Annotated in this window: 59 protein-coding genes (2 of these 59 cut by a window edge); 31 read left to right on the top strand and 28 right to left on the bottom strand. The window is 72.4% G+C overall.

The window, feature by feature from the left end:
- Window positions 1-308, bottom strand: partial view of an ABC transporter ATP-binding protein gene (locus K3554_RS13480; RefSeq protein WP_259941086.1) — the 5' portion only. Its footprint begins 346 nt before the window's first position; only the first 308 of its 654 coding nucleotides appear in the window; it begins with the start codon at window positions 306-308; its stop codon lies beyond the left edge, outside the window.
- Window positions 309-428: 120 nt separating this feature from the next.
- Complete coding sequence (locus tag K3554_RS13475) at window positions 429-1,727, bottom strand: Na+/H+ antiporter NhaA (RefSeq protein ID WP_259941085.1); 1,299 nt, start codon at window positions 1,725-1,727, stop codon at window positions 429-431.
- A gap of 152 nt (window positions 1,728-1,879) precedes the next feature.
- Between K3554_RS13475 and K3554_RS13470 the strand changes: the two genes are divergently transcribed.
- The gene (locus K3554_RS13470) at window positions 1,880-3,370 is read left to right on the top strand and encodes a phosphomannomutase/phosphoglucomutase (protein WP_259941082.1); all 1,491 of its coding nucleotides are present in this window, start codon (window positions 1,880-1,882) and stop codon (window positions 3,368-3,370) included.
- 133 nt (window positions 3,371-3,503) lie between these two features.
- Window positions 3,504-4,862, top strand: coding sequence for a mechanosensitive ion channel family protein (locus tag K3554_RS13465; RefSeq protein ID WP_259941079.1), 1,359 nt, complete (start codon window positions 3,504-3,506; stop codon window positions 4,860-4,862).
- A gap of 72 nt (window positions 4,863-4,934) precedes the next feature.
- Here K3554_RS13465 and K3554_RS13460 read toward each other — a convergent pair whose 3' ends face one another.
- On the bottom strand, window positions 4,935-5,633 hold the full coding sequence (locus K3554_RS13460; protein WP_259941076.1) for a M48 family metalloprotease: 699 nt from the start codon (window positions 5,631-5,633) through the stop codon (window positions 4,935-4,937).
- Window positions 5,634-5,725: 92 nt separating this feature from the next.
- Between K3554_RS13460 and K3554_RS13455 the strand changes: the two genes are divergently transcribed.
- Complete coding sequence (locus K3554_RS13455; protein WP_259941074.1) at window positions 5,726-6,235, top strand: DUF421 domain-containing protein; 510 nt, start codon at window positions 5,726-5,728, stop codon at window positions 6,233-6,235.
- Here K3554_RS13455 and K3554_RS13450 read toward each other — a convergent pair.
- The 12 genes from K3554_RS13450 to pyrC form a co-directional block, all read right to left on the bottom strand.
- Complete coding sequence (locus tag K3554_RS13450; RefSeq protein WP_259941072.1) at window positions 6,232-7,413, bottom strand: VWA domain-containing protein; 1,182 nt, start codon at window positions 7,411-7,413, stop codon at window positions 6,232-6,234. The two genes, K3554_RS13455 and K3554_RS13450, sit on opposite strands and share 4 nt — an antisense overlap.
- A 4-nt stretch (window positions 7,414-7,417) precedes the next feature.
- Window positions 7,418-7,582 (bottom strand): hypothetical protein, encoded by a 165-nt coding sequence (locus K3554_RS13445; protein ID WP_259941070.1) that lies wholly within the window; start codon window positions 7,580-7,582, stop codon window positions 7,418-7,420.
- 9 nt (window positions 7,583-7,591) lie between these two features.
- The gene (locus K3554_RS13440) at window positions 7,592-8,950 is read right to left on the bottom strand and encodes a DUF2927 domain-containing protein (protein ID WP_259941068.1); all 1,359 of its coding nucleotides are present in this window, start codon (window positions 8,948-8,950) and stop codon (window positions 7,592-7,594) included.
- Complete coding sequence (locus K3554_RS13435) at window positions 8,947-9,390, bottom strand: GNAT family N-acetyltransferase (RefSeq protein ID WP_259941067.1); 444 nt, start codon at window positions 9,388-9,390, stop codon at window positions 8,947-8,949. Before K3554_RS13435 ends, K3554_RS13440 begins: the two co-directional genes overlap by 4 nt.
- Before the next feature lie 110 nt (window positions 9,391-9,500).
- A complete protein-coding gene (gene purF / locus K3554_RS13430; protein WP_259941065.1) occupies window positions 9,501-10,985 on the bottom strand; it encodes an amidophosphoribosyltransferase in 1,485 nt (494 codons plus the stop codon).
- Between the two features lie 70 nt (window positions 10,986-11,055).
- Window positions 11,056-11,625 carry a CvpA family protein gene (locus K3554_RS13425; protein ID WP_259941063.1) on the bottom strand — a complete coding sequence of 190 codons (570 nt, stop codon included), beginning with the start codon at window positions 11,623-11,625 and terminating at the stop codon, window positions 11,056-11,058.
- A gap of 39 nt (window positions 11,626-11,664) precedes the next feature.
- A complete protein-coding gene (gene radA, locus K3554_RS13420) occupies window positions 11,665-13,032 on the bottom strand; it encodes a DNA repair protein RadA (RefSeq protein WP_259941060.1) in 1,368 nt (455 codons plus the stop codon).
- A 100-nt stretch (window positions 13,033-13,132) separates the two neighbouring features.
- Window positions 13,133-13,927 (bottom strand): DNA repair protein, encoded by a 795-nt coding sequence (locus tag K3554_RS13415; RefSeq protein WP_259941058.1) that lies wholly within the window; start codon window positions 13,925-13,927, stop codon window positions 13,133-13,135.
- A gap of 201 nt (window positions 13,928-14,128) precedes the next feature.
- Window positions 14,129-15,172: an alanine racemase gene (gene alr / locus K3554_RS13410; RefSeq protein WP_259941056.1), complete on the bottom strand. Its 1,044-nt coding sequence runs from the start codon at window positions 15,170-15,172 to the stop codon at window positions 14,129-14,131.
- A 45-nt stretch (window positions 15,173-15,217) separates the two neighbouring features.
- Entirely contained in the window at window positions 15,218-16,705 is a 1,488-nt protein-coding gene (locus K3554_RS13405; RefSeq protein ID WP_259941054.1) for a replicative DNA helicase, read from the bottom strand.
- 125 nt (window positions 16,706-16,830) lie between these two features.
- Window positions 16,831-17,511 carry an orotate phosphoribosyltransferase gene (locus K3554_RS13400; protein ID WP_259941053.1) on the bottom strand — a complete coding sequence of 227 codons (681 nt, stop codon included), beginning with the start codon at window positions 17,509-17,511 and terminating at the stop codon, window positions 16,831-16,833.
- A gap of 25 nt (window positions 17,512-17,536) precedes the next feature.
- Window positions 17,537-18,550 (bottom strand): dihydroorotase, encoded by a 1,014-nt coding sequence (gene pyrC / locus K3554_RS13395; protein WP_259941052.1) that lies wholly within the window; start codon window positions 18,548-18,550, stop codon window positions 17,537-17,539.
- Between the two features lie 112 nt (window positions 18,551-18,662).
- On the opposite strand from pyrC, the gene K3554_RS13390 reads away from it, so the two are divergent.
- The 4 genes from K3554_RS13390 (at window position 18,663) to K3554_RS13375 (ending at window position 20,568) form a co-directional block, all read left to right on the top strand.
- Entirely contained in the window at window positions 18,663-19,013 is a 351-nt protein-coding gene (locus K3554_RS13390; protein WP_259941051.1) for an antifreeze protein, read from the top strand.
- Entirely contained in the window at window positions 19,010-19,435 is a 426-nt protein-coding gene (locus K3554_RS13385; RefSeq protein ID WP_259941050.1) for a lysozyme inhibitor LprI family protein, read from the top strand. The genes K3554_RS13390 and K3554_RS13385 overlap by 4 nt, the downstream gene beginning before the upstream one ends.
- A gap of 76 nt (window positions 19,436-19,511) precedes the next feature.
- Window positions 19,512-19,952: a DUF3806 domain-containing protein gene (locus K3554_RS13380; RefSeq protein WP_259941047.1), complete on the top strand. Its 441-nt coding sequence runs from the start codon at window positions 19,512-19,514 to the stop codon at window positions 19,950-19,952.
- Between the two features lie 49 nt (window positions 19,953-20,001).
- Window positions 20,002-20,568 (top strand): DUF2726 domain-containing protein, encoded by a 567-nt coding sequence (locus tag K3554_RS13375; protein ID WP_259941046.1) that lies wholly within the window; start codon window positions 20,002-20,004, stop codon window positions 20,566-20,568.
- On the opposite strand, the gene K3554_RS13370 is transcribed toward K3554_RS13375, so the two are convergent.
- Both K3554_RS13370 and K3554_RS13365 read right to left on the bottom strand, forming a co-directional pair.
- A complete protein-coding gene (locus tag K3554_RS13370; RefSeq protein WP_259941045.1) occupies window positions 20,565-21,611 on the bottom strand; it encodes a quinone-dependent dihydroorotate dehydrogenase in 1,047 nt (348 codons plus the stop codon). The genes K3554_RS13375 and K3554_RS13370 overlap by 4 nt on opposite strands.
- Complete coding sequence (locus K3554_RS13365; protein WP_259941044.1) at window positions 21,608-21,943, bottom strand: DUF952 domain-containing protein; 336 nt, start codon at window positions 21,941-21,943, stop codon at window positions 21,608-21,610. The genes K3554_RS13370 and K3554_RS13365 overlap by 4 nt, the downstream gene beginning before the upstream one ends.
- 104 nt (window positions 21,944-22,047) lie before the next feature.
- Here K3554_RS13365 and K3554_RS13360 point away from each other — a divergent pair, with 104 nt between their 5' ends.
- The 3 genes from K3554_RS13360 (at window position 22,048) to K3554_RS13350 (ending at window position 25,534) form a co-directional block, all read left to right on the top strand.
- Window positions 22,048-23,610, top strand: coding sequence for a bifunctional UDP-sugar hydrolase/5'-nucleotidase (locus tag K3554_RS13360; protein WP_259941043.1), 1,563 nt, complete (start codon window positions 22,048-22,050; stop codon window positions 23,608-23,610).
- Between the two features lie 166 nt (window positions 23,611-23,776).
- On the top strand, window positions 23,777-24,874 hold the full coding sequence (locus tag K3554_RS13355) for a histidine kinase dimerization/phosphoacceptor domain -containing protein (protein WP_259941042.1): 1,098 nt from the start codon (window positions 23,777-23,779) through the stop codon (window positions 24,872-24,874).
- A gap of 3 nt (window positions 24,875-24,877) precedes the next feature.
- Window positions 24,878-25,534: an SOS response-associated peptidase gene (locus K3554_RS13350; RefSeq protein ID WP_259941041.1), complete on the top strand. Its 657-nt coding sequence runs from the start codon at window positions 24,878-24,880 to the stop codon at window positions 25,532-25,534.
- Between the two features lie 23 nt (window positions 25,535-25,557).
- Here K3554_RS13350 and K3554_RS13345 read toward each other — a convergent pair whose 3' ends face one another.
- Both K3554_RS13345 and thrS read right to left on the bottom strand, forming a co-directional pair.
- The gene (locus tag K3554_RS13345) at window positions 25,558-26,169 is read right to left on the bottom strand and encodes a heme-binding protein (protein ID WP_259941040.1); all 612 of its coding nucleotides are present in this window, start codon (window positions 26,167-26,169) and stop codon (window positions 25,558-25,560) included.
- A 334-nt stretch (window positions 26,170-26,503) separates the two neighbouring features.
- On the bottom strand, window positions 26,504-28,459 hold the full coding sequence (gene thrS, locus K3554_RS13340; protein ID WP_259941039.1) for a threonine--tRNA ligase: 1,956 nt from the start codon (window positions 28,457-28,459) through the stop codon (window positions 26,504-26,506).
- A 214-nt stretch (window positions 28,460-28,673) separates the two neighbouring features.
- Between thrS and K3554_RS13335 the strand changes: the two genes are divergently transcribed.
- From K3554_RS13335 to K3554_RS13325, 3 genes are all read left to right on the top strand, one after another.
- Window positions 28,674-29,417, top strand: a complete 744-nt coding sequence (locus K3554_RS13335; RefSeq protein ID WP_259941038.1) for an alpha/beta fold hydrolase — start codon at window positions 28,674-28,676, stop codon at window positions 29,415-29,417.
- Window positions 29,418-29,498: 81 nt separating this feature from the next.
- Entirely contained in the window at window positions 29,499-30,821 is a 1,323-nt protein-coding gene (gene hisD, locus K3554_RS13330) for a histidinol dehydrogenase (RefSeq protein ID WP_259941036.1), read from the top strand.
- A gap of 105 nt (window positions 30,822-30,926) precedes the next feature.
- Window positions 30,927-31,832 (top strand): ester cyclase, encoded by a 906-nt coding sequence (locus K3554_RS13325; protein ID WP_259945958.1) that lies wholly within the window; start codon window positions 30,927-30,929, stop codon window positions 31,830-31,832.
- Here K3554_RS13325 and K3554_RS13320 read toward each other — a convergent pair.
- Window positions 31,829-32,404, bottom strand: a complete 576-nt coding sequence (locus K3554_RS13320; protein ID WP_259941034.1) for an exopolysaccharide biosynthesis protein — start codon at window positions 32,402-32,404, stop codon at window positions 31,829-31,831. The genes K3554_RS13325 and K3554_RS13320 overlap by 4 nt on opposite strands.
- A gap of 117 nt (window positions 32,405-32,521) precedes the next feature.
- Here K3554_RS13320 and K3554_RS13315 point away from each other — a divergent pair, with 117 nt between their 5' ends.
- From K3554_RS13315 to K3554_RS13275, 9 genes are all read left to right on the top strand, one after another.
- Complete coding sequence (locus tag K3554_RS13315; protein WP_259941033.1) at window positions 32,522-33,277, top strand: SDR family NAD(P)-dependent oxidoreductase; 756 nt, start codon at window positions 32,522-32,524, stop codon at window positions 33,275-33,277.
- An 8-nt stretch (window positions 33,278-33,285) separates the two neighbouring features.
- Entirely contained in the window at window positions 33,286-34,308 is a 1,023-nt protein-coding gene (locus K3554_RS13310) for a LacI family DNA-binding transcriptional regulator (RefSeq protein WP_311200336.1), read from the top strand.
- 542 nt (window positions 34,309-34,850) lie between these two features.
- Window positions 34,851-35,432 carry a DUF2268 domain-containing putative Zn-dependent protease gene (locus K3554_RS13305; protein ID WP_259941028.1) on the top strand — a complete coding sequence of 194 codons (582 nt, stop codon included), beginning with the start codon at window positions 34,851-34,853 and terminating at the stop codon, window positions 35,430-35,432.
- A gap of 66 nt (window positions 35,433-35,498) precedes the next feature.
- On the top strand, window positions 35,499-36,473 hold the full coding sequence (locus K3554_RS13300) for a cupin domain-containing protein (RefSeq protein WP_259941026.1): 975 nt from the start codon (window positions 35,499-35,501) through the stop codon (window positions 36,471-36,473).
- A gap of 67 nt (window positions 36,474-36,540) precedes the next feature.
- Window positions 36,541-37,515 (top strand): ABC transporter ATP-binding protein, encoded by a 975-nt coding sequence (locus K3554_RS13295; RefSeq protein WP_259941025.1) that lies wholly within the window; start codon window positions 36,541-36,543, stop codon window positions 37,513-37,515.
- Window positions 37,515-38,846 carry an ABC transporter substrate-binding protein gene (locus tag K3554_RS13290; RefSeq protein WP_259941023.1) on the top strand — a complete coding sequence of 444 codons (1,332 nt, stop codon included), beginning with the start codon at window positions 37,515-37,517 and terminating at the stop codon, window positions 38,844-38,846. The genes K3554_RS13295 and K3554_RS13290 overlap by 1 nt, the downstream gene beginning before the upstream one ends.
- Window positions 38,843-39,718, top strand: a complete 876-nt coding sequence (locus K3554_RS13285; protein ID WP_259941022.1) for an ABC transporter permease — start codon at window positions 38,843-38,845, stop codon at window positions 39,716-39,718. Before K3554_RS13290 ends, K3554_RS13285 begins: the two co-directional genes overlap by 4 nt.
- Window positions 39,718-40,533: an ABC transporter permease gene (locus K3554_RS13280; protein WP_259941020.1), complete on the top strand. Its 816-nt coding sequence runs from the start codon at window positions 39,718-39,720 to the stop codon at window positions 40,531-40,533. Before K3554_RS13285 ends, K3554_RS13280 begins: the two co-directional genes overlap by 1 nt.
- 60 nt (window positions 40,534-40,593) lie before the next feature.
- A complete protein-coding gene (locus K3554_RS13275) occupies window positions 40,594-41,721 on the top strand; it encodes a cobalamin-independent methionine synthase II family protein (RefSeq protein ID WP_259941017.1) in 1,128 nt (375 codons plus the stop codon).
- A 108-nt stretch (window positions 41,722-41,829) separates the two neighbouring features.
- Here the strand turns inward: K3554_RS13275 and K3554_RS13270 are convergent, their stop codons facing one another.
- The 7 genes from K3554_RS13270 to rplM form a co-directional block, all read right to left on the bottom strand.
- Window positions 41,830-42,951, bottom strand: a complete 1,122-nt coding sequence (locus K3554_RS13270) for an ABC transporter ATP-binding protein (RefSeq protein ID WP_259941015.1) — start codon at window positions 42,949-42,951, stop codon at window positions 41,830-41,832.
- Window positions 42,891-43,688, bottom strand: a complete 798-nt coding sequence (locus K3554_RS13265) for an ABC transporter permease (RefSeq protein WP_259941013.1) — start codon at window positions 43,686-43,688, stop codon at window positions 42,891-42,893. The genes K3554_RS13270 and K3554_RS13265 overlap by 61 nt, the downstream gene beginning before the upstream one ends.
- On the bottom strand, window positions 43,689-44,543 hold the full coding sequence (locus tag K3554_RS13260) for an ABC transporter permease (protein WP_259941011.1): 855 nt from the start codon (window positions 44,541-44,543) through the stop codon (window positions 43,689-43,691). It abuts the gene before it with no gap.
- A 69-nt stretch (window positions 44,544-44,612) separates the two neighbouring features.
- Entirely contained in the window at window positions 44,613-44,963 is a 351-nt protein-coding gene (locus K3554_RS13255; RefSeq protein WP_259941010.1) for a hypothetical protein, read from the bottom strand.
- Window positions 44,964-45,051: 88 nt separating this feature from the next.
- On the bottom strand, window positions 45,052-45,861 hold the full coding sequence (locus K3554_RS13250) for a nucleotidyltransferase domain-containing protein (RefSeq protein WP_259941009.1): 810 nt from the start codon (window positions 45,859-45,861) through the stop codon (window positions 45,052-45,054).
- Between the two features lie 136 nt (window positions 45,862-45,997).
- Entirely contained in the window at window positions 45,998-46,495 is a 498-nt protein-coding gene (gene rpsI, locus K3554_RS13245) for a 30S ribosomal protein S9 (protein ID WP_259941008.1), read from the bottom strand.
- Between the two features lie 2 nt (window positions 46,496-46,497).
- Window positions 46,498-46,956 (bottom strand): 50S ribosomal protein L13, encoded by a 459-nt coding sequence (gene rplM, locus K3554_RS13240; RefSeq protein WP_259941007.1) that lies wholly within the window; start codon window positions 46,954-46,956, stop codon window positions 46,498-46,500.
- A gap of 245 nt (window positions 46,957-47,201) precedes the next feature.
- Here rplM and K3554_RS13235 point away from each other — a divergent pair, with 245 nt between their 5' ends.
- Window positions 47,202-47,528: a hypothetical protein gene (locus K3554_RS13235; RefSeq protein WP_259941006.1), complete on the top strand. Its 327-nt coding sequence runs from the start codon at window positions 47,202-47,204 to the stop codon at window positions 47,526-47,528.
- Window positions 47,529-47,532: 4 nt separating this feature from the next.
- Here K3554_RS13235 and K3554_RS13230 read toward each other — a convergent pair whose 3' ends face one another.
- Complete coding sequence (locus tag K3554_RS13230) at window positions 47,533-47,967, bottom strand: PaaI family thioesterase (protein ID WP_409197318.1); 435 nt, start codon at window positions 47,965-47,967, stop codon at window positions 47,533-47,535.
- A 53-nt stretch (window positions 47,968-48,020) separates the two neighbouring features.
- Between K3554_RS13230 and K3554_RS13225 the strand changes: the two genes are divergently transcribed.
- From K3554_RS13225 to K3554_RS13190, 8 genes are all read left to right on the top strand, one after another.
- Window positions 48,021-48,809 carry an enoyl-CoA hydratase gene (locus tag K3554_RS13225; protein WP_259941005.1) on the top strand — a complete coding sequence of 263 codons (789 nt, stop codon included), beginning with the start codon at window positions 48,021-48,023 and terminating at the stop codon, window positions 48,807-48,809.
- Between the two features lie 21 nt (window positions 48,810-48,830).
- Complete coding sequence (surE, locus tag K3554_RS13220; protein ID WP_259941004.1) at window positions 48,831-49,622, top strand: 5'/3'-nucleotidase SurE; 792 nt, start codon at window positions 48,831-48,833, stop codon at window positions 49,620-49,622.
- A gap of 14 nt (window positions 49,623-49,636) precedes the next feature.
- On the top strand, window positions 49,637-50,254 hold the full coding sequence (locus tag K3554_RS13215) for a protein-L-isoaspartate(D-aspartate) O-methyltransferase (RefSeq protein ID WP_259945955.1): 618 nt from the start codon (window positions 49,637-49,639) through the stop codon (window positions 50,252-50,254).
- A gap of 34 nt (window positions 50,255-50,288) precedes the next feature.
- A complete protein-coding gene (locus K3554_RS13210) occupies window positions 50,289-51,497 on the top strand; it encodes a peptidoglycan DD-metalloendopeptidase family protein (RefSeq protein WP_259941002.1) in 1,209 nt (402 codons plus the stop codon).
- Window positions 51,498-51,614: 117 nt separating this feature from the next.
- Window positions 51,615-51,866 (top strand): twin-arginine translocase TatA/TatE family subunit, encoded by a 252-nt coding sequence (locus K3554_RS13205; RefSeq protein ID WP_259941001.1) that lies wholly within the window; start codon window positions 51,615-51,617, stop codon window positions 51,864-51,866.
- 1 nt (window position 51,867) lies between these two features.
- On the top strand, window positions 51,868-52,368 hold the full coding sequence (gene tatB, locus K3554_RS13200; RefSeq protein ID WP_259941000.1) for a Sec-independent protein translocase protein TatB: 501 nt from the start codon (window positions 51,868-51,870) through the stop codon (window positions 52,366-52,368).
- Window positions 52,365-53,240 (top strand): twin-arginine translocase subunit TatC, encoded by an 876-nt coding sequence (tatC, locus tag K3554_RS13195; protein WP_259940998.1) that lies wholly within the window; start codon window positions 52,365-52,367, stop codon window positions 53,238-53,240. Before tatB ends, tatC begins: the two co-directional genes overlap by 4 nt.
- Window positions 53,237-53,606, top strand: partial view of an ATP-binding protein gene (locus K3554_RS13190; protein WP_259940997.1) — the beginning only. Its footprint extends 464 nt past the window's final position; 370 of the gene's 834 nt are visible here — the first part of the coding sequence; it begins with the start codon at window positions 53,237-53,239; its stop codon lies off the right edge, out of view. The genes tatC and K3554_RS13190 overlap by 4 nt, the downstream gene beginning before the upstream one ends.

Below are 53,606 nucleotides of genomic sequence, written 5' to 3'. Positions count from 1 at the left end.
TCCACGTAGTCGGGATCGAGGCCGTAGAGCTGGGCGATGTAGCGCACGTTCTCGGTGGCGGTCTGCTTCGAGGAGACGCCGCCCATGAAGCCCAGCGGGAACGAGACGCGCGCGGAGCGGGTGACGGTGCCCTCGTCGGGCTTCTCGAGGCCGGCCATCATGTTGACGATCGTGGTCTTGCCGGTGCCGTTGGGCGCGAGGATGCCCATGGAGCGCCCCGGCTCGACGCGGAAGGACGCCCCCTCCAGGATCACCTTGCGCCGCTGGCCGGTCCAGAAGGACTTGGAGACGTTGTTGAACTCGATCATCTCGCTCTGCGGCCCCCCCTTCTCGACACGACCCGGCCGCGCATAGCGATACGCTAGCCGTCGGGACCTGATAATCCCTTAATGTGTCACGATTACGGGGTCGCGCGGGCGTCGGTGGCCCTAGCGGGGCCTTCGCCGCACCCCCGCGAGGCGGCCCGCCACGACCGCGATCCCCGCCGCCGCGAAGCTCAGCAGCGCCCCCATCTTGCTCGCGTCCTGCACCGCGCCCGGCTCGAAGGCCACGGCGGCGATGAAGAGCGAAACCGTGAAGCCGATCGCCGCCACGCAGCCGACCACCGCGAGGTCCGCCATGCGCATCCCCGGCGGCAGCCCGAGGCGCAGCACGCGGGCGCCGACGTAGCCGAACAGGAGGATGCCGACCGGCTTGCCCAAGAGCAGGCCCGCCAGCACCAGCGCCGTGGGCGCCGAGACGGCCGACAGCTCCACGCCGGCGTTCAGGAGGCCGAAGAAGAACAGGATCACCTCCACGGGATGCTTCAGGAGGTGCTGGGCGTGGTTCAGGAGGTCGGTGAGGTACTGCTCGGCCTCGGCGAAGATGCCGAAGGCGCGGTCGGCGTGGGGCAGGGTGGGCACGATCGGCAGGAGGCCGAGCGCGGGGTGCAGGCCCGACTGCGCGAAGCCGTACCACGACAGCGCGCCCGCGAGCGCGTAGGGCCAGACGCCGAGGTGCTGGCGCACCCAGGTGGCACGCGGGCGCATGGGGTCGGCACGGTCCAGGTGCCGCGGCAGCCAGTTGGCGAGGGCGTAGACCGCGAGCGCGGCGCCGAGGGACACGAGCAGCCAGCCGGGCGCGAGCGCGCCGGTGGGGTAGAACACGGCCAGGATCACCAGCCCCGCGGCGTCGTCCGCGATGGCGAGCAGCAGCAGGAAGCGCACCGCGGGGTGGCCCGCGCCGAACACCACGCGGCCCACAAGGTAGGAGAAGGCGATGTCGGTGGCGGTGGGGATCGCCCAGCCGTTGGCCACCGCGTCGAACGTGTCCGACCCTAGCACGGCCGCCAGCCCGAGGAACACCGCCGCCGGCCCGATCATGCCGCCCGCGGTGGCGCAGAGCGGCGTCGCGGCGCGGCGGCCGCGCAGCGAGCCGCGCTCCAGGATCACCGCCTCCCAGACCTCCTTGGCGGCGACCGAGAAGAAGAAGGCCATGAGGACGTCGTTCACGAGGTAGTGGAAGGTCAGCACCCGCGCCGTCTCGGCGTGGCCGAACGCTTCGGCATCCTCGCCCAGCGCGCGCAGCCACCGCTCCATGGTCACGCCCACGTGGTCGTTGAACCACAGGGGGTACTCCACCACCGCGTGGTAGCCGCGGGGGTCGAGGTTCGCCCAGACCAGGGCGATCACGGCGCCGGCGACCAGGAGGAGGGAGTAGTTGGTGACGAAGTTCCAGACGCGGTACATGGGACCTCCGGCGCACGACTCCGGCGCCCCCTACGGCAAGGGGCCATACGGGGCAACGGCTGCCGGGGGCGGACGCGCGGGCGGCGGCGGGGCTTGCGCAGGGCGGCGGGGGCGGTATCCCGGTAGCGGTACCAATGGGAGGAACCGCCGCCATGAAGCCCCACACCGAAGTCTCGCCGAACACCTGGGCGTTCCTCCGAGATCCCATGATCAAGCCGACCGGCTTCCGCGAGTACGACGCGCGCTGGAAGTACCCCGAGGAGATCAACCTGCCGGGCGTCACGGCGCTGGGGCTGGGGCTGGGCACCCAGATGCGCCTCCGGGGCATCGAGCCGCGCATCGCGGTGGGCAACGACTACCGGGACTACAGCCTCGCCATCAAGAACGCGCTGATCCTCGGGCTGGTGCAGGCGGGCATCCACGTGCAGGACATCGGGCCAGCCGTGTCGCCGATGGCGTACTTCGCGCAGTTCCACCTCGACGCGCCCGCGGTCGCCATGGTGACCGCCTCGCACAACCCCAACGGCTGGACCGGCGTGAAGATGGGCTTCGAGCGCCCGCTGACCCACGGCCCCGACGAGATGAGCGAGCTGCGCGACATCGTGCTCGAGGGCCGCGGCGAGGCCCACGAGGGGGGCAAGTGGGAGTTCGTGGACGGCGTGAAGGAGGCGTACCTCGACGACCTCGTGGGCGACTTCCGGATGAGCCGCAAGCTCAAGGTCGTCTGCGCCACCGGCAACGGCTCGTCCTCGGCCTTCGCGCCCGAGGTGCTGGAGCGGATCGGCGTGGAGGTCGTGCCCTCGCACAACCGGCTCGACTACACCTTCCCGAACTACAACCCGAACCCCGAAGACATGAAGATGCTGCACGACATGGCCGACTCCGTGCGGGCCTCGGGCGCCGACCTCGCCCTGGGCTTCGACGGCGACGGCGACCGCTGCGGCGTGGTGGACGACGAGGGCGAGGAGATCTTCGCCGACATCGTGGGCGTGATCATGGCCCGCGACCTCTCGGCGATCCACGAGAACGCCACCTTCGTGGCCGACGTGAAGTCCACGGGCCTCTTCGCGTCCGACCCGGTGCTGAAGGCGAACGGCGCCAAGGCCGACTACTGGAAGACCGGCCACAGCCACATGAAGCGCCGCGTCCACGAGATCGGGGCGCTCGCGGGCTTCGAGAAGTCGGGCCACTACTTCCTGGCCGAGCCCATCGGCCGCGGCTACGACGACGGCCAGCGCGTCGCCGTGGAGATCTGCAAGCTGCTCGACCGCAACCCCGACAAGTCCATGTCGGACCTGCGGAAGGCCCTGCCCACGGTCTACAACACGCCGACCCTCTCGCCCCACTGCCCGGACACCGAGAAGTACGACACGCTGCAGCGCATCGTGGACCGGCTGGTGCCCATGAAGGGCGAGGGCTCGCTCGGCGGCCAGCGGATCGTGGACGTGGTGACCGTGAACGGGGCGCGCGTGATGCTGGAGAACGGCGGCTGGGGGCTGGTGCGGGCCTCGTCGAACACGCCGAACCTCGTGGTGGTGTGCGAGTCGCCGGAGTCGAAGGACGAGCTGCGGGCGATCTTCGAGGACCTCGACAAGATCATCCGGGTGGAGCCGAACGTCGGGGAGTACGACCAGACGTTCTGAGGGTTGCGAGGGCCGGGGGCTCTGCCCGCGTCCACTGGTCCTCGGACCAGTGGCGGACCAGCGGACGCCCCCCGAGGTTTTTATGGCAAGATGAGAGAGTGCTCGTTGTCCGCCGTGCGCTAGGTCGGTCGGAATGATGCGCTTCCTTCTCGTCCTGCTCCTCCTCGCCCTCCCCGCCTTCGCGCAGGAGGCCGAGGCGCCGCCGTCGCAGCCTTCGGGGGCCATCTCCGTGGAGGAGGCGGGCGGGGGCGACGCCGCCATCGCACGGCGCATTCGCGGCATCCTGGGCGAGCTGGACGGCTTCGAGGGCGTCACCGTTGAGGCCGCCGAGGGCATCGTGACCTTCCGCGGCGAGGTGCTCTCGCCCGAGGCCGTCGACCGGCTGGGCGAGATCGCCGCGCGCGTCGAGGGCGTGGTCGCCGTCGAGAACGAGGTCACCGAGAACACCGAGGTCGCCCGCCGCCTCGACCCCGTGGTGGACCGCTTCCGGGCCCGCGCGGCGCAGGTGGTCGCCTACCTGCCGCTCGTCGCGGTCGCCGCCGCGGTGGGCCTCGCGGTGGCGGGCGCGGGCTGGGCGCTGGCGGCGTGGGACCGGCCCTGGGCGCGGCTGGCGCCGAACGGGTTCATCGCCCAGATCTACCGCGCGCTGCTGCGACTCGTGTTCGCGGGGGTCGGCATCGTGGTGGCGCTCGACATCCTGGATGCGACCTGGGTGCTGACGGGCCTCCTCGGGGCGGCGGGCATCGTGGGGTTGGCCGTGGGCTTCGCGGTGCAGGACACGGTCGAGAACTTCATCGCCTCGGTGATGCTCTCCTTGCGCCAGCCGTTCCGCCCCAACGACATCGTGGAGATCGAGGGCAGCCTCGGGACGGTGATCCGCCTGACCAGCCGCGCCACGATCCTGCTCGATCCCGACGGCAACCACCTGCGCCTGCCCAACAGCACCGTCTTCAAGGCCCGCATCCTGAACTACACCCGCAACGCCGAGCGGCGCTTCGGCTTCATGGTGGGCGTCGACCCCGAGGCCGACATCGCCGAGGCGCGCGAGATCGGGCTGCGGGTGCTGCGCGGGCTACCCTTCGTGCTGGAGGCGCCGCCGCCGCGGGTGTGGATCAAGGACGTGGGCGCCTCGACCGTGGACATGGAGTTCTTCGCCTGGCTCGACCAGACCCGCGCCGAGTTCCCGGTAGCCCGCTCCGAGGCGATCCGGCTGGTGCTGGCGGCCCTCGGCGAGGCGGACATCGGCGTGCCCGAGCCGACCTACCGCATCAACGTGGCCGGCGGCGGCCTGCCGGTGATCGACCTGCCCGACCGCCGGGGACGGCCCGAAGGGCTGACGGCGACGGAAGGCGAGGAGGCGGCGCCGGCGGCCCCGGTCGCCGCCGCACCCGCCCCGGTGGCGCCGGACCGGACGCTGGACACGATGGTGCGCGAGGAGCGGGCGGCGAAAGGCGAGCGCGACCTGCTGAGCACGGCGGCACCGGAGGAGTAGGCGGCGGGCGGAGGCCCCGGCTTAGGGTCGGGGCATGACGGTCTCATCGGGCAGTGGCGGTGAAACGGCGTCCTACCGCGCGGGCAGCCCCTCGCCCCACCGACGCTCCAGCGCCTCGATTGCCGCGATGCGCTCGTCCGACTTGGGGTGGCTCATGAACCAGGCCGGCACGCCCTGCCCACCGGCCCCCGTCATCGCCCCCAGCTTCCGGAACAGCGACTTCTGCGCCGCCGTGCCGATGCCCGCGCGGGTCAGGAGGGCGGCCGCATAGGCGTCGGCCTCGTACTCGTCCTGCCGCGACAGGCGCGCGGCCACGAGCGAAGCGAGCGCGTTGGCGATGGCGACCCCGGCGAAGGGCACGATGCGCCCCAAGACGCCCGCCAGCGCCACGCGGATCGCGTTCTGGCCCGAGAAGTCCACCATGCGCCGCCGCGCGTGACCCAGCGCCACGTGGCCAAGCTCGTGGGCGATCACCGAGGCCATCTCTTCGCTCGTGACTTCGCCGGCGCGGAACTTCCGCAGGAACCCCTTGGTGATGAAGATGCGCCCGTCGGGGGCGGCGAGGCCGTTCACCGGCTCCACGTCGTAGAGGTGGACGGGGATGCGCTCCACCTCCAGCACCGCGGCCATGCGGGCGAGCTGGTGCTCCAGCAGCGGGTCCGCGAGGGGCTTCGAGCGCGCGTCCATCTCGCGCCGGAGGCGCCACGCGGAGAAGAACCACATGACCACGCCGTAGAGGACGGCGAGCAGGAGGGCGGGGGTCTTGATCATGCCTCCGATATGGGGGGCGCGGGGGCGCGCGTCCACGGGGGTGCGGCGGAACGTTCCGGGCGGGCGGGGGCTTGGGAAGGCAGGAGACGCCCATGCCAGACCTCGCCGACCTCGCCGCCACCTTCGTCGATGCCGCCGTGCTTGTGGTGCTGATGGTGGTGTTCGTGCGCCTCGCGGGGCTGCGGGCCTTCTCGAAGATGTCGAGCTACGACTTCGCGGTTACGGTGGCCTTCGGCTCGATGCTGGCCTCGGCGATCTTCACCGAAGGGCTGACGTTGGTGAAGGGCGCGGTGGCGCTGGGCTCGCTGTTCCTGGTGCAGTGGGTGTTCGGTCTGGTGCGCTCGCGCTCGCAGGCCGTGCAGGGCGCGGCCGACAACCGGCCCGTGATCCTGATGCGCGACGGCGTGCTCGACCGCGAGGCGCTGCGGCAGACGCGCGTGACCGAGTCCGAGGTGCAGGCCAAACTGCGCGAGGCCAATGCGCTGGACCTGTCGAAGGTGCGCGCCGTGGTGCTGGAGACCACGGGCGACGTGAGCGTGCTGCACGGCGAGCGCGTCGACCCCTGGCTGCTGGAGAACGTGCGCGAGGCGAGCGCGCCCTAGGTCAGCAGCTTCATGCCGTCGGTCAGCCCTTCGAGCGTCATGGGCACCATGCGGTCCTCGAAGGCGTCGCGGATCATGGCGATGCTCTGGGTGTAGTCCCAGTGCCCGCGCGGCACGGGGTTGATCCAGAGCGTTCGCGGCCAGCGCTCGCGCACGCGCTCCAGCCAGACGCGGCCCGGCTCCTCGTTCCAGTGCTCGTTGGCGCCGCCGGGATAGGCGATCTCGTAAGGGCTCATCGAGGCGTCGCCCACGAAGATGCAGCGGTAGTCGGGGCCGTAGGTGTTGAGGATCTCGCGCGTGGGCACCACCGCGTCCCAGCGGCGGCGGTTGTCGCGCCAGACGCCCTCGTAGAGGCAGTTGTGGAAGTAGAAGTGGTGGAGCGTGCGGAACTCGGAGCGGGCGGCCGAGAACAGCTCCTCGACCACCTTCACGTGCGGGTCCATGGAGCCGCCCACGTCGAGGAACAGGAGCACCTTCACGTTGTTGCGCCGCTCGGGGCGGGTCTGGACGTCAAGGTAGCCGTTGCGAGCCGTGGAGCGGATGGTGGCGCCTAGGTCCAGCTCGTCGGGGGCGCCCTCGCGGGCCCAGGCGCGCAGTCGCTTGAGGGCGACCTTGATGGTGCGGGTGCCCAGCTCGCGCTCGCCGTCGTAGTCGCGGAACTCGCGGCGGTCCCAGACCTTCACGGCCCGCTGGTGGCGCGAGCCGTCCTGACCGATGCGCACGCCCTCGGGGTTGTAGCCATAGGCGCCGAAGGGCGAGGTGCCGGCAGTCCCGATCCATTTGGAGCCGCCCTGGTGGCGGCCTTGCTGTTCCCTGAGCCGCTCGCGCAGGGTCTCCATAAGCTTCTCGAAGCCGCCCGCGGCGCGCACCTCGGCCATCTCCTCGGGGGTGAGGTGCTTCTCGGCTTGGCGCTCCAGCCAGTCGGCGGGCAGGTCGAGCCGCTCCAGCACCTCCTGGGGGGTCACGTCCGCCAGCCCGCCGAACTGCGCGGCGAAGGTGCGGTCGAAGCGGTCGATGTGGCGCTCGTCCTTCACCAAGGCGGCGCGGGCGAGGTGGTAGAAGCCGTCGGCGTCGTAGATCACGACGCCCGCGGCGAGGGCGTCGAGCCAGGTGAGGTGCTCGCGCAGGCTGACGGGGACGCCGGCGGCGCGCAGGGCCTCGAAGAAGCCGAGGAACACCGCCCTAGCTCCGCAGGATCACGATGAGCGCGAGGAAGCCGAGGAGGCCGCCGAGCAGGGCCCAGACGGCGGCCCACTGGGCGATGTCGAAGCCGGTGCCTTTGCGGCGGCGGGCGACGAGGGCGCCGAGCAGGGCCCCGAGGGCGGCGGTGATGAGGGGAAGGAGCATGGGCCGGAGTTACGCGCCCGGCGCCAGCCCCGCAACCTCGGCGGCGCGCACCGCGAGCATCGGATCGCCCCAGGCGTAGCGGCCCCAGGCCATGCCCTCGCGGCGGACCTGCGCGGCATCCTCGGCGTCGCCCGTGGCCGCCACGGCCTCGGCGCGGATCAGGAGGAGCGTGGAGAGCAGCACCGCGTTCTGCGCGTCTGCGGCGGCGGGAATGGCGCGGTCCACGAGGCGCAGCGCGGTCTCGGGATCGCCCGAGGACACCGCGAAGGCGCCGAGCTGAAGGGCCACCTGCGCGCCGTGCAGCTCGCTGCCGCCGGCGGCGCGGTAGCCCTCGGCCGCCTCCAGGAAGGCGCCGATGGCGACGCCGCCGTCGACGGGGAGGGCGGCCCGGCCCAGGGCCAGCAGCGAGAAGGCGGCGCGCTCGTCGCGCCAGCCGGCGGCGCGCGAGAGGCTCACCGCGCGCTCGGCGTCGCGCAGGCGCACGCGGGCCTCGGCGCGGGGCGCGAGGGCGCCGCGGATCGCCTCGGTCCACGCAGGGGACGAGCGGCGCACGGCGCCGGTGTCGGGGATGCCGCCCCGCGGGTTGATGCGCGCGAGCACGTCCGGCAGGCGGCGGGCCACCTCGGCGGGGCTCATGCCGGAGCGCAGCGCGGGGTCGTAGGTGGCGCGCAGGATCGTCATGTCGCGGTCGGTGAGGACCACGTGGACGTTGTCGTCGTTGAAGACGGAATGGGGCAGCCGGTAGAGGTCGTTCAGCGGCCCGAGCGCTTGCGCCACCTCCTCGTGGAGGCAGTCGCGCACCTCCTGGGGGCTGACGTCCTCGGGCAGGAACACCGAGGCGCGGCGGCGGGTCCTGAGGGTGGTCCAGTCGAGGGTGCCGCCGAAGCGCTTGGCGAGGTAGTCGCGCCATCCGGTGACGCGGGGCACTACGAAGCAGGCGGCGCCGGGCACGTAGCGCTGCAGCGTCTCGCGGGGCAGGGCGGAGACGGTGATCGAGGGGGCCTCGCCGGCCGCGGCGCGGCTGATGTCGATACGGGCCTCGCGGCGCAGGCGGGCGATCAGGTCGTCGAGGTCGGCGGAGAGGGTCACGGGCGGCTCGGCGTCGCCCACCTTCTCGATGCCCACGGTGACGGGGCCCTCGAAGCGGGTGAAGACGGGGATCGTGCGGCCGGTCTCGAGCGCGAAGCTCAGCTCCATGAAGTCGCGGGCGACCTGGGCGTTCGGGACAGCCGGGGTGGGCGCGGGCGCGCCCTCGAAGCGGCGGATGTCGGGCAGCGCGGCCGCGGGCAGCGCGCGCTGCACCGCCGGCGGCTCGACCGGCATGCAGGAGGCGAGAACCGTGGCGGCCAGCGCGAGGGCTCGGATCACGCCGACCTCTGGTACTTCACGAACTCGGTGCGCTCGGCCACGCGGTCGTAGAGCGCGCGCGCCGGGTTGCCGCACTGGGTGAGCCAGTAGACCGATGCGGCGCCGCGGCGGTCCGCGTCCTCGTAGGCGGCGGCGATCAGCCGAGACGCCACGCCGCGCCCGCGCTCGCGGGGGGCGACGTAGAGATCCTGCAGGTAGATCACCCCGCCCGGGTTCCACATGTGCGGGTGCCAGACCCAGTGGGCCAGCCCGATCACGCGGCCGCGCGAGAGGGCGAGGCGTCCCGCGAAGCTATGGGGATCGTCGGAGAGGAGCTGCGCGAAGGCGGCGTCGTAGGCCGTCCGGTCGCGTGCGGTTCCGTAGAAGACGAGGTAGTCGCGCCAGAGCGCGGCCCACGCCTCCCGGTCGGCGGGTTCGACCGCCTTCAGGGTGATGTCCATTGTCTGCCTCAAACTGCCCACGGCTCCGGTTTGCCCGGATGCTCGTTAATTCAGCGTGTACCCACAATGAGGCAGGAATGTGGCAGGCGGTGTTCCGCCGTCGCGGCACCCTACTCCGCGGCGACCCGGAAGCCGCGGGCGATCTGGTCCGAGGGGCTCACGGGATACTCGCCCGAGAAGCACGCATCGCAGTACTGGGGCGCGTCGGGGTTCCGGCCCTTCGCCTCGCCCACGGCGCGGTAGAGTCCGTCGAGGGAGATGAAGCGCAGGGAGTCGACGCCCAGGTGCCGGCGCATCTCCTCCTCGCTCATCGTGGCGGCGAGCAGCTTCTCGCGCTGGGGCGTGTCGACGCCGTAGAAGCAGGGCCAGGCCGTGGGCGGGGAGGCGATGCGGAAGTGCACGGCGGCGGCGCCGGCATCGAGGATCATCTCCTTGATCTTGCGCGAGGTCGTGCCGCGCACCACGCTGTCGTCCACCAGCACCACGCGCTTGCCGCGGATGAGGGCGCGGTTCACGTTGAGCTTCAGGCGCACGCCCATGTTGCGGATCTGCTCGGTGGGCTCGATGAAGGTGCGGCCCACGTACTGGTTGCGGATGATCCCCATGGCGTAGGGGATGCCCGACTCCAGCGAGTAGCCGATCGCCGCCGGGGTCCCCGAGTCGGGCACGGGGCAGACGAGGTCGGCCTCCACGGGGGCCTCCTTGGCCAGCTCGCGGCCGATCGCCTCACGGGTCTCGTAGACCGAGCGGCCTCCGAGGATCGAGTCGGGGCGCGAGAAGTAGACGTGCTCGAAGATGCAGAAGCGCGGGCGGCGCTGCTCGAAGGGGCGGTGCGAGATCAGCGCGCCTTCCTTGGTGATCACCACCATCTCGCCCGGCTCCACCTCGCGCAGGAACTCCGCGCCGATGATGTCGAGGGCGCAGGTCTCGGAGGCGAGCGCGTAGCCGGTCTCGCCGATGCGGCCCAGCACTAGGGGGCGCACGCCCAGGGGATCGCGGCAGCCGATCAGCTTGGTGCGGGTCATGGCCACGATCGAGAAGGCTCCTTCCACGCGGCGCAGGGCGTCCTTCATCCGCTCGGGGATGTTGGGGCCCATGGAGCGCGCCATGAGGTGGATGATGCACTCCGAGTCGCTGCTGGACTGGAAGATCGAGCCGCGCCCGATCAGATCCTTCCGCAGCGCCTCTGCGTTCACGATGTTGCCGTTGTGGGCGACCGCGGCGCCGCCCATGGCGAACTCGCCGAAGAAGGGCTGGACCTCGCGGATCGCGGTGCCGCCCTTGCTGCCCGAAGTGGCGTAGCGGACGTGGCCGATGCCGACGTCCCCGGGCAGGGTGTCCATGACGTCCTGCGAGGTGAAGGTGTCGCGCACGTAGCCGAAGCGGCGGGCGAAGTTGAAGCCGCGCTCGGGGTCGTGGACGACGATGCCGCCCGCCTCCTGGCCCCGGTGCTGGAGGGCGTGGAGGCCGAGGGCCACGAGGGGCGCGGCCTCGCCGGCGCCGATCGCGCCGAACACGCCGCACTCCTCGTGCAGCGTGTCGCCGTCGAGCGCGTCGAGCGGGTTCGACCGCCAGAGGGGTTCGGTCTCGGACATGGGCAGGGGTTCCCGTGGCTTGGGTCGCTCCCCCATAGGGGGTGCGGCGCCCGGTGTCACGGGGCGGGGATCACGTGTCCGTGGCGGGCGTGACGCACTCGCCCACGAGGCTCTCGTAGCGCACGAGGATCCAGCCCGGCGCGTCCTCGGGGATCTGGTCCTCGATGCCGTCGCGCATGCGGGCGAAGATCACGGCGGAGCGGCTGTTGGTGATCTCGGGGATGCCCTCGTCGACCACCACGCGGTCGTAGACCACGAAGCCCACCGCCACGAGCAGCACGCCGCGCAGCACGCCGAACAGGAAGCCGAGGCCCTGGTCCACCGGCCCGAGGGCCGAGTGGCGCACGGCCGAGCTGAGGAGCGGCGTGAAGAAGCTGAACGCCACGAGGCTGAGCGCGAACACCACCGCGAAGGCGGCGAGCACGGCCAGCTCGCAGGATCCGGCGAGGGTGTCGCCGATCACGGGCAGCTCCTTCACCAGCGGCTCGAACGGGCCGGCGAAGGTGAAGGCGAGGATCGCGGCGCCGATCCAGCCGACGATGGCCATGGCCTCGCGCACGAGCCCGCGGCTGTAGGCGAGGATCGCGGAAACGAGGATGACGCCCGCGACCACCGCGTCGACGATCGTGAAGCCGTCCATGTCGTGCCGCCCTTCCGGTTGCCTGCCCCGCGGGACCCCTCACGCGGCGCCGAACACCTCGCCCACGAGCGTGGCGACGTCCCCGAGTTGCCGCGAGGACACCCCCGCCCCGTCGCCCGGCTTGGTGCCCCGGGGAACGATCGCGGCGGTGAAACCAAGTTTCGCCGCCTCCTTCAAGCGGTTTTCGGACTGGGTCACGGGGCGCAGCGCGCCCGACAGGGACAGCTCGCCGAACACCACCGTCTCGCGCGGAAGCGCGGCGTCCTCGCGAGCGGACAGCAGCGCGCAGGCCACGGCGAGGTCGGCCGCCGGCTCGCCCACGCGGATGCCGCCCGCGACGTTGAGGTAGACGTCGAGCCCCGCGAAGCCGATGCCGGTGCGCGCCTCGAGGACGGCGAGCACCATGGCGAGGCGGCCGCCGTCCCAGCCCACCACGGCGCGGCGCGGCTGGGAGTGGGGCGAGGGCGCCACGAGGGCCTGGATCTCGACCAGGAGGGGGCGCGTGCCCTCCAGCCCCGCGAACACAACCGAGCCGGGGGCGGGGGTGTCGCGCTCGCCCAGGAACAGGGCCGAGGGGTTGGCGACCTCGGCCAGCCCGGCGCCGGTCATCTCGAACACGCCGATCTCGTCGGCGGGGCCGAAGCGGTTCTTGGTGGCGCGCAGGATGCGGAACTGGTGGCCGCGCTCGCCCTCGAAGTAGAGCACCGTATCGACCATGTGCTCGACGACGCGGGGGCCGGCGATCTGCCCCTCCTTCGTGACGTGGCCCACCAGGATCACCGCGGTGCCGAAGCGCTTGGCGAAGCGCGTCAGCTCGTGGGCGCAGGCGCGCACCTGGCTGACCGAGCCGGGCGCGCTCTCGACGGTATCGACCCACATGGTCTGGATCGAATCGATGATGGCGAGGTCGGGCTTCTCGGCCTCGAGGGTGGTGAGCACGTCGCGCAGGTTGGTCTCGGCCGCGAGCCGCACGCCCGCATCCGCCAGCCCGAGGCGCTGGGCGCGCATCCGCACCTGCGCGGTCGCCTCCTCGCCCGAGACGTAGACCACCGCGTGGCCGGCGCGCGCGAAGCTGGCGGCGCCCTGCAGGAGCAGGGTGGACTTGCCGATGCCCGGATCGCCCCCCACCAGCGTGGCCGAGGCCGGAACGAGGCCGCCGCCGAGCACGCGGTCCAGCTCGGCAATGCCGGAGAAGGTGCGCGGCGGCGGCGCCTCCTCGGTGGCGAGGTCCACGAGCGCCACGCGGCGGCCCTTGGCGGTGCCGAGGGTCTGCTTCGACGGGCCCGCGGACAGCGGCACCTCCTCGCGGATGGAGTTCCACGCCCCGCAGCCGTCGCAGCGCCCGGTCCACTTCTTGTGGACGGCGCCGCAGTCGGAGCAGGCGAACTGGGTGCTGTGCTTGGCCATGTTCCCGATTTGGTCCATCCGCGCGCGCCGCGCAAGACGTGGCGCGCGAAAAGGCCCGGCGCAGGGGCCGGGCCTTTCGGGTCGCGCGGTCGGCCGCGCCTCAGCTGGCGGGCAGCGACTCGGAGTTGCCGGTGCCGTCGCGGCGGGTCGAGGGGCCCATGGCGACCACGTTCTCGGTCTTGCCGTGTCCGGTCAGCTTCATGGCGTCGGTGATCTCGGCGAGGTCCTTCTGCAGGCGCTCGAGCTGCTTCTCGGCGAGGCCCTCCTCGACCGACAGGGCCTGCATCCAGCGCTTGATCTCGTGGACGGTGGCCTGGGCCATGGAGATGCGCTGGCGGTAGTCCTCGATCTCGCCCTGGCGCTGGCGCAGGAAGGAGCGGGCGCGGTCGACCTTCTCGTCGGCATAGACCTCCGCCAGCTCGCGGCTCTCGACGCTCATCTGCGCGGCCAGCTGCAGCACGTCGTGCTCCAGCTCGCCGAGCTCGGGGTGCTGGCGCATCCACTCGATGCGGTCGCGCATGGCGTCGAACTCGCGGGAGAGCTGGAACGTGCCCTCGCGGTCGGCGCGGTGCACGTAGTCGTAGGCGCGCGCCACGTCCTCCATGGAGATGTGGAAGTCGCGGTTGGTCAGCTCCAGCCGGCGGACGCGGGCGTTCGACGGCAGGAAGCCGGCGAGGATCAGCAGCAGGGCGGTGAAGCCGATCTGCACGTACATGCCGGCGCCCTCGACCGGCTCGCCGCCGATCACCAGCGGCAGGTCGATCCACGGCGCGAGCCCGGCCAGCGCCGCCCCCGTGAGCACCACCATCGCCAGCGCGGCGAGGGCCAGCACGAAGGTGCAGACCTGCTGAAGAATCGTGGTGGCGATCGCCACGTTGTGCGTCGTGTCTGTCATGTGCCTCGAACCCCGTGCGGTGGGCCAACCTAGCCGCGGACCATTGCCCGTTCGACCATATCAGAAATATCCCGTCCCAACGTAGCGCTTTCGCCACGGGTTCCCCCGCGAGGGCCATTAGTTCCGGATGGGTTGCAATTGTGATCACATAATCCGTTTGTCGCCGCAGGGAAGACCCATGTCGTTCGAGGCGGGGGCGAATCAACCTCCGCGGTAGCGCCGATCGTAGCGGCGGCCGAGCGCGGTGAGGATCTCGTATCCGATGGTGCCGGCCCCGGCGGCCACCGCATCCACGCCGCGCCGGTCGTCGATCGCGGTCACGTGGGGCGGGTCGGCGTCGAGATGGCCGATGTCCACGGTCAGCAGGTCCATCGAGACGCGCCCCCGCACCGGGCAGGCCACCGGCCCGGCCATGACCTCCAGACCCGGCTGCAGCGCGCGGAACAGCCCGTCGGCATAGCCTCCCGCCACGGTGGCGATGCGGGTGGGCGCGGGCGCGGTCCAGGTGCCGTCGTAGCCGACGCGCGCGCCGGCGGGGACGTCGAAGCAGGCGACCACGGGCAGCTCCAGCCGGACCACGGGCTCGGCGTCCCGGAACGGCAGGCCCCCGAAAAGGCCCACGCCGGGGCGGCACATGTCGAAGTGGAACGCCTCGCCGAGGAGCGTCCCGCCGGTGGCCGCGAGGCTGCGCGGCACCTCGATGCCGTCGGTCATCTCGCGGAAGCGGCGGAGCTGGTCCGCGTTGGCGGGGTTCTCGGGGTCGTCGGCGGAGGCGAGGTGGCTCATCACCAGGGCCGGCCCGGCCTCCAGCGCGATCTCGCGGGTGGCGGCCCACTCGGCCTCGGTCAAGCCGAGGCGGCTCATGCCGGTGTCGAGCTGCAAGCCGAAGGGCCGCGCGGGCATCGATTCGAGGTGCCGCAGGAGCTGGTCCACGGAGACGAGCATCGGCACGAGGTCGCCCCGCGCGATCGTCTCGGTGTCGCCCGCCATGTGGCCGTAGAGGAGGTAGATGCGCGGCTCTGGCCCGAGGGCGCGGCGCACCTCGATGCCCTCGGCGGCGGAGGCCACGAAGAAGGCGCGGGCGCCCTCGGCGGCGAGGCGCGTCACCACGGGAACCACGCCCAAGCCGTAGGCGTCGGCCTTGACCACGGCCGCGGTCTCGCAGCCGGCGGCGCTCAGGCGGTCAAGCGCGCGCCAGTTGGCGGCCACCGCCTCCAGGTCGATGAAAAGCTGTCCCGTCCCCATGGGCGCCGCATGGACAAGCCGCGCCGCAGCGTCAAGCGGCCGGCGTCAGCCCTCGCCGCCCTGCCAGGGCTTCACGAGGTTGCCGAAGCGGGTGAAGCGTCCCTCGAAGCTCAGCTCCACGGAGCCGATGGGGCCGTGGCGCTGCTTGCCGATGATGACCTCGGCCTTGCCATGCACCGCCTCCATGGCGGCCTGCCACTCGGCCAGCTTCTCGAACTGGTGCTCGCCCGGCTTCTCCCGCTCCTTGTAGTACTCCTCGCGGTACACGAACATCACCACGTCGGCGTCCTGCTCGATCGAGCCGGATTCACGAAGGTCCGAGAGCTGGGGACGCTTGTCCTCGCGGCTCTCGACGTTGCGCGAGAGCTGCGACAGGGCGATCACGGGAATGTCGAGCTCCTTGGCGATGGCCTTGAGGCCTTGCGTGATCTCGGAGACCTCGTTCACGCGGCTGTCCTTGGCGGTCGCGGGGCGGACGAGCTGGAGGTAGTCGATGATCAGCACGTCCAGCCCGTGGGTCCGCTTGAGGCGGCGGGCGCGCGCCGCGAGTTGCGAGATGGGCAGGGCCGGCGTGTCGTCGATGTAGAGAGGGCAGCTCTCCAGCGACTTGGCGGCCTCCACGAAGCGCCGGAACTCGGCCTCGGTCATGTCGCCCTTGCGGATCTGCTCCGAGGGCACCTCGGCGGCCTCCGACAGGATGCGCGCGGCGAGCTGCTCCGAGGACATCTCCAGCGAGTAGAAGCCCACCACGCCGCCCTCGATCGCGCCCTCGCGCCCGTCGAAGGTGGTGCCGCGGCGGTAGGCCTTGGCGATGTTGAAGGCGATGTTGGTGGCCAGCGACGTCTTCCCCATGGAGGGGCGTCCGGCAAGGATCAGGAGGTCGGAGCGGTGGAGGCCGCCGAGCTTGCGGTCCATGTCCACGAGGCCGGTGGAGGTGCCGGCCAGACCGCCGTCGCGCTGGTAGGCGGCGTTGGCGACGTTCACCGCCTCGGTCACGGCGCGCAGGAACGGCACGAAGCCCGAGTCGGACTTGCCCTGCTCGGCCAGGGAGTAGAGCGCCGCCTCGGCCTCGACGATCTGGTCCGAGGGCTCCGAGGCGACGGTCACGTCGCTGGCCTTGGCCGAGATGTCGCGGCCCAGCCCGATCAGCTCGCGGCGGATGGCGAGGTCGTAGATCATGCGGGCGTAGTCGCGCACCGCGTAGGCGGCCACGGCCGAGGCGGCGAGGTTCACGAGGTAGGCGGGACCGCCGAGCGCGCGCAGTCCCTCGTCCTCCTCGAGGAAGGGGCGCAGGGTGACGGGCGAGGCGAGGGCGTTCTTCTGGATGCGCGCGGCGCAAATCTCGTAGATGCGCGCGTGCACGGGGTCGTAGAAGTGCTCCGCGCGCACGATCGAGGCGGCGCGGTCGTAGAGGTCGTTGTCGGTGAGCAGCGCGCCCAGGAGCTGCTGCTCGGCCTCGATGTTGTGCGGAAGCTGCGCCTCGGCGGCGGCCGTGGTCGGCATGCCCGTCTGCAGCGTGGCGATCTCGTTCATGGCGTCATCCCCCGTTCGCCGGGTCTACCGGACGGAGGGCCGAGGGTCCACGTGGAAATCCTGTGGAGAAGGCCCCCGCCGGGTCAGGATCGCGTGAACGTCGCCGCGCAAGCCGTTGGCGGCGTTCAGGTCGCGCGCCGCTCCTCCTGCCAGGCGCGGGGCGCCTCCAGGAAGGCCTCGACGTCGGCGAGGGTGCTCGTGGCGAAGGCGCCCGAGGCCCTCGCCTCGGCAAGCACGTCCCACCAGGTGCAGAGCGAATGTAGGGCGACGCCGTGGCCGCCGAGCACGTCCTCGGTCTCGGGGAAGATGCCGTAGGAGAAGATCACCGCGGTGTGCGCGCAGGTGGCGCCGGTCTCGCGGATGGCGTCCACGAAGGAGAGCTTCGAGCCGCCGTCGGTGGTGAGGTCCTCGACCAGCAGGACCCGGTCGCCCTCGCCCATGAGGCCCTCGATGCGGGCGTTCCGGCCGTAGCCCTTGGGCTTCTTGCGCACGTAGGTCATCGGCAGCGCCAGCCGCTCGGCCACGAGAGCCGCGAAGGGGATGCCCGCGGTCTCGCCGCCCGCCACGTTGGTGAAGGCCTCCATGCCGGCGTCGCGCATCACCGTGGCGGCGAGGAAGTCCATCAGCACCGAGCGGATTCGCGGGTGGGAGATGAGGCGTCGGCAGTCGACGTAGGTGGGCGAGGGCAGGCCGCTGGCCAGCGTGAACGGGTCCTCGGGCCGGAAGGCCACGGCCTCGACCTCCAGGAGGGCACGGGCGGCGAGGCGGGCGATCTCGTCGCGGGGCGGAAAGGCGGCGGGGATCATGGCGAGGCTTCCGGTTGGGTAGAGATCAGGCGTCGACGTGCCAGCGGATCGGGTGGCCCGGGTCGAAGGGCACGACGCGGGGATCGCCGCCGTGGTGCGCGGGCAACTCCAGCGGCTCGCCCCGGCGCAGGGTCACGGTGTCCGCGTTCGGCTCCAGCCGGTAGTGCGCGGGGCCGTGGAGCGAGGCGAAGCCCTCGAGCTTGCCCAGCGCGCCCTCCTCGTCGAAGACCTGCGCGTAGGCGGCCAAGGCGTGGGGGGCGGTGAAGCAGCCAGCGGCGCAGCAGGCGGCCTCCTTGGCGTGCTGGGGATGCGGCGCGCTGTCGGTGCCGAGGAAGAAGTTCTTCGCCCCCGACGTGGCGGCGTGGCGCAGCGCATCGCGGTGGCGACGGCGCTTGAGCACGGGCAGGCAGTAGTGGTGCGGGCGCAGGCCCACCGCCAGCATGTCGTTGCGGTCGGCCATGAGGTGCTGGACCGTGATCGTGGCGCCGACGCCGTGGTCGAGCACCCAGGACACCGCGTCCGCGGTGGTGATGTGCTCCAGCGTGATCCGCAGGCCCGGGTGCATGTCGCGCAGGGGCGCGAGGCGAGTGTCGAGGAAGCGCAGCTCGCGGTCGAAGATGTCGACCTCGGGGTCGGTGACCTCGCCGTGGAGGCAGAGCGGCACGCCGTGCTCCTCCATCGCATCCACGACGGGGCGGATGCGGTCCCAGTCGCGCACGCCGGAGGCCGAGTTGGTGGTGGCTCCGGCGGGGTAGAGCTTCACCGCCGCGATGGTCCCGTCGGCGTGGGCCCGCACCACGTCGGCCGGGTCGGTCTCCTCGGTGAGGTAGAGCGTCATCAGGGGGCGCGCGAAGCCCGCCGCCCGGATCCGCTCGCGGTAGGCGGCGGCCATGGCGCCGGTGGTCACGGGCGGCACGAGGTTGGGCATCACGAGGGCGCGCCCGAAGCCGGCCGACAGGGGCGCCACGGTCCGCAGCATGGCGCCGTCGCGCAGGTGGAGGTGCCAGTCGTCGGGGCGGCGGATCGTGAGCGTGTCCATGCGGCGAGGTTTGCCCGAGCGGGGCGCGCTTGACCAGAGCGCGGCGGGTGTGTGGCGCCGGCGCCGCATGGCGGCGTTGCACCTTCGGACCGTTGCAACCCGTCGGCCCTTCGTGCGTTCTGAGTGCGATCCCGCGCGCTTCCGCGACGGGCGCAGAGGAAGCCCCGCACCGATGATGATGCAGATGATGCGCCTGAACCTCGCCACCGCCACGATGCTCGCCGAGGCGCAGACCGTGATCGGAATGCGGCTCATGGGCCTGGCCGGCCTCGTGCCCGCCTCGGCCGGCGAGTCGGTGCGCATGGTGACCGAGAAGCAGGCCGCCTTCGCCGAGGCCGGCATCGCCGCCACGAAGGCGATGGTGGGCGGCGCCAACCCGCTCGGCGCGATGGAGGCGGCGCTGGTGCCGATCTCGCGCACCACCAACGCGAACTCGCGCCGGCTGACGCGGGCGCGCCGATGAGGGCGACGGCGCTCCTCGCCGCGCTGCTCGCGCTGCCCGCCGCCGCGCAGGAGGCGCCGGTCCCCGTGGACTGCGAGGCGCCCAAGGGCATCGGCGAGGTGCTCCGCTGCGCGGAGTTCGCGCTCGACGAGGCGGAGGGCGCGATGGACCAGGCCTACCGGCTCGCGCTCACCCGCGCCGAGGTGCTGGGCGAGGACTGGGATCGCCGCGGCGGAACGCCGGGCGACGTCTCGATCCGCGACATGATCGAGCGCTCGCAGGAGGCATGGCGCGCCCACGCCGACGCGCACTGCGCGGCCGTGTCGCTGGCCGCGGGGGCGGGGGCCGACGAGGACGGGATCGCCGCCGCGCTCGCGCTGTGCCTGACCCATCAGGCGGAGCTGCGCGCCGCCGAGCTGGCGCTGTTCGGCGAGCCCGCCTAGGCCCGCCAAGACCCCCGCCGGTTGACGCCGGGGCGCGATGCGCGCTCTGCTGCGGCCCGGATCACCGGGAGACACCATGTCCGACGCGCGCACGCCGTTCACCGCCCAGGACCGCAGGCTCGTGCGCGGCTGGATCGACTGGGTGGCGGGCCACGCCGAGCCCCCCGCGCCCATGGACAGCCATGCCGCGATCATGGACCACCTCGACGGCCTGCTCGCCCAGGACTTCGTGCGCGAGTACGGCAGCGAGGAGCTGTTCGCGATCGGCATCGCCTGGGGCGACGCGCTGCGCATGAGGCACGCGGGCTGGGAGTGGGTGTCGATGGCCTCGAAGGGCGGCTCCACGGTGGCGCTGGACCTGCGCGGTGCGAAGGGCGTGGCCGATCCCGACGCGCTGGTGACGCCGGGCCACATCTTCGCCCGCCGCGCCGGAACGGCCGAGCGCCTGGACCCGCGCGCGATGGAGGCCCGGCTGCTGGAGGAGATCGGATCGGTCGCGGGCGGGGCGGCGGAGTAGGCCCCGAGCCGGCCACGACCGCGCCGCGATCCTCGGCGAGGCCGGTGCCATGGATTTCGCCTCGCTCCTCGGCGCCGTGCCGCCGCCCGCCCTCGCCGTCGTCGCGGTCGCGACGCTCGTCATGTTCCTGCGCGCCCGCGGTCTGCGCACCGCGCGGCCGCGCCCCACCGACGTGCCCGAGGCGCTGGCCGACTGCACCATCCGTGCGGTGAACCGGCTGATGAGCGCGGAGCAGGCCGCGTGCTTCGCCGCGGTCCGGCGCTGGGCCGAGCCGCGGGGGCTCCACGTCTGCGCCGAGGTCAGCCTGTCCGCCCTGTTCACCGTGGATCACGCCGACCGCCGCCGGCGCGCGTCTGGGTTCGGCTCGCTGCGGCAGAAGTACCTCGACCTCCTGGTGATCGACGCCGCGTGCCGGCCCCTCGTGGGGATCGAGTATCACGGTTCCGGGCACTTCGGCGCGCGTGCGAAGCGCAGCGACGCGATCAAGCGCCATGCCTTCGCCGCTGCGGGACTGCAGCTGCTTGAGGTGGACCGGAACGTCGGCGCGGCGGAGCTGGCGCGGCGGCTCGATGCGGCGGTGCCCCAAGCGCCGGATGAGGGTCGGCGCGCCGCCTAGAGCCAGCGGTCGCGATCGGTGCCGACCGCCTCGGCCACCGAGGCGAAGCCGTCGCGCGCCAGCAGGGCGTCCAGCCTCCGGGCGATGCGGCCGGCCAGCCCCGGGCCCTCGTAGACCAGCGCGGTGTAAAGCTGCACCGCCGCGGCGCCGGCGCGGATCTTGGCGAGGGCGTCCTCGGCCGACCCCACGCCGCCCACGCCCACGAGGGGCATGCCGGGCATCAGGGTCGAGAGCCGCGCCAGCACCTGCGTCGAGCGCCGGAACAGGGGCGCGCCCGACAGGCCGCCGGCTTCGGCGCCGTGAGGCGACCTCAGGCCGTCGCGGGCGAGCGTGGTGTTGGTGGCGATCACGGCGTCGACGCTCCCGGCCGCCTCGGCCAGCGCCTCCAGCTCGGCGTCGGAGAGGTCGGGCGCGATCTTCAGGAACACCGGGATCGGGCGGGCGAGGGCCGCGCGGGCGGTCAGCACGCCCGCCAGCAGCGCGCGCAGGGCTTCCGGCCCCTGCAGGTCGCGCAGCGATTCGGTGTTGGGCGAGGAGACGTTCACGGTCGCGAAGTCGACGTGCGGGCCGCAACGGCTCAGCACGCGCGCGTAGTCCCCGGCACGGTCGGCGCTAGCCTTGTTGGCGCCGAGGTTCAGGCCCACCGGCACGCCGCCGCGGGGGCGCGCCGCCAGCCGGGCGGCGATGGCCTCCATCCCGTCGTTGTTGAACCCGAAGCGGTTGATCGCCGCGCGGTCCTCGGCGAGGCGGAACAGCCGCGGGCGGGGGTTGCCGGGTTGGGGCAGGGGCGTGGCCGCCCCGACCTCGAGCCAGCCGAAGCCGGCGCGGGCGAGGGGTCCGAGGGCGACTGCGTTCTTGTCGAAGCCCGCCGCCAGCCCCACCGGGTTCGCCAGCGCGAGACCCGCGAGCGTGGTGGCGAGGCGCGGCGACGTCTCCGGCCCCCCGCGCGGTCCCAGCCCCGCCCGCAGGGCCGCGAGCGCCGCCCCGTGCGCCCGCTCCGGGTCGAGCCGGTGGAGGGCGGCAAGGCCAAGGCGCTCGATCATGCGAGGCCGGCAGGGAACTGGTGCTCGCCGTCCACCAGCGGAAGCGGTTGCGCCCAGGCGACCTGGTCGCGGCGCAGCGGCGCGTAGAGGTGGGGGAAGTCCTCGCCCCCGCGCGACGGCTCCCAGCGCAGGTTGGGGCCGAGGGCCGCCTCCTCGCAGGCCACCAGCCAGAGGCCTTCCACGTCCGCGAAGTGGCGCCGCGCGGTCTCGGGCGCCTGGGCGGCTGTTGAGAAGTGGATGAAGCCGTCGGCCCGGTCCACGGCCGCCCCGAGGGTGGTGCCGTCGGCCCGCAGGGCGTCCCACTCGGGGGTGCGGAAAATCTTGTAGATCATGGGGGCGGCCATGCCCGCGGGGCGGGGGCCGCGTCAAGCGCCGAGCCGCTTGCCCTTCGCCGCGCGCCGTCGCACGGTCCCGCCATCAACAAGGGGGTCCCACGATGACCAGACTTCTCTCCTCCACCGCGGCGCTGCTCGCGCTCTCGGCCGGCATGGCGCAGGCCGAGTTCGCGATGACGATCCTGCACACCAACGACTTCCACGCCCGCTTCGAGCCGATCTCGAAGTACGACGGCCCCTGCGCCGCCGAGGACAACGAGGCCGGCGAGTGCTTCGGCGGCACCGCGCGCCTCGTGAACGCGGTGCGCGACGCCAAGGCGCGCGCGGGCGAGAACGTGCTGCTCGTGGACGGCGGCGACCAGTTCCAGGGCACGCTGTTCTACACCCAGTACAAGGGCGCCATGTCGGCCGAGATGATGAACATGCTCGGCTACGACGCGATGACCGTGGGAAACCACGAGTTCGACGACGGCCCCGAGGTGCTGCGCGAGTTCGCCGAGACCATCGAGTTCCCGATCCTGATGTCGAACGGCGACGTCACCAACGAGCCGCTGCTCTCGGACGTGATCGAGAAGTCGACCGTGGTCGAGGTGGGCGGCGAGAAGGTCGGCCTGATCGGCCTGACGCCCCAGGACACCGACGAGCTGGCCTCGCCCGGCCCGAACGTCACCTTCTCCGACCCGTCCGAGGCCGTGCAGGCCGAGGTTGACCGCCTCGCGGAGGAGGGCGTGAACAAGATCGTGGTGCTTAGCCACTCGGGCTACGAGACCGACAAGACCGTGGCCGAGAACACCACCGGCGTGGACGTGATCGTGGGCGGGCACACCAACACCCTGCTCGGCGACATGGAGGGCGCGGAAGGCCCGTACCCGACCATGGTGGGCGACACCGCCATCGTGCAGGCCTACGCCTACGGGAAGTTCCTGGGCGAGCTGAACGTGCGCTTCGACGACGATGGCAACGTGGTGGAGGCCGCGGGCCAGCCGCTGCTGATCGACGCGGCCGTCGCCGAGGACGAGGCCACGGTCACGCGCATCCGGGAGCTGGCCGAGCCGCTCGAGGAGATCCGCAACCGGGTGGTGGCGACCACCGCCGCGCCGATCGGCGGCGACCGCGAGTTCTGCCGCGCGCAGGAGTGCGAGATGGGCTCGCTGATCGCCGACGCCATGCTGGACCGGGTGCGGGACCAGGGCATCGACGTGGCCATCCAGAACGGCGGCGGCATCCGCGCTTCGATCGACGCGGGCGAGGTGACCATGGGCGAGGTGCTGACGGTGCTGCCGTTCCAGAACACGCTGTCGACCTTCCGCGTGGACGGCGCGACGCTGAAGGCCGCCCTCGAGAACGGCGTGAGCCAGGTCGAGGAGGGCGCGGGCCGCTTCGCGCAGGTCGCCGGCATGACCTACAGCTTCGATGCCACGGCCGAGCCGGGCAGCCGGATCACCGAGGTCATGATCGGCGGCGAGCCGCTGGACGAGTCCGCGACCTACGGCGTGGTGTCCAACAACTACGTGCGCAACGGCGGCGATGGCTACGCCATGTTCGTGGACGCGGCCGACGCCTACGACTACGGCCCCGATCTCGCCGACGTGACCGCGGAGTACCTAGCCGCGCAGGGCGCCGAGTTCGAGCCCTACACCGACGGCCGCATCGCGGCGAACTGATCCCTCGCGGGATCCCCGCGGCTGGCGCTCCGGCGCCGGCCGTGCTACCCGGCCCGTCCCTCCCGGAGCGGACCGTTCGCGGCGGACGTCCCTGCCTGTCCGGCACGCCGGACCGGACGGAGCGCGGGCCCGCGTTGGCCGCGCCGGGGGATTTAGGGGGCATTCGATGCGCGCGCCGATACCGTCCGACCAGTCGCTCCGCCTCGCGGCGATCGAGCATTTCGACCTGGGCGAGCAGCGCTTCGAGGACGACTTCCAGGGCATCGTCGAGCTGGCCGCGCAGATCTGCGAATGCCCCATCGCGCTGGTCTCCATCGTGCGCGAGGAGGAGCAGAGCTTCGAGGCCCGCTGCGGGCTGGACGCCAGCAGCACGGACCTCGACTCGTCGGTCTGCAGCCACGCCATCCTCCAGCGCGACGTGTTCGAGATCGAGGACATGCGCCGCGACGTCCGCACCGCCGACAACCCGCTCGTCACCGATCTGGACGACCCGCTGCTGTTCTACGCAGGCGCGCCGATCGTCACGCCCGCGAACATCGCGCTGGGTTCGCTCTGCGTGCTCGACCGCGTGCCACGGCGGCTCGACGCCAAGCAGCGGCGCGCGCTGCAGGTGCTGGCCGAGCAGGTGATGCAGCGACTGCTGCTGCACGAGGCGCTGCGCCAGCAGGACATGCTCAGGCGCGAGGTGGACCACCGGGTCAAGAACAACCTCGCCAACGTGGCCGTGCTCACCCACATGGCGGCGCGCGGCGCCGAGCACGAGGAGACGCGCGATGCGCTGGAGGCTGTGGAGCGGCGCATCCAGGTGATGGTGGAGCTGCATTCCGAGCTCTACAGCCGAACCGACGGGGTGGGCGAGGCAGCGGTCGACGTCCCCGACTACCTCGGGCGGGTGGTGCAGCATCTGCAGGCCATCGCGCCCGAGGGCGTCCGGCTCCACGCCGCGTTCGACCCCCTCGTGCTCGAGTCGCGGCGCGCCTCGGCGCTGGGCGTGCTCGTGAACGAGCTGGCGTCGAACGCCTGCAAGCACGGCTTTCCGGGCGACCGCGCGGGCGAGATCCGCATAACCGGACGGCGCGAGGCGGGGCGGGGCTACGCCGTTCGCTGCGCCGACGATGGCGTCGGCGCAGCGGGGGGCGGGACCGCCGGCTCGGGGCTGGGGCTCCGGATCGCGCGCGCCTCGGCGGCGCAGCTCGGCGGCGCGCTCGACATCGGCCCCGGCGAGACCGGCTGGCGCGGCATCGTCGTCTTCGAGGCGGACTAGGCGATGTGCGGCCGCTTCGTGCTCGCCCTGCCGGCCGCCGAGATGGCGCGGGTGTTCGAGGCCGCGCCCGCCAACGACCTGCCCGACGGCCCGCGCTGGAACGTCTGCCCCACCACGCAGGTGCCCGCCGTGGTCGCGGGCGAGGGTCAGCGGCGCATGGTGTCCATGCGCTGGGGCTTCGTGCCGCACTGGTACGAGAAGCCGAACGGGGGCCCGCTGCTCATCAACGCCCGCGCCGAGACGGTCGCCACCAAACCCGCGTTCCGGGACGCCGCGCGCCAGCGCCGCTGCCTCCTGCCCGCCACGGGCTTCTACGAGTGGACCAAGGACGAGGACGACGCGCGGCTGCCGTGGTACTTCCACCCCGCCGATGATGGGCTGCTGGCCTTCGCGGGCATCTGGCAGGACTGGGGCGAGCTGGGCGCGACCTGCGCCATCGTGTCCTGCGCCGCCGGCCCGTCGATGGAGGCGATCCACCACCGCGAGCCGGTGACGCTGGCGCCCGAGGACTGGCCGCTGTGGCTGGGCGAGGCGGAGGGCAAGGCGGCGCCCCTGATGCGCGCGGCGCCCGAGGGGCGGCTGCTGCGCCACCGCGTGGACACGCGCGTGAACTCGAACCGGGTCGAGGGTCCGGAGCTGATCGAGTCGATCGACGGCTGACGAGCCGATCGACGGCCGACGCCTCACTCCACCTCGACGCGCACCTCGTTGAGCTTCCACGGCCCCGGCGTAACCGGCGGGTCGTAGTAGGCGAACTCTGCCGGCCCGCGGGGCACGAGGGCCTCGGCCTCGATCCAGCGGCGCAGCTCGGCCTCCTTGTCGCGCAGCAGCTCCGTCTCGGCCCGGCCGTTGAAGGGCAGCACCGCCATGCGCCGCGGCCCGATGGCGCGCAGGCGCACGCGGTCGTCGTCCGGGTCGGGCAGGGTGTCGAGCGTCCAGCGCGAGGGCATGGTGAAGCGCAGCGTGTAGGCCGCCGCGCTCAGGGCGTCGCCGGTGCGGGTCAGGGTCACGGGGGCCTGCTCCACGGGCGTGGTCATCTCGATGTCGGGGCCGTCGCGGTGCGTGGCGAAGATGTAGTCGGCGAGCACCGGGAAGAGGTCGTCGGCGGTGCCCTCACGGTCGCCGGTTCCGGTGACCTCGGCCACTACCTGCGGGTCGTAGTGCCTCAGCTCGAACGGCGGGTCCGCCCGCTCCGGCGTGTAGTGCGGCTGCTCGGTGCGCGAACGGGCCACCGAGGGTGCGACGATCGCGAGGCCGAGCTCGGCGATCTGGGATAGCGCGGTGGTGAGCTGCATCGGGTGCCTCCTGTTGCAGGGGCAGCGCGCGACGGTGGCTGGTGGTTCCTTCCGCAAAGGGCGCGGCCCGCCTGGGAGGGGGCGGGCCGGCCATCTTCGGGAGAGAGGGCAGCGGGTCGGATCCGGGGGACCGTGGGGGGGAGGAGAGAGTCGACCTCGTTTCCGCACCGCTGCCTTATCGACCGGTATGGCGCGGGATTGTGTCGCGATCTGGGCATGGCGGGGGCCATTTGCGGCCCGATTTCCGGGGGCGCCCGTCCTCCACGCCGGATCGGCGCCGGCGATCCGGGACGCGCATGCCCCCGGATCGCTCGCGCAGACGTGTCCGCGTCCCTCAGCCCGGCAGGAGATCGGGTGGCGTCGCCTCGGCCCCGAGGCGGGCGGCCACCTCGTCGAGGCTCAGCACCTCGGTGCGCTTCTCGCCGAGGCGCCGCAGCGTCGCGGTGCGGTCCTCGACTTCCTGCCGGCCGATGGCGAGGATCGCGGGCACCTTGCCCACGGAGTGCTCGCGCACCTTGTAGTTGATCTTCTCGTTGCGAACGTCGGCTTCGGCCCGCACGCCCGCGGCCTGCAGAGCGGCCACGACCTCGCGCACGTAGTCGTCGGCCTCGGACACGATCGAGGCCACCACCACCTGCCGCGGCGCCAGCCAGAAGGGCAGCTTTCCGGCGGAGTTCTCGACGAGGATGCCGATGAACCGCTCGAAGCTGCCCAGGCAGGCGCGGTGCAGCATGTAGGGGCGGTGCTTCTCGCCGTCCTCGGCCACGTAGGTCGCACCCAGCCGCTCGGGCAGGTTCGGGTCCACCTGGAAGGTGCCGCACTGCCAGACCCGGCCGATGGCGTCGGTGAGGTAGAAGTCCAGCTTCGGTCCGTAGAACGCGCCGTCGCCCTCCTCCACGCGGTAGGTGCGGCCCGTCGAGCGGATCGCGGACTCCAGCGCGTTCTCCACGTGGTCCCACGACTCGTCGGTGCCGACCCGCACCTCGGGCCGGGTGGCGAAGGCGATCTCGAAGGTCTCGAACCCGAGGTCGGCATAGACCGAGGCCAGGAACTCGATGAACTTCGCGCACTCCGCCTCGATCTGCGCCTCGGTGCAGAAGATGTGGGCGTCGTCCTGGGTGAAGCCGCGCACGCGCATGATGCCGTGCAGCGCGCCCGAGGGCTCGTAGCGCGAGCACGACCCGAACTCGGCCATGCGCAGCGGCAGGTCGCGGTACGACTTGAGCCCATGGTTGTAGACCTGCACGTGGCAGGGGCAGTTCATGGGCTTGAGCGCGTTCACCGCCTTCTCGCGAGCATGCTCCTCGTCGACCTCGACGATGAACATGTGCTCCTGGTACTTGGTCCAGTGGCCCGAGGCCTCCCACAGCTTGCGGTCCACGACCTGGGGGGTGTTCACCTCCACGTAGCCGTCGGCGCGCTGCTTGCGGCGCATGTAGTCCTGCAAGGTCGTGTAGATGGTCCAGCCGTTCGGGTGCCAGAACACCTGGCCCGGCGCCTCCTCCTGCATGTGGAACAGGTCCATCTCGCGGCCCAGCCGCCGGTGGTCGCGTTTCTCGGCCTCCTCCAGGAAGTGGAGGTGCTGCTTGAGCTCGTCCTTGGTGCGGAACGCCACGCCGTAGATGCGCTGGAGCTGCGGGCGGGTGCTGTCGCCCAGCCAGTAGGCCGCCGAGACGCGGGTCAGCTTGAAGGCGTCGGCGGGCAGCTGGCCGGTGTGCTGGAGGTGCGGGCCGCGGCAGAGGTCCTGCCAGTCCCCGTGCCAGTACATGCGGAGCGGCTCGCCCTCGGGGATGCGGTCGATCAGCTCGACCTTAAAGGGCTCGTTCGCGGCCTCGTAGTGAGAACGCGCCCGGTCGCGGTCCCAGACCTCGGTTCGGACGGGATCGCGCGCGGCTATGATGCGACGCATCTCGGCCTCGATCTGCCCGAGGTCCTCGGGGGTGAACGGCTCCTCACGGTCGAAGTCGTAGAACCAGCCGTGGTCGCGCACCGGGCCGATGGTGACCTTCACGTCGGGCCAGATCGACTGCACGGCGCGCGCCATGACGTGCGCGAAGTCGTGACGGATCAGCTCCAGCGCGGGGGCATCGTCGGCGAGGGTGTGGATCGCGATCGCCGCGTCCCGCTCCAGCGGCCACTGGAGATCCCAGTGCTGCCCGTCCACGGTGGCGGAGATCGCCTTCTTGCCGAGCGACTTCGAGATCGAGGCCGCCAGCTCGCCCGCGGTGGTGCCCGCGGGCACCTCGCGCCGGGCGCCGTCGGGAAGGGTGAGGGTGATCGGCTGGGACATTTCTGCCTCCGTCGTTTCGGCGCCCACGGAACGCCCGGTTGCGGTTCGGGAGGCGTCATGGCCGCGGGCGCGGGGGTTGGCAAGGGAGGGCCGCGGGCCGGAGCACCCCGCCCCGCCCCGCGGCGGCCTCCGGCGGAGGTATTTGGGGCAGGATGAGGATGGTTGTGCGCGCGCGGGTCGCGTGCAGGGTGGCCGGGATCGGGAGGACGCGGCGATGGTGCGCTACACTGAACGGGACGGGACGCGGCTGGCCTACGAGGCGACCGCGGGGCAGGGGCCGGGCGTGGTGTTCCTGGGCGGGTTCAAGTCCGACATGGGCGGCACCAAGGCAACGGATCTGGAAGCCTGGGCGCGGGCCGAGGGGCGGGCCTTCCTGCGTCTCGACTACTCCGGGCACGGGGATTCCAGCGGCGCGTTCGAGGACGGCACCATCGGGCGCTGGCGGGACGACGCGGCGCACGTGATCGACGAGGCGACCGAGGGGCCGCAGGTGCTGGTCGGCTCGTCCATGGGCGGCTGGATCGCGCTCCTGCTCGCGCGTGCGATGCCAGAACGGGTCGCGGGGCTGGTCACGATCGCCGCCGCGCCCGACTTCACCGAGGACGGCTACTGGGCCGGCTTCGACGTGGCGCAGCGGGCCGCGCTGGCGCGCGAAGGGCGCGTCGCCGTCCCCTCGGACTACGGCGAGCCTTACGTCATCACCCGCGCCCTGATCGAGGACGGGCGCCGCCACCTCGTGTTGCGGAGCCCCCTCGCGCTGCCGATGCCGGTGCGGATGCTGCAGGGCACCGCCGACGCCGACGTGCCGCTCCTCTGGGCCACGCGGCTCCTGGACCATGCCGAGGGGCCGGACATGGCGCTGACGCTGGTGAAGGGGGCCGACCACCGCTTCTCGGAGCCGGACCAGCTCGCCCTGATCCGTCGCAGCGTGGTCGAGGTGGTGGCGCGGGCGGGCTAGCCTTGCATACGATTGCAATCGCCCCTTGAGGCGCCCCCGCCCCGGCGGCTAGCCTCGCCCTGAGTAGCGCGGGGGGACGCCATGGCAGACCATCTCAAGCGGGGGCGTCCCGACGCCGACCGGGCCGAGGACGACCGCCGCGTCCGCGCCTCCGTGGAGGCGGCGCTCGCCGACATCGAGGCCCGCGGCGACGCTGCCGTGCGCGAGATGTCGCAGCGCTTCGACCGCTACGACCCCGAGAGCTTCCGCCTCTCCGCCTCGGAGATCGAGGCGCTGATCGCCGAGCTCTCCCCGCGCGAGCTGGCCGACATCCGCTTCGCCCAGAAGCAGGTGCGCCGCTTCGCGCAGGCGCAGCGCGACAGCATGCTCGACATCGAGGTCGAGACCATGCCCGGCATCGTGCTCGGGCACCGCAACATCCCCGTGCAGTCGGTCGGCTGCTACGTGCCCGGCGGCAAGTTCCCCATGGTCGCCTCGGCGCACATGAGCGTGCTCACCGCCGCCGTCGCCGGCGTGCCGCGCATCGTCGGCTGCTCGCCGGCGGTGAACGGGCGCCCGAACGCGGCCGTGGTGGCGGCGATGCACATGGGCGGCGCGCACGAGATCCACATGCTCGGCGGCATTCAGGCCGTGGGCGCCATGGCGCTGGGCACGGAGACCATCGAGCCCGTCCACATGCTGGTCGGACCCGGGAACGCCTTCGTGGCCGAGGCCAAGCGCCAGCTCTTCGGGCGCGTCGGCATCGACCTCTTCGCCGGCCCCACCGAGACGCTGGTGATCGCCGACGAGACCGTGGACGCCGAGATGTGCGCCACCGACCTGCTGGGCCAGGCGGAGCACGGCCCCGACAGCCCCGCCGTGCTGCTGACCACCTCGCGCCGGCTGGCCGAGGCCACGCTGGCCGAGGTCGAGCGCATCCTCGCGATCCTCCCCACGCCCCACGCCCGCCAGGCCTGGGCCGACTACGGCGAGGTGATCGTCTGCGCGGACCACGACGAGATGCTCCGCGAGGCAGAGCGCATCGCCTCGGAGCACGTGCAGGTGATGACCGACCGCGACGACTGGTACCTCGAGCACATGACCGCCTACGGCGCCATGTTCCTCGGACCCCGCACCAACGTCGCCAACGGCGACAAGGTGATCGGCACCAACCACACGCTGCCCACCAAGAAGGCCGGGCGCTACACGGGCGGGCTTTGGGTCGGCAAGTTCCTCAAGACGCACTCCTACCAGCGCATCACGTCGGACGAGGCGGCGGCGGAGATCGGGGCCTACGGCTCGCGCCTGTCGATGCTGGAGGGGTTCGTGGGGCACGCCGAGCAGTGCAACCTGCGGGTCCGGCGGTATGGGGGCGTGAACGTTCCCTATGGGGAGGGGGCGCCGCATCGGGATGCGGCGGAGTAGGGGGGCTCTGCCCCCGCCGCCTGCGGCGTCTCCCCCGAGGTATTTCTGGCAAGATGAGGGGAGAGGCAGGTGTTGCTCGACCTGACGGATCATGACGCCGACGCGATGGGGGAGGCCGTCGCGGCTCTGGTCGCCCCCGACGCGCCCGTGCACCTATGCCATCCGTTCGGTGAAGTTCCCGGTGGGGCGGGTTTCGCGGAGGCGGCCCTCGCGCCGCTCTGGGCAGCGATGCCAGACGCGGAGCGGCGGGTCGACGTCTCGATCCGCGGCACCGACGGGCATGGGCAGGAGTGGCACGGCGAGGCGGGGCACTATGCAGGCACCTTTGCCGGCCCGTTCCTCGGCATCCCGCCCACCGGGCGCATGGCGTTCCTGCGTTTCCATGAGTTCTACCGCATGGAAGGCGCGCGGGCGGTCGAGGTGCAGGCGGTCTGGGACCTGCCCGACCTGATGATGCAGGCACGCGTCTGGCCGATGGGCCCCGCCCTGGGCCGCACGGGTCTGGTGCCCGGGCCGATGACCCAGGACGGGCGCGCGCAATCGGGCGATGGGGCTGAGGCGAAGGTCGTCGTCCTCGACATGCTGGACCACCTGCACCTCTCCCCGCAGGGCGAGGCGGCGATGCGCCTTGACGCCTTCTGGCACCCGCGCTGCGCGTGGTACGGGCCGGGCGGAATTGGGACCGCGCGGGGCATCGCGGGCTTCCGCGCCCACCACCAGATCCCGTTCCTCGACGCATTGCCCGACCGGCGCGGGCTGGTGGAGCAAGGGCACTTCTTCGGGGAGGGCGACTACGCCGCCTTCACCGCTTGGCCCGGCATGGAGATGACCGTGACGGGCGGCGGCTGGCTGGGCATCGCGCCCGCCGGGCAGCGCATCACCATGCGTTCCCTGGACTTCTGGCGCGTCGAGGGGCGGCTGATCCGCGAGAACTGGGTGCTCGTGGACCTGCTCCACGTCTGGGACCAGCTCGGCGTCGACGTGCTGGGGCGGATGCGGCAACTGCTCTAGGGCAGCAGCCACCATACCCCCACCGCCGCCGCGGCGAACGCCGCCCACGCCACCGCCATCGCCAAGCCATCCCGCAGGATCATCGCGAAGCCGAACAGCGCGATCGTCGCCATCGGGATCGACGACGCGAACGGCACCACCTCCAGCGGCGGCACCGTCGCGCAAAGGAGCAGGATCGCCACTGCCGCCGCCCGCGTGCCCGCCGGGCCGGTCAGCACCGTCAGCCGCTCGCCGAAGTGCCGGTCGATCCACTCCGCCGGGCGCTTCATCCAGTCGGCCGCCTTGCGCAGGCGGCCCCGTCCGACGGCGCGCCGCTCCAGCACGTCCGGCAGCCACATGTCGTCGCGCCCCAACGCGATCTGCACCGCGAAGATCGCCACGATCACCGCCAGCACCGTGGGCACGCCGGGGATGCCGCCCACGGGCGTCAGCTCCAGCAGCGCCGGCAGCGCCATCAGCGCGCCGGTCGAGCGGTGCCCCAGCTCGTCGTTGAGCTGGCCCACCGTGACCCGGTCGCCGCCGCCTTCCGCCGCGCGCTCTACCGCGTCGACCACCTCATGCGCGTCGCCCATGTCCGCTCCATCCGCTCGCTGCATCGGGGGCAACGCGCCGCACGGCGCGGGGTTCACGAGCCTTGATCCCCGCCGCCTCGGGTGCTTGCATCGCCGGGCCTTGCCGGAGCCATCCCCATGCCGCTGCCCCGCACCCCGTCGATGCGCCTGGACGGGCGCCGCGCCTTCGTGCCCGGCGGCTCGCGCGGGATCGGGCTGGGCTGCGCCGTGGCGCTGGCCGGGGCGGGCGCGGCGGTCACGATCGCGGCGCGCTCCGCCGAACAGGTGTCCGATGCGGTGGACCAGATGTGCGCGGAAGGGCTGGAGGCCGAAGGCATCGCGCTAGACGTCACCGACCTCGCAGCATTGGACCGCTTCCTCGCCGATCGGCCCCCCTTCGACGTCCTGTGCAACGCCGCCGGCATCGCCCGCCACGCCCCCGCGCTGGAGACCGCGCCCGAGGACTTCGACGCGGTCACGTCGGTCAACCTGCGGGCGGCCTACTTCCTCGCGCAGAGGGTGGCGCGGGGCATGGAGCGGGGCGGCTCCGTCATCCAGATCTCCAGCCAGATGGGCCACGTGGGCGGCGTGGACCGGGCCGTCTACTGCGCCACGAAGCACGGCGTGGAGGGCATGACCAAGGCCATGGCCATCGAGTGGGGGCCGCGCGACATCCGCGTGAACACCGTCTGCCCCACATTCATCCGCACGCCCCTGACCGCCGCCACCTTCGCCGACCCCGAGCGGCGTGCGTGGATCGAGTCGAAGATCAAGCTGCCGCGCGTGGGCGAGGTCGAGGACGTGATGGGCGCCGTCCTGTTCTTGGCCTCGGACGCCTCCGCCATGGTCACCGGCACGGCGCTGGTGATCGACGGCGGCTGGACCGCCGGATGAGGCGCCGCGTGACAGCGGCCGACGTGGCCCGCGAGGCGGGGGTCTCGCAATCCGCCGTGAGCCGCGTCTTCACCGACGGCGCCAGCGCCAGCCCCGCCATGGCGGGCCGCGTGCGCGAGGCGGCGGAGCGGTTGGGCTACCGCCCCAACGTGCTCGCCCGATCGCTGATCACCGGGCGCTCGCGCATCGTGGGGCTGGTGGTCGGCTACCTCGACAACCCGTTCTACGCGGACGCCATCGACAAGCTGTCCGCCGCCCTGCAGTCCGAGGGCTACCACCTCCTGATCTTCACCACCGGCCGGTCCATGCCCGACCTCGACCGCATCGTGGGCGAGCTGATCGACTACCAGGTGGACGGGCTGATCGCCGCTTCCGCGAACATCTCGGGCGAGCTGGTGCGCCGTTGCGAGGCGGCCGGCCTGCCGCTCGTGCTGTTCAACCGCGGCATCGAGGGGGGCGGGGCCACCGCCGTCACCTCCGCCAACCGCGAGGGGGGCGCGCTGGTGGCCGAGTTCCTCGTCGCGGGCGGGCACCGGTGCTTCGGCCACGTCGCCGGGTGGCACGGCTCCAGCACCGGGCGCGACCGGCTCGAGGGGTTCCGCGCGGGGCTGGAGGCACGGGGCGCCCGGCTCCACCACTGCGCGCCGGGCGACTACGACCGCGCCGCCGCCGCCGAGGCCACGCGCGCGATGATGGGCGCGGCCTGTCCCCCCGACGCGATCTTCGCGGCCAACGACCACATGGCCTTCGCGGTCTTGGACTGCCTGCGGCACGACCTCTGCCTCCGGGTGCCCGGGGACGTGAGCGTGGTGGGCTACGACGACGTCTCGGTGGCCGCATGGCCGGCCTACGCGCTCACCACCGTGCGCCAGTCCTCGCGCCGCATGGTCGAGGCCACCGTCCGCGAGCTGCTGGCCCACATGGCCGCGCCCGCGCGGCCGCCCGTCCGGGTGGAGGTCGAGGGCCCGCTGGTGGTGCGGGAAAGCGCGCGGGTGCCAGAGGGATGGCACCGGGGTCGCGCGGACCCGTGATCCAAGACGGATCGAGTGTGCATCGCAAGTATCGTCCGGCTGAACGCCGGCACTGTCGAACGACGTGACGTCGTGTCCGCCGGCCCTTGGGGGGCGTATGCGTCAACCTGTCGCGGTTCGAAGTGGCGCGACGTCGCAGCGGCGGCTCCGACCAGGGCGGCGGCCCGATCCGGAACACCTCCGGGACCACAACTGTTTAGGAGCGAATGAGAAATCCGGCGACCCCGGCCGCACGCGCACGGCGTCGATCGCCGCACTGGCACGGCCCGGCGCATGGACTGCCCGGGCCCGGCATGGTAATAAGCGTGAAGAATGTCATCCGACATGTTTCTCTGGCGCCGACGCTTTCTATATGCCCCTTCGACGGGCGTGCGTCGGGCCGCAATCGCGAGAGGCCGCGCACCACGTCACCCCACCGCCCGGACACGACGGTCCGAGCCTGTGCGAGCGGAGCCGCGATGACCATACGAGTTCAAATCCTGGACGCTGGTGGCTTCTTTCGCCGTCGTCTGCCCCTGATCCGGCGGACCGTAAACGCGGCCGTGGATCACGTGGGCGCCGTGTCCGACCTGTCGGACGTCGATCTCATCGTGCATCCCACGGACTTCGGGCGCGACCAGTTCCCGATCGCCGCCTTCACCATGGGGCCGAACAACATCCACATCGGCATCGAGCGCTCGCAGCTCTCCTCCGAGGAGCTGGAGTCCGAGCTGCTCCGCACCACCGTGCACGAGCTGCACCACGCCCTGCGCTGGCGCTACGTCAGCCGGTGGACCGTGGGCGAGGCCGTGATCCTCGAAGGGCTGGCCCTCGTGGCGGACCACGCCGTGGGCGGCCCGCAGGAGGGCGTGGACCGGCCCCTGTCGGACATCGCCGAGGCGATGGAGTACGTGACCAGCCACCGCGACGAGAAGCTCGAGAACCACCGCAACTGGCTCTACACCTCGGAGCCCTCGCAGCCGGGCGGCATCGCGCGGGTCTACACCGTGGGCCTCCTGATGATGCGCAACGCGATCCTGGAGCTGGGCGGCGACTCCTGGAACGCGGCGAAGCTGCCGGCCCCCCGGCTGCTCGACGCGGGCGAGGCGGCGGTGCGGCGCCGGGTGCTGGCGCAGGCGGGCTGACGCCGCCACTGGACCGGCCCCGCCGCGTCTCGTAGGCCTGTGCCCACAGGCCGGGGAGGGTGTGCCATGAGCTTCGACGGAGCCGCGATGGAAGGGGTGCGCCTCGTGCGCTATGGCGAGCTGGTGCCGTGCAAGACGGCGTTCATCGACGCCCACACGCCCGGGTCCGATGCCAAGGAGAACTTCACCATCATCGGCGGCGGCGTCTCGGAATCCCCTGACCAGCACGTCCACATCATCGAACCCCACGGCTTCAACATCGGCGCCGCAGGCCAGCCGCCGCGCTGCCGCAACTCGCTCCACTCCCACCGCACCGCCGAGGTGTTCTGGGTGCTGTCGGGCCGCTGGCGCTTCTTCTGGGGGCGCCGGGGCGACGCGGGCGAGGTGGTCCTGAACCCCGGCGACATCATCGACATCCCCACCGGCATCTTCCGCGGCTTCGAGAACGTGGGCACCGACTACGGGATGATCATGGCGATCCTCGGCGGCGACGACGCCGGCGGCGGCGTGATCTGGGCGCCGCAGGTGATCGAAGACGCCGCCGCGCACGGGCTGGTGCTGGGCGAGAACGGCAAGCTCTATGACTCGAAGCGCGGTCAGTCGCTGCCCGAGGGCGTGGGGCCGATGCCCAAGCTCACCGAGGCCGAGCTTGCCGACTACCCCGAGCTGTCGCCCGCCGAGGTCGTCGGCTGGGGCGTGCGCCGCTACGATGACATGGTGGCGCTGGCGAACCCCAAGCCGGTGAAGGTGATCGGCGAGCGGGGCATCATCCGCGACCGCCCCGGCTTCGAGGTCGACATGATCACCCGCGCCTCTGCCACCGAGCGCACCCACGCCCACGACCGCCCCTCGGTGCTGATGCCCGCACGCGGGCACTGGCGGGTGACGTGGACGGGGGGCGAATGCGTGATGGCGCCGGGCGACACCTGCTCGGTCCCTGCCGGGCTGGAGCATGCCGCGGTGCCGTCGATGGAGGGCGAGGCCGCGCTCTACCACGTGGTCGCCACGGACGACCCCGCCGGCCCGTCGATGCGCGGCTGATCCGCTGACCGAGATCCGGCTCGAGGACGTCGCCGTCCGCTACGACGGCGCGCCCGCCGTCGAGGGCGTGGACCTGCGCATCCCCTCGGGCGCCCTAGTGGCCCTTCTTGGCCCGTCGGGCTGCGGCAAGACCACGCTCCTGCGCAGCATCGCCGGACTGGAGCCCGTGGCAGCGGGGCGCATCCGCTTCGACGGGCAGGACGTCACCGGGCTGGCCCCGCAACACAGGGGCGCCGGGCTGGTGTTCCAGGGCTACGCGCTGTTCCCGCACATGACCGTCGCCCGCAACGTCGCCTTCGGGCTGCGGATGCACGGCGTGCCCGAACCGGAGCGCACGGCCCGCGTGGCGGCGATGCTGGAGACCGTGCGCCTCGGTGCGGAGGCCCACCGCTTCCCCTCGCAGCTCTCGGGCGGCCAGCGCCAGCGCGTGGCCCTCGCGCGCACGCTCGTGACCGAGCCGGCGGTGCTGATGCTCGACGAGCCGCTCGCCAACCTCGACACCGGCCTGCGCGCCGAGATGCGCCGCTTCATCCGCGCGCTCCAGCGTCGGCTCGGCATCACCACCGTGTTCGTGACCCACGACCAGTCCGAGGCGCTGGAGATGGCGGACCGCGTGGCCGTCGTGCTCGACGGGCGCATCGCGCAGGAGGGCACGCCCGAGGCGATCTACCGCCGCCCGGCCACACCGAAGATCGCCGCCTTCATGGGCGCCGACAACGTCCTGCCCGCCCGCATCGAGGCGGGCGTCGCCCACACCCCCATCGGCGCGGTGCCCGTGGCCCCCGGCGCGCATGGCTCCACCGTCATGCTGCGCGCAGAGGTCATCGACATCGGGGACGCCGGTCTCGCGGGCCGCATCGAGGCGCGCGACTTCACCGGCGCCGCGGCCCGCTACCGCGTGGCCGTGGGCGGCGGTCACGTGACGGTGACCGAGCCCGCGCGCCGGCTTCTGGACCCGGGCACGGCGGTTCGCCTACGTATCGACCCCGAGGCGGTCTGGTGCTTTCCCGGGAAGGGGGGCGGCCGCGCAGGGAGAGACTAATGATCCGAACCACCGCCGCGCTGGCGCTTCTGACCGCGCCCGCCTTCGCCGACGCCCACGCCGACCCGGAGGGCTTCCGCGAGGCCTTCCTCGCAGGCGACGTCGCATGGGCGGACGTCGAGGCGCGGGCGCGCGCGGAGGGCGAGGTCGCCTTCTACCACTGGGGCGGCAGCGACCTCTTGAACGGCTGGATGGACTCGGTCGTCGTGCCCGCTCTGGCCGAGCGCGGCGTCACCCTGCGCCCCGTGCGGATCACCGGCACCAAGGAGGCGGTCGACCTCGTGCTCGCCGAGAAGGCGTCGGGCAAGGACCTGGGCCAAGGTTCGGTCGATGCGATCTGGCTCAACGGCGAGAACTTCGCGACCCTGAAGCGCCAGGACGCCCTGTTCGGCGGCTTCGCGCCCCTGCTCCCCGAGGCTGCGGCCAACGTCGCCTTCGACCCCGCCGATCCCGCCTCGGGCGCCAACCTGCGCGACTTCGGCGTGGAGACCGGCGGCGCCGAGGTCCCGTGGTCCGCCGAGCAGTACGTCTGCGCCCGCAATGCGGCCCGCATGGACGGCGAGCCGCCCCGCGACTTCGACGCCTTGCGCGCCTACCTGGAGGCCAACCCCGGCAAGTTCACTTACGTGAAGCCGCCCCATTACGTCGGCAACACCTTCGTGCAGGCCGCCCTCTACGCCATGAACCCCGACGGCACCGGCGCCGAGCCCTACCAGCGCGACGTGTCCGAGTTCGAGCCCGCCGAGCTCGCCCGCCTCATGGCGCCCGCGATGGACTACCTGGCCGGGATCGAGCCGCTGCTGGCAAGCGCGGGGCGCTACCCCGAGGATGCCGCGGCCCTCGACGGCATGTTCCTGAACGGCGAGATCGACGTGGCGTGCAAGTTCGGCATCTTCGCCGCGGCCACCGACTCGGCGACCGGCATCTGGCCCGCCGAGGCCGAGCACTTCGTGTTCCCGGAAGGCGCGATGATCCGCAACAAGAGCTTCCTCGCCATCCCCGCCAACGCGCCCAACCCCGCCGCCGCCCTCGTGCTGGCGGACTGGATGACGTCGCTTAAGGCGCAGGCCACCAAGCTGCGCGACGTGGGCTACCCGGCGGGCATCGACGGCTCGATGCTCGATGATGCCGCGAACGCCCGGCTGGCCGAGGCCTCGCCCGGCCTGGTGGGCATCACGCAGGAGGAGCTGGACGCCAACGCGGCCCCCGATACCAACGCTTCGCTCGTGGACGTGATCGAGGCCGTCTGGCTGGAGCGGATCGAGCAGGGCTCGGACGCGTCGCTCGAGGAGATCGTGGCCCGCGCGGTCGAGGCGCGCGGCGCCGAATGACGCGAGCGGGCTGGCGCACCGCGCTCGCGCTGGCCCCGATCGCGCTCGTGCTGGGGGGGCTGTTCGGCGGGGCGCTGGTGCTCGCCGTCCTGCAATCCCTCGGCTTCGCGCCGTGGTTCGGCGTGAACCGCTTTCCCGACGCGGGCGCCTACGCCGCCCTGGCGGCGCGCCCCGGCTTCTGGGCCTCGCTCGGGCTCACCCTCTGGTACGCGCTCTTCGCCACCGCGATCAGCCTCGTGCTCGGCACCGCGCTCGCCGTCCTGCTGCTGCGCCGCTTCCCCGGCCGGCGCCTGTTCGGCTACGCCTACAAGCTGCCCCTCATGGTGCCCTACGGCGTGGGGATCGCGCTGGCCGTGCTGATGATGGGGCAGGGGGGCGTGCTGTCGCGCCTCGCCGCCGCCGCCGGCCTTATCGACGACCCAGGCGCGTTCCCGGCCCTCCTGCGCACCCACGCGGGCTGGGGCATTGTCGCCGTCTACGTCTGGAAGCAGCTGCCCTTCGTGGCCCTCTCGGTCCATGCCGTGCTCCTGGGCGTTGGCCGCGACACGGTGGAGGCCGCGCAGCTCCTCGGGGCGTCCCCGGCCCAGACCTTTCGCCTCGTGACCCTGCCGCAGATCGTGCCGGGGCTGGTGGGCGCGGGCACCATCGCGCTGGCCTTCAACCTCGGCGCCTTCGAGGCGCCGTTCATCCTCGGCGGGGGCTATCCCGACACGCTGCCCGTGCTCGCCTGGCGCCTCTTCAACGACGCCGACTATGCACGGCAGGTCGAGGGCATGGCCGCCGCAGTGGTGCTGATCGCGCTGTCGGGCGCACTGCTCGCCGCGATCCTCCTCGCATACCGCGCCTTCGAGCGCCGCATCGGCCGCCGCTAGTGAGCCTGCGCGCCCGCATCTACCTCCTGCTCGTCGCGGGCTTCGCCGTCGGCCCGTTCCTGCCCCTCGTGGTCCAGAGCCTCGCGTTCCGCTGGGCCTGGCCGGCGCTGGTCCCGACCTGGACCTGGGAGGCACCCCCCAGCCGCTTCGCTCCGCCGGGCTGGGACTACGTGCTGTCCCCGGCCTCCCGCGTCTGGGAGGCCACGCTCAACACCGTGGGCATCGGGCTGGCCGTGACGCTGCTGTGCCTCGCCATCTGCCTTCCGGCGGCCCGGGTGCTGGGGCGGGGGCGGTTCCGCGGCAAGGGCGCGCTGGAGTTCGCGGTCTCGCTGCCGCTCGTGGTGCCCGAGGCCGCCGTGGCGCTCGCCCTCCTGATGATCGCGATCCGGCTGGGGCTCGCGGGCACATACGCGGGCATCGTGCTCGTGCACCTGATTCCCTGCATCCCCTACATGACGCGGATGCTGACGGCCGTATGGCAGGGCCTCGGCCCCGAGCACGAGGAGGCCGCGGCCCTGCTCGGCGCGTCCCCCGTCCGCATCCTGTGGCACGTGACCCTGCCGATGCTGATGCCCGGCGTCTTGGCCGGCGCGCTGTTCGCGTTCCTGGTCTCCACCAACGTGTTCCTGTTGACCTTCCTGCTCGGGCAGGGCCGCGTCGTGACACTGCCCACGCTCCTGTTCTCGAAGATCTCGGGCGGCACGCTCGACGCCTCGGCGGCCGGCATCGCCCTCGTGGCCGCGCTGCCGGGGCTGGTACTCTTGGCCGTCTCGGACCGGCTGATCCGCGAGGAGGCCTTCGCGCGGGGGCTCTAGCGGCTTGCCCGCGCAGGGGCGCGCGTGCCACCCCTTGGGCGAGCCAAGGGGGGAGCTGCCATGCCGATCCGCGTCACCCACGTCGGAAGCCTGCCGCGCACGCAGGCGGTCGTGGACATGATCTTCGCCCGCGAGCGGGGCGAGGCCTTTGACCCCACCGCGTTCGACGCCGTCATGCGCGACGCCTGCGCCGAGACCGTGCGCCGGCAGGTCGAGGCGGGCGTGGACGTGGTCTCGGACGGCGAGACCTCAAAGATTAGCTACGCCACCTACGTGAAGGACCGCTACACCGGCTTCTCGGGAGACAGCCCCCGCAACGCCCCCGCCGACCTCAAGCGCTTCCCGAGCTTCCTCAAGCGCCTCGCCGACGAGGGCGGCACGCCGCAATACGCCCGGCCGATGTGCACGGGCGAGGTGCGCTCCAAGGGGCAGGACGAGCTGCTGAAGGACATCGGCAACCTCAAGGCGGCGATGGCCGCCCACGGCGCGCGCGACGGGTTCATGAACGCCGCCTCGCCGGGCTTGATCTCGCTGTTCCTGCAGAACGCGCACTACCCCTCGCGCGAGGCCTATCTCGCCGCCTTGGCCGATGCCATGGCCGAGGAATACCGCACCATCGTGGACGCCGGCCTCATGCTCCAGCTCGACTGCCCCGACCTGGCCCTGTCGCGGCACATGCTCTTCGCGGACCTCACGGACGCGGAGTTCGTCCGCATCGCCGAGAGCCACGTCGAGGCGCTGAACGGCGCGCTCGCGGGCATCGACCCCGCCCGCGTGCGCGTCCACATCTGCTGGGGCAACTACGAGGGCCCGCACGTCTGCGACGTGCCCATGGACACCGTCTTCGCCACCTTCCTGAAGGTCCGGGCCTCGCACCTCCTGTTCGAGACGTCGAACCCCCGCCACGCCCACGAGTGGCGCGTCTGGCACGAGCGCCGCGCCGAGATCCCGGACGACAAGGTTCTGGTGCCCGGCGTCGTGGACACGACGACGAACTTCGTGGAGCACCCCGAGGTGGTGGCCGAGCGGCTGGGCCGGTTCCGCGACATCGTCGGCGCGGAGCGGGTGGTCGCCTCGTCGGACTGCGGCTTCGGGACCTTCGCGGGCTTCGGCGCGGTGGACCCGGAGATCGCCTACGCCAAGCTCGGCGCGCTGGCCGAGGGGGCGACGCTGGCATCGGTGCGCTGACACGCCCCGGCCCTGCGCCGGGGCCTCCGGCAGCCGCCGGCACGAACATTCCCGGCGAAGCACCAACCCCACCCACAGGCCCCGGCGCGAGGCCGGGACGGGGCGCCTTCAGTCGAACAGCACCATCGCCCCCGGCGACCACGCGAGCCGGGCGGGAGCGCCGATCTCCAGCACCTCGCGGCCGTGGACGTTGCGCATCGAGACCCGCACGGGGCGCTCGGCCCCGTTCAGGGCCACGTCGTAGTAGGTCATGTCGCCGTAGTAGACGACCTCGCGGATCGTGCCCCGCGCCTCGTGTCCCCCCGCGTCCTGCCCGCCGAACAGCAGCGTGACCGCCTCGGGCCGGAAGCCCACCGCCGTCCCATTCGAGGCGGCGGCCTCGGCGCCGATCTCCCAGCGCGCCATCGCGCCGAGGCCCGCCGCCTCGACCCGGTCGCCCGTCACGCGGGCATCGAGGAAGTTCATGGTGCCGATGAACTCCGCCACCCGCTGCGAGACGGGCCGGCGGTAGAGCGCCTCGGCCTCGGCCACCTGCGCGATGCGCCCGTCGAACATGACGGCGATGCGGTCCGACATGACCAGCGCCTCCTCCTGGTCGTGGGTGACCAGCACGAAGGTGATGCCGACCTGTCGCTGGAGGCGGATCAGCTCCTCCTGCATCTGCTCGCGCATCTTGCGGTCGAGCGCCGACAGCGGCTCGTCCAGCAGCAGCACCTTCGGGTGCAGCACCAGCGCGCGCGCCAGCGCCACGCGCTGCTTCTGCCCGCCCGAGAGCGCCGTGGCCGAGCGGGCGCCGTAGCCGCCCAGCCCCACCATCTCCAGCGCCTCCTCCACCTGCCGGCGCTTCTCCTCCTTCGAGCCGTCGCGCTTGCGCAGCCCGAACGCCACGTTCCGCGCGACGGTGAGGTGCGGGAAGATCGCGTAGCTCTGGAACACCATGTTGGTGGGCCGCCGGTTGGCGGGCACCCGCGCCATGTCGGCGCCGCCGATGGCGACGGTCCCCTCGGTGAGGTCCTCGAACCCCGCGATCACCCGCAGCAGCGTGGTCTTGCCGCAGCCCGAGGGGCCGAGCAGCGAGAAGAACTCGCCCTCCGCGATGTCGAGATCGACGTTCCGCAGCGCGTGGTAGTCGCCGTAGTGCTTGTCGATGCCGCGCAGCGAGATGAGGCTCACAGGAACCCTCCGTGGTCTTCGGCGCCCGCCCGGCGCAGGCCCCGGCGGCGGTTCCATTCGGCGAGGCTCAGGATCGCCACCGAGGCGATCACCAGAAGCGTGCCCAGCGCCATGATCACGGGCAGCTCCTTGGGGAAGCGCAGCAGCGACCAGATGTAGACGGGCAGGGTGGTCTCGGAGCCGGTGAGGAAGAAGGCGATGATGAACTCGTCGAGCGAGATCGTGAACGAGATCAGGGCGGCGGCCACGATGCCGGGCATCACGAGGGGCAGCGTGATCCGCAGGAAGGTCGAGGCGCGCGTCTCGCCCAGGTCGATGGCGGCTTCCTCGATGGCCGGATCCAGCGCGTGGAACGAGGCGTTCAGGATGGCCACCGCGAAGGGCGTGCAGATCAGCACGTGCGCGGCGATCAGCAGCCACAGCGCCAGCGCGATGTCGAGCACCTGCACGGCGACGATCAGCAGCGCGACCGCCACGATGATCTCGGGCAGAACGATCGGCAGCACGATCAGCCCCAGCATGCCCGCGCGCCCCGGAAAGCGGTAGCGCACGCCCGCGCGCGCCGCCATCAGCCCGAGGATCACCGAGCCGGCGGAAGCGCAGGCCGCCACGATCAGAGAGTTGCCCAGCGCCGACTGCAGCTCGGCCTTGGTCCCGAGGCGCGCGAACCACTCGGTGGTGAACCCGCCCAACGGAAAGGCGATCACGGTGCCGTCGTTGAACGCGAACACCGGCAGCAGCAGGATCGGCGCGTAGAGGAACGCGAGGAACAGCAGCGCGTAGGCCCGCAGCATCTAGCGCGCCCCCCCGAGGCGGCGGCCGAGCCAGAGGACCGCCAGCGCCACCACGGTCACGGCCGCCATCGCCACCACCGCGAGCGCCGAGCCCATGGGCCGGTCGTTGAGCGAGAAGAAGAGCTCGTAGATGAAGTTGGCGATCATCTTGCCCCCCGGACCCCCGACTTGCGCGGGCGTGATGTAGTCGCCCACGGTGGGGATGAACACGATCAGGAGCGCGGCCACCACGCCTGGTGCTGCGAGGGGCAGGGTGACGCGCAGGAAGGTCGTGATCGCGTTCTCGCCGAGGTCGCGCGCGGCCTCCAGCAGCGAGCGGTCGATCCGCTCGAGGGCCACGAAGATCGGCAGGATCGCGAAGGGCGCGAACGCGTGGGAGAGGGTGATGACCACGGCGTTGGCGTTGTAGAGGATGAAGCGCAGCGGCTCGTCGATGAGGCCCAGCCCCTCCAGCGCCGAGTTGATGACGCCGTTGTAGCCCAGCATGACCTTCCACAGGAAGATCCGCAGCAGGTAGCTGGTCCAGAACGGGATCGTGATCAGGAACAGCCAGAGCGGCTTCTTCGACGGGTGCACCCGGAAGCTGACGTAGTAGGCGACCGGAAAGGCCAGCACGACGGTGATCAGCGTGACCGCGCCCGCGATGCCGAGCGAGCGCAGGAGGAGCGTGCGGTAGATCGGCTCGCCGAGGGCCGCGCGGTAGTTCTCCAGCGTGGGCGTGCGGTCGACCGTCAGGTAGTCCTGGCTCCAGAAGCTGAAGACCAGGATCGTCAGCAGCGGCCCGGCGAGCAAGAGCACCGCGTAGAGGAAGGGCACGGAGATCAGCGAGAGCCCGCGGGCGGTGTCCGTCTGCAAAGCGCGCCTCCCCGAGTGCTCCGGCGGGGAGAAGACCGCCTGCGGCGGCGGAGGGCAAGGCCCCCCGCGCTACTCCTCGCGCGCGCGCAGCACCGGCTGGCGGCGGCCCTTGGCCGCGGGCGCGCCGGGCGCCGCCGGGCCGGCGGACGCGGGGCCGCGCGGCGCCTCCGCCCCGCGCGCCTCCAGCGCCCGGCGCATCGCCGCGGTGTCGCGCGCGGTGGCCACCTGCGCGAAGGCGCCCACGGTGAGGGCGATGACCAGCAGGCCTCCCAGCGCCAGCCCGCCGCCGGTGCCCATCAGCACGGGGTCGAAGTCGTAGAAGGTGGTGCCCCGCCAGGCGATCCAGCCGCCGTAGAACAGCACCCCGAATCCGGCGCACAGGACGAGGAACAGGGCGAGGCGGGAGAAGGGCGCGTACATGGGGGATAGGTCGGACAGGGCGTGCCGATATGCAATGACGCGTCGCGGGGTGGGCGGCTCGCCGCGCCCCACGCACGCCGCTGCGGCGTCAGCGCTCCGGCTCGTAGGGGCGCGCGATCCCCGGCGAACGCTCCAGCACCGCCCACGTCGCCGCCTCGAGCCGCTCCGGCCACGCCACCCCCCGCGCGGCGGCGAGGCGGCGGGCGCGGGGTAGATAGGCGCGGGCGAAGGCGAGGTTCGCCGCAACGATCGCCTCGCGCTCCGCAGCGGGCACGGGCAGCGCGGCCACGAGGGCCGTCTGCTCTGCCGTGAGCAGCCGGCCGAGATGCAGCGCCCCGCCGCGGTCGGGCGCCCCGTTCTCCTCGATCAGCAGGTCGATCAGAAGTGTGCGCAGGTGGAACACCCCCGTGACGCCGTTAAGGTACTCCTGCCGGCTCATGGCGAGATGGAGCAGGCCGAGCACGCGGAGGAACTCCTCGAACTGGTAGCGCAGGCGCGCCGGGGGGACCCCCGGCGCGGGCGTGTCCCCCGGGAGGCTGTCGTGGATGTCATCGCGGTCGAGGAGTGGCACGAGACCGGAACGGGGATGGCTGCGCACCTGCTCCGGCGTGAGGATCACCGCGTCGGTGCGCGTCCAGTCCGCGGTGATCGCGTTGACGAGGGCGGGGCGCACCGTGCGGTCGCGCCACAACACGATCTCGCCGGTCCGGGCGACGGCCTCGTGCCACAGCGCGGCGACCGCGTCCGACGGGCCATCGGGCGACACCAGAATGAAGTCGATGTCGCTCCAGGCGTCGGCCCGCCCGTTTCCGTGGCTGCCGCTCAGGAAGAGGGCGCGAACGGCGGGTTGTCCGCGCAGGGCTTCCGCGATGGTCTCGATGACGTCCCCGGCCTTCATGCGCTTCTCCCCCCTCTGGCTGGACGGCCCGCCCCGGATGCTACGCAGCGGGGTTTCTGCGTTCCAGCCCGCGGACGCGTGTAACGCGAAAGGCCCGCCACGGGGGGCGGGCCTTCCTCTGCGTGGGGCCGGGACGTCAGCGCTTCGAGAACTGGAAGCTCTTGCGGGCCTTGGCCTTGCCGTACTTCTTGCGCTCCACCACGCGGCTGTCGCGGGTCAGGAAGCCGGCGGCCTTGAGCGCCGCGCGCAGGCCGGGCTCGTAGAGCTGCAGGGCCTTCGAGACGCCGTGCTTCACCGCGCCGGCCTGGCCCGAGAGGCCGCCGCCCTTGACGGTGGCGGTCACGTCGAACTGCCCCTCGCGGTCGGTGATCTGGAACGGCTGCTTGAGGATCATCTGCAGCACGGGGCGGGCGAAGTAGTCGTCGATGGGCTTGCCGTTGACGGTGACCTTGCCGTTGCCGGGGCGGATCCAGACGCGGGCGACCGCGTCCTTGCGCTTGCCGGTGGCGTAGGAGCGGCCGAGGTCGTCGCGCACGGGCTCGCGCGAGGTCTCCTCGAGCGTGATGCCCTCGCCCTCGCCGGCGGTGCCGACGGCGGCCTGGAGGTCCTCGAGCGAATTGATCTGTTCGGCCATGGTCAGCTCCGGGTGTTCTTCGGGTTCATCGCGGCGACGTCGAGAACCTCGGGGTCCTGGGCATCGTGCGGGTGCTCGGCGCCGGCGTAGACGCGCAGGTTGGTCATCTGCTGGCGGGCGAGCTTGTTGCCGGGCAGCATGCGCTTCACGGCCTGGGTGACCACGCGCTCGGGGTGCTTGCCCTCGAGGATCTGGCCCACGGTGCGCATCTTTATGCCGCCGGGGTGGCCGGTGTGCCAGTAGACGGGCCGGTCGCGGTGCTTGCCGGTCAGCTGCACCTTGTCGGCGTTGATCACGATCACGTTGTCGCCCATGTCCATGGACGGCGTGAACGTGGCCTTGTGCTTGCCCCGGAGCCGGGTGGCGACGATCGACGCGAGGCGACCCAGAACGATGCCCTCGGCGTCGATCAGGATCCACTTCTTGTCGATCGCGTCGGGGGTCATGGTGAAGGTCTTCATGCCTCGCCCTCTCGATTGCGAATGGCCGGTGCGCCCGGCCGCGGATGGGCGGCTTGTAGAGGCCCGCAGCGCAGTGTCAAGCGCGGCCCGTTCGGAACATCGCAGCGAAAACAACGGGTTCCGTAGAAGGTATCAAAATACCCCAACTTTATTTCGCGGTCGCGCTCTCCCGGGGGGAAACCGCGCGGCGGCAGCCCGCGTTTTCCCCGCGCACACACCCACCACATCCTCCGAGAGCCACCGCCATGCAACGCGTCCTCGCCTTCCTCGCCTTCGTTGCCTTCATCACCGCCCCGTTCTTCGCGCCCGCCTTCGCCGACGCCCACGCGCCCGAGATGCTCGAGATGCCGCTCGACTGCTCGGACGCCCCGGGCGGCGCCCAGTGCGCCATCGAGGGCGGCGAGGAGGACGTGACGCTCTACTGCCTCGCCTACGCGCCCGACCCCCTGGAGGGCGACGACGGCGAGCCGATGCCGCTGGCGAATTCCACCGTCAGCTCGGGCGACGGCATGGCCGTCTTCAACACCGTCGAGGCCGAGGCCATCGGCTCGGTGCGCTGCCGGGTCGAGTGACCCCTCAGGGGCGCGGCGGGATCGAGTAGGTCAGCGACGCCCGCGCCACCGGCGCCTCCGTGCCCTCGGAATGGAGGAGGCAGTCCGTGACGGCGAGCGCGCGCCCGAGCTTCAGGATGCGCGTCTCGCACAGGAGGTCCGCTCCCGGGGCGGGCTTTCGCATGAAGTCGATCGAGCAGTTGGTGGTGACCGCCAGGGCCACAGGTCCGATCCGCGACAGGATCGCCAGGTAGGCGCCCACGTCCGCAAGCGCGAACATCGACGGCCCCGACACGGTGCCGCCGGGGCGCAGGTGCCGGTCCCCGACCCGCAGGCGCACCATGACGCCGTCTCCGGTGACGCGGTCCACGGCGAACTCCCCGGCCACCTGCGGGAAGTGCTCGTGCAGGAAGCCCTCCAGCGCCGCCTCGTCCATTCCGTCCGCCCGCGCGTCTTTCATCGTTGCGTCCCTCCCCGCCGCGCCGCACCGTAGCCGAGGGAAGGAGCCGCGCAATGCCCCAGCTTGTCGACGTCGCGTCCGAGGGCGCGGTCACCACCATCACCCTGGACGACCCGGACCGCCTGAACGCCCTCGGCACGCCGATGCTCGAGGCGCTGGGCGGGGCCCTCGCCGAGGCCGCCGCCTCGGACGCCCGCGTCGTCGTGCTGGCCGCCCGCGGCCGCGCCTTCTGCGCCGGACACGACCTGCGCGAGCTACAGGCCATGCGGCAGGCCGAGGACGGGGGCAGGGCGGCCCACGAGGCCCTGTTCGACCGCTGCGCCGGGGTGATGCGCGCCATTCGCGAGGCGCCGCAGCCCGTGATCGCGCAAGTCCACGGCATGGCCACCGCCGCCGGCTGCCAGCTCGTGGCCACCTGCGACATGGCGGTCGCCTCCGAGGCGGCGCGCTTCGGCGTGAACGGCGTGGACCTCGGGCTGTTCTGCTCGACGCCCATGGTGGCGCTCACCCGCAACCTCGGCCGGAAGCGCGCCTTCGAGCTGCTCGCCACGGGCCGCTTCATGGATGCCGGCGAGGCCGAGGCGGCGGGCCTCGTGAACCACGTCGTGTCCGCGGACGCGCTGGAGGCGGAGACCCGCGCACTGGCCGAGCAGGTCGCCTCCAAACTTCCGGCAGCAGTGCGCATCGGAAAGGGCGCCTTCCACGCCCAGGCCGAGCGCCCCGTGGCGGAGGCCTACGCGCTCGCCCGCGACGCCATCGTCGCGAACCTCCAGGATCCCGACACGGCGGAAGGGATACAGGCGTTCCTCGAAAAGCGGCCCCCCGGCTGGACGCGCCCCTGAGGCGCCGATAGCACCGCGGCCATGCGCATCCTCATCACCAACGACGACGGCATCGGCGCCCCCGGGCTGGCCGTGCTCGACCGGATCGCTCGCACCGTCGCGGGCGAGGGCGGCGAGGTCTGGACCGTGGCGCCGGCCTTCGAGCAGTCCGGCGTCGGCCACTGCATCAACTACGTGAAGCCCTCGATGCTCTCGGTGATCGGTGAGCGCCGCGTCGCCGTCGAGGGCTCGCCGGCCGACTGCGTGCTGGCCGGCCTCGGCGCGATCGTCGAGGGCCCCGTGGACCTCGTGCTGTCGGGCGTGAACCGGGGCAACAACGCGGGCGAGAACACGCTCTACTCGGGCACCATCGGCGGGGCGATGGAGGCCGCGCTGCAGGGCGTGCCGGCCATCGCGCTGTCGCAGTTCTACGGCCCCGGCAACCGCGACCTCGACGACCCGTTCGAGAGCGCCGCGGCCCACGGCGCCGCCCTCGTGCGCCGCCTCGTCGACCACGCGCCCTGGGGCGGCGAGGGCTACAAGCTGTTCTACAACGTCAACTTCCCGCCCGTGGACGCGGCCTCGACGCGCGGCGCGCAGGCCGCCTCGCAGGGCTACCGCGGCGACGGGCGCATGGGCGTCCACCCCCAGACCGCACCCTCGGGCCGCCGCTACCTCTGGATCGCCGGCTCCGCGCAGGCCGAGCGCACGGGGGCGGGCACGGACGTCGAGGCCAACGTCGACGGCTGGATCTCGGTGACCCCGATGCGCGCCGACCTCACCGACCATGATGCCCTCGGCGCCCTGCGCGGCGTGCTGGATGCGCCTGCGTGACGCCCGAGGACACGATGCGCGTGATCTACGCCCTGCGCTCGCGGGGCGTCACGGACGCGCGCGTGCTCGAGGTGTTCGAGGGCGTCGACCGCCGCGAGTTCGTCTCCGACACCTTCGCGGAGCGCGCCTACGACGACGTGCCCCTGCCGATCGCCTCGGGCCAGACCACCTCGCAGCCCTCGCTGGTGGGGCTGATGATCCAGAGCCTCGGCATCGGCCCGCGCCACAAGGTGCTGGAGGTCGGCACCGGCACCGGCTTCGCCGCCGCGATCCTCTCGCGGCTCGCGCGAAGGGTCTACACCCTGGAGCGGCACCCCGGCCTCGCCCGCACGGCGCGCGCCAACCTCGAGCGCCTCGGCATCACCAACGTCACCGTGATCGCGGGCGACGGTACGCGCGGTCTGCCCGAGCAGGCGCCCTTCGACCGCGTCCTCGTGGCCGCAGCTGCCGAGGACCCGCCCGGCCCCTTGTTGAGCCAACTGCGCGAGGGGGGTAGCATGGTGCTGCCCGTGGGCGTGTCGGACAGCGTGCAGACCCTGATCAAGGTCTCGCGCACGCCCCACGGGCAGGACTACGAGGAACTGATGCCGGTGCGCTTCGTGCCGCTGGTCGAAGGGGTGGAACAGGACTGAAGGGCCTGGCACCCGAAGAGGGCAGGAGGGCCGCATGGCCAAAGCGAAGACGGCGCCGCTCGCGGCGATGGTGGCGGCGTTCGCGCTCGCGGGATGCGAGGGCTTCAACCCCGGCACCTTCGACGTGGACGTGCGCGGCAACGCCCCCGGCGGGCTCGACACCTCGGGCGCGGCGCGCCAGGCCCCGGCCGAGCGGCCCGAGCCCGACGCGCGCGGGCTCATCACCTATCCCAACTACCAGGTCGCCGTGGCCCGGCGCGGCGACACCGTGGCCGACGTCGCCGCGCGCATCGGCCTCGCCGCCGGCGAGGTGGCGCGCTTCAACGGCCTCGCCCCCGACGCCGCCCTGAACGCGGGCGCCGTGCTCGCCCTGCCGGCCCGCGTGGTCGCCACCGGCACCGCCGCCGCACCCGGCGCCGCCGCGGCGCGCCCCGACATCGCCAGCGTCGCCGGCGCCGCGATCGAGCGCGCGGGCACTGCCGCCACGCCCGCCGCCGCGCGCACCCGCCCCGTCGCGGTGCAGGGTGGGGCGGAGCCCGTGCGCCACCGCGTGGCCCGCGGCGAGACCGCCTTCTCGATCGCCCGCCTCTACGGCGTGACGCCCTCCGCCCTGGCCGAGTGGAACGGCCTCGGCGCCGACCTCGCCGTGCGCGAGGAGCAGATCCTGCTGATCCCGCTGGTGATCGGCGAGAACGGCGCCGAGGTGGTGGCCGAGCCGGCCGTCGCCATCGACCTCGCCCCGCCGCCCTCGGCCGCCACCGCGCTGCCCGAGGTGGTCGAGGCCGAGCCGCTGCCCGCCAGCCCCAACCTCAACGACAGCCGCACCGAGGTCTCCGCAGGCGTGGCCGCCGCCGCGCCCGCCGCGGCTCCCGTCTCGGAGGCCCCCACCGCGGGCGGCCTGCGGCTGCGCCCGCCCGTGCAGGGCCAGCCGCGCGAGCCGTTCTCGGCGCGCAGCGGGGGCCTCGACTTCCTGGCCCCGCGCGGCGCCCCCGTGCGGGCGGCGGCCGAAGGCACCGTGGCCGCGATCACCCGCGACACCGACCAGGTGCCGATCCTGATCCTGCGCCACGCGGGCGGCTTCCTCACGGTCTACGCCAACATCGCCGAGATCCGCGTCGCCAAGGGCGACTCGGTGCGCCAGGGCCAGCGCATCGCCTCCGTCGGCGGGGGCTCGCCGTCGTTCCTCCACTTCGAGCTGCGCAAGGGCCTCGACGCGGTGGACCCCACCAAGATGCTGCGCTGACCGAGCGGGGACGGGGGGGGTGGGCACGGCGAAATGATCGCGCGCCACTTCCGTCCCACCCTTCGAGGGCGTAAGTAGCCGGTCGGGCCCCGCGCGGGGCCGCCGAGGGAGAGAGACATGCTGAACAACATCGGCCTGCCGGGCCTGCTTCTCATCGCCGTGGTCGTGCTCGTGCTGTTCGGGCGCGGCAAGATCTCGTCGCTCATGGGCGAGGTCGGCAAGGGCATCACCGCGTTCAAGCGCGGCGTGAAGGACGGCTCCGAGGACGAGGCGGAGACGCCGCGCTCCGTGCCCCACGACGCGGACGCCCGCGCCGACGGCACCGCCGCGCGCGACGTGACCCCCGAGGCGGACCGGGAAAAGGTCTGAGGTGTTCGACCTCGGCTGGAGCGAGCTGCTCGTGATCGGCGTGGTGGCGCTGATCGTGGTGGGTCCCAAGGACCTGCCCGTGATGTTCCGCCGCCTCGGCGAGTTCACGGGCAAGGCGCGGCGCATGGCGCGCGAGTTCCAGACCGCCATGAACGACGCCGCCCGCGACAGCGGCGTCGGCGACGTCACCAAGGACCTCCACAAGATCGCCAACCCCAAGAAGTTCGGCATCGACGCCGTGCGCGAGGCGGCGGGCGACCTGAAGGCCTGGTCGCCCGACGAGTCCACCGGTCCCGCCACCCGCGCCCTGAGCGAGGAGCGGGCCGAGGCCAAGCGCAAGATCTCCGAGGCCACCGCCGCGCGTGCCGAGGCCCGCCGCGCCGCCCAGGCGGCCGAGCTGTCCGAGGAGCCGGGCCTGCGCCCCGACCCCGAGGCGCCCGCGCCCGCCGACCCCGTGGCCGCCGCCGAGCCCAAGCCCGAGCACGAGGCGCCCAAGGCATGAGCGCCGACGACGACGAGCGCTACATCGAGTCGAGCGCCGCGCCCCTGATCGAGCACCTCGCCGAGCTGCGCACCCGGCTGATCCGCTCCGTGATCGCCTTCATCGTGGCGATGGTGCTCTGCTTCACCGTGGCCGAGCCGATCCTGAACTTCCTGGCCGAGCCCATCGCCGAGGTGCTGCGCGCCCGCGGCGAGAACCCCCAGCTCATCTTCACCGCCCCGCAGGAGAAGTTCTTCGTCCTGATCCGGATCTCGGTGATCTTCGGCCTCGGCCTATCGTTCCCCGTCATCGCCCACCAGCTCTGGCGCTTCATCGCGCCCGGCCTCTACCGCAACGAGCAGCGCGCCTTCCTGCCCTTCATCCTCGCCTCCCCGGCGCTGTTCCTCCTGGGCGCGGCCTTCGCGCACTACGTGGTCACGCCGCTGGCGATGAACTTCTTCATCGGCTTCTCGGACGCCATCCCCGCGCTCGTGAACATCCTGTCGGGCGTGGAGCCGGACACCGTGGCCGTGGTCGCGGACGACGAGATCCGCACCATCTTCCTCGGCTCCGTGCGCGAGAGCCTCGACCTGTCGCTCAAGTTCATCATGGCCTTCGGCCTGTGCTTCCAGCTTCCCGTGCTCCTGACGCTGATGGGCCTCGCCGGCCTCGTCTCGGCGGAAGGTCTGGGCAACGTGCGCAAGTACGCGGTGGTCGCGATCCTGGTGCTCGCCGCGCTGGTCACGCCGCCCGACGTCATCACGCAGGTGATCCTCTTCGTGGTGGTCTACGGCCTCTACGAGCTGTCGATCCAGCTCGTGCGCATCGTGGAGCACCGCCGCACCGCGCGCCTGCGCGCCGAGGGCGTGCTGGACGAGGACGAGACCCTTTGAGCGGCGACCCGCTGGAGCGCATCGCCGCCGCCCTCGAACGCCTCGCCCCCGGCCCGGCCGCGGCGCCCGACTGGGACGCCGCCTCGGCCTTCGTCTGGGACGCCCATCCCGACGCGCTGCACCCGGTCCCCGAGGTCAGCCGCGTGCCCCTCGGCCTCCTCGTCGGCATCGACCGCCAGCGCGACACGCTGCTCGCCAACACCCGCCGCTTCGCCGAGGGCCTGCCCGCCAACAACGCGCTCCTGTGGGGCGCGCGGGGCATGGGCAAGTCGAGCCTCGTGAAGGCCGTCCATGCGGAGCTGGAGGCGACGGGCCTCAAGCTGGTGGAGCTGCAGCGCGAGGACATCGGCACCGTGGGCCGCCTGC

Origin of the sequence: Jannaschia sp. W003, assembly GCF_025144335.1 — a bacterium.
Lineage (GTDB): Bacteria > Pseudomonadota > Alphaproteobacteria > Rhodobacterales > Rhodobacteraceae > Jannaschia.
Note: the sequence above shows the minus strand (reverse complement) of the source record. Positions and strands in the feature narration are given on the sequence as shown.

What these genes read in the sequence shown, in the direction of transcription:
- K3554_RS13475 (WP_259941085.1), bottom strand. Translation starts at nt 1,727, where the DNA reads ATGTACCGCGTCTGGAACTTCGTCACCAACTACTCCCTCCTCCTGGTC.
- K3554_RS13470 (WP_259941082.1), top strand. Translation starts at nt 1,880, where the DNA reads ATGAAGCCCCACACCGAAGTCTCGCCGAACACCTGGGCGTTCCTCCGA.
- K3554_RS13465 (WP_259941079.1), top strand. Translation starts at nt 3,504, where the DNA reads ATGATGCGCTTCCTTCTCGTCCTGCTCCTCCTCGCCCTCCCCGCCTTC.
- K3554_RS13460 (WP_259941076.1), bottom strand. Translation starts at nt 5,633, where the DNA reads ATGATCAAGACCCCCGCCCTCCTGCTCGCCGTCCTCTACGGCGTGGTC.
- K3554_RS13455 (WP_259941074.1), top strand. Translation starts at nt 5,726, where the DNA reads ATGCCAGACCTCGCCGACCTCGCCGCCACCTTCGTCGATGCCGCCGTG.
- K3554_RS13445 (WP_259941070.1), bottom strand. Translation starts at nt 7,582, where the DNA reads ATGCTCCTTCCCCTCATCACCGCCGCCCTCGGGGCCCTGCTCGGCGCC.
- K3554_RS13435 (WP_259941067.1), bottom strand. Translation starts at nt 9,390, where the DNA reads ATGGACATCACCCTGAAGGCGGTCGAACCCGCCGACCGGGAGGCGTGG.
- purF (WP_259941065.1), bottom strand. Translation starts at nt 10,985, where the DNA reads ATGTCCGAGACCGAACCCCTCTGGCGGTCGAACCCGCTCGACGCGCTC.
- K3554_RS13425 (WP_259941063.1), bottom strand. Translation starts at nt 11,625, where the DNA reads ATGGACGGCTTCACGATCGTCGACGCGGTGGTCGCGGGCGTCATCCTC.
- radA (WP_259941060.1), bottom strand. Translation starts at nt 13,032, where the DNA reads ATGGCCAAGCACAGCACCCAGTTCGCCTGCTCCGACTGCGGCGCCGTC.
- K3554_RS13415 (WP_259941058.1), bottom strand. Translation starts at nt 13,927, where the DNA reads ATGACAGACACGACGCACAACGTGGCGATCGCCACCACGATTCTTCAG.
- alr (WP_259941056.1), bottom strand. Translation starts at nt 15,172, where the DNA reads ATGGGGACGGGACAGCTTTTCATCGACCTGGAGGCGGTGGCCGCCAAC.
- K3554_RS13405 (WP_259941054.1), bottom strand. Translation starts at nt 16,705, where the DNA reads ATGAACGAGATCGCCACGCTGCAGACGGGCATGCCGACCACGGCCGCC.
- K3554_RS13400 (WP_259941053.1), bottom strand. Translation starts at nt 17,511, where the DNA reads ATGATCCCCGCCGCCTTTCCGCCCCGCGACGAGATCGCCCGCCTCGCC.
- pyrC (WP_259941052.1), bottom strand. Translation starts at nt 18,550, where the DNA reads ATGGACACGCTCACGATCCGCCGCCCCGACGACTGGCACCTCCACCTG.
- K3554_RS13385 (WP_259941050.1), top strand. Translation starts at nt 19,010, where the DNA reads ATGAGGGCGACGGCGCTCCTCGCCGCGCTGCTCGCGCTGCCCGCCGCC.
- K3554_RS13380 (WP_259941047.1), top strand. Translation starts at nt 19,512, where the DNA reads ATGTCCGACGCGCGCACGCCGTTCACCGCCCAGGACCGCAGGCTCGTG.
- K3554_RS13375 (WP_259941046.1), top strand. Translation starts at nt 20,002, where the DNA reads ATGGATTTCGCCTCGCTCCTCGGCGCCGTGCCGCCGCCCGCCCTCGCC.
- K3554_RS13370 (WP_259941045.1), bottom strand. Translation starts at nt 21,611, where the DNA reads ATGATCGAGCGCCTTGGCCTTGCCGCCCTCCACCGGCTCGACCCGGAG.
- K3554_RS13365 (WP_259941044.1), bottom strand. Translation starts at nt 21,943, where the DNA reads ATGATCTACAAGATTTTCCGCACCCCCGAGTGGGACGCCCTGCGGGCC.
- K3554_RS13360 (WP_259941043.1), top strand. Translation starts at nt 22,048, where the DNA reads ATGACCAGACTTCTCTCCTCCACCGCGGCGCTGCTCGCGCTCTCGGCC.
- K3554_RS13355 (WP_259941042.1), top strand. Translation starts at nt 23,777, where the DNA reads ATGCGCGCGCCGATACCGTCCGACCAGTCGCTCCGCCTCGCGGCGATC.
- K3554_RS13350 (WP_259941041.1), top strand. Translation starts at nt 24,878, where the DNA reads ATGTGCGGCCGCTTCGTGCTCGCCCTGCCGGCCGCCGAGATGGCGCGG.
- K3554_RS13345 (WP_259941040.1), bottom strand. Translation starts at nt 26,169, where the DNA reads ATGCAGCTCACCACCGCGCTATCCCAGATCGCCGAGCTCGGCCTCGCG.
- thrS (WP_259941039.1), bottom strand. Translation starts at nt 28,459, where the DNA reads ATGTCCCAGCCGATCACCCTCACCCTTCCCGACGGCGCCCGGCGCGAG.
- K3554_RS13335 (WP_259941038.1), top strand. Translation starts at nt 28,674, where the DNA reads ATGGTGCGCTACACTGAACGGGACGGGACGCGGCTGGCCTACGAGGCG.
- hisD (WP_259941036.1), top strand. Translation starts at nt 29,499, where the DNA reads ATGGCAGACCATCTCAAGCGGGGGCGTCCCGACGCCGACCGGGCCGAG.
- K3554_RS13325 (WP_259945958.1), top strand. Translation starts at nt 30,927, where the DNA reads ATGGGGGAGGCCGTCGCGGCTCTGGTCGCCCCCGACGCGCCCGTGCAC.
- K3554_RS13320 (WP_259941034.1), bottom strand. Translation starts at nt 32,404, where the DNA reads ATGGGCGACGCGCATGAGGTGGTCGACGCGGTAGAGCGCGCGGCGGAA.
- K3554_RS13315 (WP_259941033.1), top strand. Translation starts at nt 32,522, where the DNA reads ATGCCGCTGCCCCGCACCCCGTCGATGCGCCTGGACGGGCGCCGCGCC.
- K3554_RS13300 (WP_259941026.1), top strand. Translation starts at nt 35,499, where the DNA reads ATGAGCTTCGACGGAGCCGCGATGGAAGGGGTGCGCCTCGTGCGCTAT.
- K3554_RS13290 (WP_259941023.1), top strand. Translation starts at nt 37,515, where the DNA reads ATGATCCGAACCACCGCCGCGCTGGCGCTTCTGACCGCGCCCGCCTTC.
- K3554_RS13285 (WP_259941022.1), top strand. Translation starts at nt 38,843, where the DNA reads ATGACGCGAGCGGGCTGGCGCACCGCGCTCGCGCTGGCCCCGATCGCG.
- K3554_RS13275 (WP_259941017.1), top strand. Translation starts at nt 40,594, where the DNA reads ATGCCGATCCGCGTCACCCACGTCGGAAGCCTGCCGCGCACGCAGGCG.
- K3554_RS13270 (WP_259941015.1), bottom strand. Translation starts at nt 42,951, where the DNA reads ATGGAACCGCCGCCGGGGCCTGCGCCGGGCGGGCGCCGAAGACCACGG.
- K3554_RS13265 (WP_259941013.1), bottom strand. Translation starts at nt 43,688, where the DNA reads ATGCTGCGGGCCTACGCGCTGCTGTTCCTCGCGTTCCTCTACGCGCCG.
- K3554_RS13255 (WP_259941010.1), bottom strand. Translation starts at nt 44,963, where the DNA reads ATGTACGCGCCCTTCTCCCGCCTCGCCCTGTTCCTCGTCCTGTGCGCC.
- K3554_RS13250 (WP_259941009.1), bottom strand. Translation starts at nt 45,861, where the DNA reads ATGAAGGCCGGGGACGTCATCGAGACCATCGCGGAAGCCCTGCGCGGA.
- rpsI (WP_259941008.1), bottom strand. Translation starts at nt 46,495, where the DNA reads ATGGCCGAACAGATCAATTCGCTCGAGGACCTCCAGGCCGCCGTCGGC.
- rplM (WP_259941007.1), bottom strand. Translation starts at nt 46,956, where the DNA reads ATGAAGACCTTCACCATGACCCCCGACGCGATCGACAAGAAGTGGATC.
- K3554_RS13235 (WP_259941006.1), top strand. Translation starts at nt 47,202, where the DNA reads ATGCAACGCGTCCTCGCCTTCCTCGCCTTCGTTGCCTTCATCACCGCC.
- K3554_RS13230 (WP_409197318.1), bottom strand. Translation starts at nt 47,967, where the DNA reads ATGAAAGACGCGCGGGCGGACGGAATGGACGAGGCGGCGCTGGAGGGC.
- K3554_RS13225 (WP_259941005.1), top strand. Translation starts at nt 48,021, where the DNA reads ATGCCCCAGCTTGTCGACGTCGCGTCCGAGGGCGCGGTCACCACCATC.
- surE (WP_259941004.1), top strand. Translation starts at nt 48,831, where the DNA reads ATGCGCATCCTCATCACCAACGACGACGGCATCGGCGCCCCCGGGCTG.
- K3554_RS13215 (WP_259945955.1), top strand. Translation starts at nt 49,637, where the DNA reads ATGCGCGTGATCTACGCCCTGCGCTCGCGGGGCGTCACGGACGCGCGC.
- K3554_RS13210 (WP_259941002.1), top strand. Translation starts at nt 50,289, where the DNA reads ATGGCCAAAGCGAAGACGGCGCCGCTCGCGGCGATGGTGGCGGCGTTC.
- K3554_RS13205 (WP_259941001.1), top strand. Translation starts at nt 51,615, where the DNA reads ATGCTGAACAACATCGGCCTGCCGGGCCTGCTTCTCATCGCCGTGGTC.
- tatC (WP_259940998.1), top strand. Translation starts at nt 52,365, where the DNA reads ATGAGCGCCGACGACGACGAGCGCTACATCGAGTCGAGCGCCGCGCCC.